General features: G+C 71.4%; 54 protein-coding genes and 1 riboswitch (2 of these 55 cut by a window edge). Of the genes, 31 read left to right on the top strand and 23 right to left on the bottom strand.

Annotated elements, in window-relative coordinates:
• Positions 1-1,433, top strand: the final stretch of a protein-coding gene (locus RR3_RS24485; RefSeq protein WP_082752460.1) for an NACHT domain-containing protein. Its footprint begins 1,663 nt before the window's first position; the window shows 1,433 of its 3,096 coding nt (coding positions 1,664-3,096); the start codon falls outside the window, past its left edge; it ends in the stop codon at positions 1,431-1,433.
• Positions 1,434-1,507: 74 nt separating this feature from the next.
• Here RR3_RS24485 and RR3_RS02545 read toward each other — a convergent pair whose 3' ends face one another.
• Complete coding sequence (locus tag RR3_RS02545; protein ID WP_017681724.1) at positions 1,508-2,266, bottom strand: SWIM zinc finger family protein; 759 nt, start codon at positions 2,264-2,266, stop codon at positions 1,508-1,510.
• Entirely contained in the window at positions 2,263-5,070 is a 2,808-nt protein-coding gene (locus RR3_RS02540) for a DEAD/DEAH box helicase (protein ID WP_026137995.1), read from the bottom strand. The genes RR3_RS02545 and RR3_RS02540 overlap by 4 nt, the downstream gene beginning before the upstream one ends.
• A gap of 146 nt (positions 5,071-5,216) precedes the next feature.
• On the opposite strand from RR3_RS02540, the gene RR3_RS02535 reads away from it, so the two are divergent.
• Genes RR3_RS02535 through RR3_RS02525 form a run of 3 tightly spaced genes read left to right on the top strand, consistent with a single transcriptional unit; the run spans position 5,217 to position 7,164 of the window.
• Positions 5,217-5,543 carry a hypothetical protein gene (locus RR3_RS02535; RefSeq protein WP_010595846.1) on the top strand — a complete coding sequence of 109 codons (327 nt, stop codon included), beginning with the start codon at positions 5,217-5,219 and terminating at the stop codon, positions 5,541-5,543.
• A 48-nt stretch (positions 5,544-5,591) separates the two neighbouring features.
• Positions 5,592-6,293 (top strand): HNH endonuclease family protein, encoded by a 702-nt coding sequence (locus RR3_RS02530; protein WP_026137996.1) that lies wholly within the window; start codon positions 5,592-5,594, stop codon positions 6,291-6,293.
• Between the two features lie 46 nt (positions 6,294-6,339).
• A complete protein-coding gene (locus tag RR3_RS02525) occupies positions 6,340-7,164 on the top strand; it encodes a shikimate 5-dehydrogenase (protein WP_017681726.1) in 825 nt (274 codons plus the stop codon).
• Between the two features lie 10 nt (positions 7,165-7,174).
• Here the strand turns inward: RR3_RS02525 and RR3_RS02520 are convergent, their stop codons facing one another.
• A complete protein-coding gene (locus tag RR3_RS02520; RefSeq protein ID WP_010595843.1) occupies positions 7,175-8,011 on the bottom strand; it encodes a sulfurtransferase in 837 nt (278 codons plus the stop codon).
• A gap of 80 nt (positions 8,012-8,091) precedes the next feature.
• Between RR3_RS02520 and RR3_RS02515 the strand changes: the two genes are divergently transcribed.
• From RR3_RS02515 to RR3_RS02505, 3 genes are all read left to right on the top strand, one after another.
• On the top strand, positions 8,092-9,279 hold the full coding sequence (locus RR3_RS02515) for a benzoate/H(+) symporter BenE family transporter (RefSeq protein WP_017681727.1): 1,188 nt from the start codon (positions 8,092-8,094) through the stop codon (positions 9,277-9,279).
• Positions 9,276-9,752, top strand: coding sequence for an acyl-CoA thioesterase (locus RR3_RS02510; protein WP_010595841.1), 477 nt, complete (start codon positions 9,276-9,278; stop codon positions 9,750-9,752). The genes RR3_RS02515 and RR3_RS02510 overlap by 4 nt, the downstream gene beginning before the upstream one ends.
• A gap of 93 nt (positions 9,753-9,845) precedes the next feature.
• Positions 9,846-11,018: a thiolase family protein gene (locus tag RR3_RS02505; protein WP_017681728.1), complete on the top strand. Its 1,173-nt coding sequence runs from the start codon at positions 9,846-9,848 to the stop codon at positions 11,016-11,018.
• A gap of 66 nt (positions 11,019-11,084) precedes the next feature.
• Here the strand turns inward: RR3_RS02505 and RR3_RS02500 are convergent, their stop codons facing one another.
• Positions 11,085-11,555 (bottom strand): Lrp/AsnC family transcriptional regulator, encoded by a 471-nt coding sequence (locus RR3_RS02500; RefSeq protein WP_010595839.1) that lies wholly within the window; start codon positions 11,553-11,555, stop codon positions 11,085-11,087.
• Positions 11,556-11,722: 167 nt separating this feature from the next.
• On the opposite strand from RR3_RS02500, the gene pdhA reads away from it, so the two are divergent.
• From pdhA to RR3_RS02480, 4 genes are all read left to right on the top strand, one after another.
• Complete coding sequence (gene pdhA, locus RR3_RS02495; RefSeq protein WP_017681729.1) at positions 11,723-12,826, top strand: pyruvate dehydrogenase (acetyl-transferring) E1 component subunit alpha; 1,104 nt, start codon at positions 11,723-11,725, stop codon at positions 12,824-12,826.
• On the top strand, positions 12,823-13,806 hold the full coding sequence (locus RR3_RS02490) for an alpha-ketoacid dehydrogenase subunit beta (protein ID WP_010595837.1): 984 nt from the start codon (positions 12,823-12,825) through the stop codon (positions 13,804-13,806). Before pdhA ends, RR3_RS02490 begins: the two co-directional genes overlap by 4 nt.
• 10 nt (positions 13,807-13,816) lie before the next feature.
• Positions 13,817-15,085, top strand: a complete 1,269-nt coding sequence (locus tag RR3_RS02485; RefSeq protein ID WP_061064824.1) for a dihydrolipoamide acetyltransferase family protein — start codon at positions 13,817-13,819, stop codon at positions 15,083-15,085.
• A gap of 96 nt (positions 15,086-15,181) precedes the next feature.
• Complete coding sequence (locus RR3_RS02480) at positions 15,182-16,288, top strand: MFS transporter (protein ID WP_371851023.1); 1,107 nt, start codon at positions 15,182-15,184, stop codon at positions 16,286-16,288.
• Here RR3_RS02480 and RR3_RS02475 read toward each other — a convergent pair.
• The 4 genes from RR3_RS02475 to RR3_RS02460 form a co-directional block, all read right to left on the bottom strand.
• A complete protein-coding gene (locus RR3_RS02475; RefSeq protein WP_010595833.1) occupies positions 16,285-16,908 on the bottom strand; it encodes an NADPH-dependent FMN reductase in 624 nt (207 codons plus the stop codon). The genes RR3_RS02480 and RR3_RS02475 overlap by 4 nt on opposite strands.
• Positions 16,909-17,031: 123 nt before the next feature.
• Positions 17,032-18,462 carry an NAD(P)(+) transhydrogenase (Re/Si-specific) subunit beta gene (locus RR3_RS02470; protein ID WP_010595832.1) on the bottom strand — a complete coding sequence of 477 codons (1,431 nt, stop codon included), beginning with the start codon at positions 18,460-18,462 and terminating at the stop codon, positions 17,032-17,034.
• On the bottom strand, positions 18,459-18,806 hold the full coding sequence (locus tag RR3_RS02465) for an NAD(P) transhydrogenase subunit alpha part 2 (RefSeq protein WP_010595831.1): 348 nt from the start codon (positions 18,804-18,806) through the stop codon (positions 18,459-18,461). The genes RR3_RS02470 and RR3_RS02465 overlap by 4 nt, the downstream gene beginning before the upstream one ends.
• Positions 18,807-19,919 (bottom strand): Re/Si-specific NAD(P)(+) transhydrogenase subunit alpha, encoded by a 1,113-nt coding sequence (locus RR3_RS02460; RefSeq protein ID WP_017680381.1) that lies wholly within the window; start codon positions 19,917-19,919, stop codon positions 18,807-18,809.
• 259 nt (positions 19,920-20,178) lie between these two features.
• Between RR3_RS02460 and RR3_RS02455 the strand changes: the two genes are divergently transcribed.
• The 5 genes from RR3_RS02455 to RR3_RS02435 all read left to right on the top strand — a co-directional run bounded on the left by RR3_RS02455 (position 20,179) and on the right by RR3_RS02435 (position 23,435).
• On the top strand, positions 20,179-20,544 hold the full coding sequence (locus tag RR3_RS02455; RefSeq protein WP_017680382.1) for a DUF488 domain-containing protein: 366 nt from the start codon (positions 20,179-20,181) through the stop codon (positions 20,542-20,544).
• A 171-nt stretch (positions 20,545-20,715) separates the two neighbouring features.
• Entirely contained in the window at positions 20,716-21,486 is a 771-nt protein-coding gene (locus RR3_RS02450) for an SIR2 family NAD-dependent protein deacylase (RefSeq protein WP_017680383.1), read from the top strand.
• A gap of 4 nt (positions 21,487-21,490) precedes the next feature.
• Positions 21,491-21,931 carry an HIT family protein gene (locus RR3_RS02445; protein ID WP_017680384.1) on the top strand — a complete coding sequence of 147 codons (441 nt, stop codon included), beginning with the start codon at positions 21,491-21,493 and terminating at the stop codon, positions 21,929-21,931.
• Positions 21,928-22,800 (top strand): maleylpyruvate isomerase family mycothiol-dependent enzyme, encoded by an 873-nt coding sequence (locus RR3_RS02440; RefSeq protein WP_017680385.1) that lies wholly within the window; start codon positions 21,928-21,930, stop codon positions 22,798-22,800. The genes RR3_RS02445 and RR3_RS02440 overlap by 4 nt, the downstream gene beginning before the upstream one ends.
• A gap of 11 nt (positions 22,801-22,811) precedes the next feature.
• Positions 22,812-23,435 carry a Type 1 glutamine amidotransferase-like domain-containing protein gene (locus RR3_RS02435; protein WP_017680386.1) on the top strand — a complete coding sequence of 208 codons (624 nt, stop codon included), beginning with the start codon at positions 22,812-22,814 and terminating at the stop codon, positions 23,433-23,435.
• Positions 23,436-23,457: 22 nt separating this feature from the next.
• On the opposite strand, the gene RR3_RS02430 is transcribed toward RR3_RS02435, so the two are convergent.
• On the bottom strand, positions 23,458-23,775 hold the full coding sequence (locus tag RR3_RS02430) for a hypothetical protein (protein ID WP_010595823.1): 318 nt from the start codon (positions 23,773-23,775) through the stop codon (positions 23,458-23,460).
• 128 nt (positions 23,776-23,903) lie between these two features.
• On the opposite strand from RR3_RS02430, the gene RR3_RS02425 reads away from it, so the two are divergent.
• From RR3_RS02425 to RR3_RS02415, 3 genes are all read left to right on the top strand, one after another.
• Positions 23,904-24,425 (top strand): hypothetical protein, encoded by a 522-nt coding sequence (locus tag RR3_RS02425; protein ID WP_017680387.1) that lies wholly within the window; start codon positions 23,904-23,906, stop codon positions 24,423-24,425.
• A 162-nt stretch (positions 24,426-24,587) separates the two neighbouring features.
• Positions 24,588-24,866: a GNAT family N-acetyltransferase gene (locus RR3_RS02420; RefSeq protein ID WP_010595821.1), complete on the top strand. Its 279-nt coding sequence runs from the start codon at positions 24,588-24,590 to the stop codon at positions 24,864-24,866.
• Positions 24,867-25,032: 166 nt separating this feature from the next.
• Complete coding sequence (locus RR3_RS02415; RefSeq protein ID WP_017680388.1) at positions 25,033-26,022, top strand: rod shape-determining protein; 990 nt, start codon at positions 25,033-25,035, stop codon at positions 26,020-26,022.
• Here RR3_RS02415 and RR3_RS02410 read toward each other — a convergent pair whose 3' ends face one another.
• Both RR3_RS02410 and RR3_RS02405 read right to left on the bottom strand, forming a co-directional pair.
• Positions 26,023-28,857, bottom strand: a complete 2,835-nt coding sequence (locus RR3_RS02410; protein ID WP_017680389.1) for an FtsW/RodA/SpoVE family cell cycle protein — start codon at positions 28,855-28,857, stop codon at positions 26,023-26,025.
• 18 nt (positions 28,858-28,875) lie between these two features.
• Positions 28,876-30,006, bottom strand: coding sequence for a hypothetical protein (locus tag RR3_RS02405; RefSeq protein WP_010595817.1), 1,131 nt, complete (start codon positions 30,004-30,006; stop codon positions 28,876-28,878).
• A gap of 456 nt (positions 30,007-30,462) precedes the next feature.
• Here RR3_RS02405 and RR3_RS02400 point away from each other — a divergent pair, with 456 nt between their 5' ends.
• Positions 30,463-31,113: a hypothetical protein gene (locus tag RR3_RS02400; protein ID WP_010595816.1), complete on the top strand. Its 651-nt coding sequence runs from the start codon at positions 30,463-30,465 to the stop codon at positions 31,111-31,113.
• Positions 31,114-31,352: 239 nt separating this feature from the next.
• Here the strand turns inward: RR3_RS02400 and RR3_RS02395 are convergent, their stop codons facing one another.
• The 5 genes from RR3_RS02395 to RR3_RS02375 all read right to left on the bottom strand — a co-directional run bounded on the left by RR3_RS02395 (position 31,353) and on the right by RR3_RS02375 (position 35,066).
• The gene (locus tag RR3_RS02395) at positions 31,353-31,631 is read right to left on the bottom strand and encodes an MGMT family protein (RefSeq protein ID WP_230831839.1); all 279 of its coding nucleotides are present in this window, start codon (positions 31,629-31,631) and stop codon (positions 31,353-31,355) included.
• A gap of 21 nt (positions 31,632-31,652) precedes the next feature.
• The gene (locus tag RR3_RS02390; protein WP_010595814.1) at positions 31,653-31,862 is read right to left on the bottom strand and encodes a hypervirulence associated TUDOR domain-containing protein; all 210 of its coding nucleotides are present in this window, start codon (positions 31,860-31,862) and stop codon (positions 31,653-31,655) included.
• A 123-nt stretch (positions 31,863-31,985) separates the two neighbouring features.
• The gene (locus tag RR3_RS02385; RefSeq protein WP_017680390.1) at positions 31,986-32,657 is read right to left on the bottom strand and encodes a sterol desaturase family protein; all 672 of its coding nucleotides are present in this window, start codon (positions 32,655-32,657) and stop codon (positions 31,986-31,988) included.
• Positions 32,654-33,388 carry a FadR/GntR family transcriptional regulator gene (locus RR3_RS02380; protein ID WP_064066354.1) on the bottom strand — a complete coding sequence of 245 codons (735 nt, stop codon included), beginning with the start codon at positions 33,386-33,388 and terminating at the stop codon, positions 32,654-32,656. The genes RR3_RS02385 and RR3_RS02380 overlap by 4 nt, the downstream gene beginning before the upstream one ends.
• A 136-nt stretch (positions 33,389-33,524) precedes the next feature.
• The gene (locus tag RR3_RS02375) at positions 33,525-35,066 is read right to left on the bottom strand and encodes a carboxylesterase/lipase family protein (protein WP_017680392.1); all 1,542 of its coding nucleotides are present in this window, start codon (positions 35,064-35,066) and stop codon (positions 33,525-33,527) included.
• Positions 35,067-35,178: 112 nt separating this feature from the next.
• A riboswitch (TPP riboswitch) is annotated at positions 35,179-35,277 on the top strand.
• On the opposite strand from RR3_RS02375, the gene RR3_RS02370 reads away from it, so the two are divergent.
• The 4 genes from RR3_RS02370 (at position 35,270) to RR3_RS02355 (ending at position 38,574) form a co-directional block, all read left to right on the top strand.
• On the top strand, positions 35,270-35,989 hold the full coding sequence (locus tag RR3_RS02370; protein WP_064066352.1) for a TenA family protein: 720 nt from the start codon (positions 35,270-35,272) through the stop codon (positions 35,987-35,989). (Overlaps the previous riboswitch by 8 nt.)
• On the top strand, positions 35,986-37,014 hold the full coding sequence (locus RR3_RS02365; protein WP_064066353.1) for an ABC transporter substrate-binding protein: 1,029 nt from the start codon (positions 35,986-35,988) through the stop codon (positions 37,012-37,014). Before RR3_RS02370 ends, RR3_RS02365 begins: the two co-directional genes overlap by 4 nt.
• Positions 36,995-37,789, top strand: coding sequence for an ABC transporter permease (locus RR3_RS02360; protein ID WP_064066351.1), 795 nt, complete (start codon positions 36,995-36,997; stop codon positions 37,787-37,789). Before RR3_RS02365 ends, RR3_RS02360 begins: the two co-directional genes overlap by 20 nt.
• A complete protein-coding gene (locus tag RR3_RS02355) occupies positions 37,786-38,574 on the top strand; it encodes an ABC transporter ATP-binding protein (RefSeq protein WP_010595807.1) in 789 nt (262 codons plus the stop codon). The genes RR3_RS02360 and RR3_RS02355 overlap by 4 nt, the downstream gene beginning before the upstream one ends.
• Positions 38,575-38,580: 6 nt before the next feature.
• Here RR3_RS02355 and RR3_RS02350 read toward each other — a convergent pair whose 3' ends face one another.
• Complete coding sequence (locus RR3_RS02350; protein ID WP_017680394.1) at positions 38,581-39,954, bottom strand: WS/DGAT/MGAT family O-acyltransferase; 1,374 nt, start codon at positions 39,952-39,954, stop codon at positions 38,581-38,583.
• Positions 39,955-40,244: 290 nt separating this feature from the next.
• Here RR3_RS02350 and RR3_RS02345 point away from each other — a divergent pair, with 290 nt between their 5' ends.
• Entirely contained in the window at positions 40,245-41,240 is a 996-nt protein-coding gene (locus RR3_RS02345; protein WP_010595805.1) for an alpha/beta hydrolase, read from the top strand.
• Positions 41,241-41,391: 151 nt separating this feature from the next.
• Complete coding sequence (locus RR3_RS02340; protein ID WP_064066412.1) at positions 41,392-42,774, top strand: TY-Chap domain-containing protein; 1,383 nt, start codon at positions 41,392-41,394, stop codon at positions 42,772-42,774.
• Positions 42,775-42,826: 52 nt separating this feature from the next.
• On the opposite strand, the gene RR3_RS02335 is transcribed toward RR3_RS02340, so the two are convergent.
• On the bottom strand, positions 42,827-44,491 hold the full coding sequence (locus tag RR3_RS02335) for a protein kinase domain-containing protein (RefSeq protein ID WP_064066413.1): 1,665 nt from the start codon (positions 44,489-44,491) through the stop codon (positions 42,827-42,829).
• Between the two features lie 147 nt (positions 44,492-44,638).
• On the opposite strand from RR3_RS02335, the gene RR3_RS02330 reads away from it, so the two are divergent.
• The 3 genes from RR3_RS02330 to malQ are packed head-to-tail and all read left to right on the top strand — an operon-like array spanning position 44,639 to position 49,242.
• Positions 44,639-46,405, top strand: coding sequence for a sensor histidine kinase (locus tag RR3_RS02330; protein ID WP_234420182.1), 1,767 nt, complete (start codon positions 44,639-44,641; stop codon positions 46,403-46,405).
• The gene (locus RR3_RS02325) at positions 46,402-47,067 is read left to right on the top strand and encodes a response regulator (RefSeq protein ID WP_010595801.1); all 666 of its coding nucleotides are present in this window, start codon (positions 46,402-46,404) and stop codon (positions 47,065-47,067) included. The genes RR3_RS02330 and RR3_RS02325 overlap by 4 nt, the downstream gene beginning before the upstream one ends.
• A 48-nt stretch (positions 47,068-47,115) precedes the next feature.
• A complete protein-coding gene (gene malQ / locus RR3_RS02320) occupies positions 47,116-49,242 on the top strand; it encodes a 4-alpha-glucanotransferase (protein ID WP_026137676.1) in 2,127 nt (708 codons plus the stop codon).
• A gap of 43 nt (positions 49,243-49,285) precedes the next feature.
• Here malQ and RR3_RS02315 read toward each other — a convergent pair whose 3' ends face one another.
• Genes RR3_RS02315 through RR3_RS02305 form a run of 3 tightly spaced genes read right to left on the bottom strand, consistent with a single transcriptional unit; the run spans position 49,286 to position 51,798 of the window.
• Positions 49,286-51,076 (bottom strand): AMP-dependent synthetase/ligase, encoded by a 1,791-nt coding sequence (locus RR3_RS02315; RefSeq protein WP_010595799.1) that lies wholly within the window; start codon positions 51,074-51,076, stop codon positions 49,286-49,288.
• Positions 51,069-51,563, bottom strand: a complete 495-nt coding sequence (locus tag RR3_RS02310) for a MarR family winged helix-turn-helix transcriptional regulator (protein WP_010595798.1) — start codon at positions 51,561-51,563, stop codon at positions 51,069-51,071. Before RR3_RS02310 ends, RR3_RS02315 begins: the two co-directional genes overlap by 8 nt.
• Positions 51,564-51,606: 43 nt before the next feature.
• A complete protein-coding gene (locus RR3_RS02305) occupies positions 51,607-51,798 on the bottom strand; it encodes a hotdog family protein (RefSeq protein ID WP_010595797.1) in 192 nt (63 codons plus the stop codon).
• A gap of 234 nt (positions 51,799-52,032) precedes the next feature.
• Between RR3_RS02305 and RR3_RS02300 the strand changes: the two genes are divergently transcribed.
• Both RR3_RS02300 and RR3_RS02295 read left to right on the top strand, forming a co-directional pair.
• Complete coding sequence (locus RR3_RS02300; RefSeq protein ID WP_017680400.1) at positions 52,033-53,307, top strand: hypothetical protein; 1,275 nt, start codon at positions 52,033-52,035, stop codon at positions 53,305-53,307.
• A gap of 113 nt (positions 53,308-53,420) precedes the next feature.
• Complete coding sequence (locus RR3_RS02295; protein ID WP_064066415.1) at positions 53,421-54,977, top strand: long-chain-fatty-acid--CoA ligase; 1,557 nt, start codon at positions 53,421-53,423, stop codon at positions 54,975-54,977.
• A 63-nt stretch (positions 54,978-55,040) separates the two neighbouring features.
• Here the strand turns inward: RR3_RS02295 and RR3_RS02290 are convergent, their stop codons facing one another.
• A complete protein-coding gene (locus RR3_RS02290; protein ID WP_017680402.1) occupies positions 55,041-56,225 on the bottom strand; it encodes a thiolase family protein in 1,185 nt (394 codons plus the stop codon).
• A 114-nt stretch (positions 56,226-56,339) separates the two neighbouring features.
• On the bottom strand, positions 56,340-57,036 hold the 3' portion of the coding sequence (locus RR3_RS02285) for a hypothetical protein (protein WP_228287167.1). 155 nt of this gene lie beyond the right edge of the window; 697 of the gene's 852 nt are visible here — the last part of the coding sequence; its start codon lies beyond the right edge, outside the window; it ends in the stop codon at positions 56,340-56,342.

Below are 57,036 nucleotides of genomic sequence, written 5' to 3'. Positions count from 1 at the left end.
CTGAACTCTTCGCCGCTCGGGCATCTTGGGCACCATTTAAGCATCGATTTGATTCCGATGAGCTCGAACTACTGGGACTCCCGTTCTTTGCACGAGTCTTTGACACCTGGGCCACGAACCACCGAACCGATCAATCAACGAGTAAGATCGATCTCGTCAGGCTGCTTCTCAGCGCCTATCTCGACCGAGAGATGAATAAGCTGAATAGCGCAAGACTACAGGAAGTTAACCGGGACGAGTTGAACGAGGTGCTGCTAGAGTGCTGCGGGGCAATATTTGCCTCCGAGAGCGCCGACCTCGATGAGGAAGAGTTCCATCTTTGCGCTTCTGTCGCCCTAGGACGCGACTTCGGGCCCTCCGCGACCGCCCGGGACAGGGACCTAATCAATAGAATGACCGTACTATGCGGACTTTCCGTTCAGCGCGTCGACGGCTTCAATCAGGGAGTTCGCTTCGCCTTTGACCACCGCATCTACTATGAGTCGCTGCTTGTAGATTTTCTAGGACGGACGTACCTCGAGCCACTGACAGTGCGGAATGAGCCGAACATCACCCGCGCTGCATTCGAAAAAGAGGTTCTCTCAGCGAACGTGCTTCGCGGACTAATACACCGTTGGCACGACGCCTGCACTACTGCCGTCGCATATTTGGGCGGTGGTGGTGGAACTTTAGGTAGCACACTGTCGATTAATATCGGAGAATTATTCGCGATGCTGACGTCTCAAACGCGAGATGTTAGAGCGGTTTCCGCGCTTGTGCAGGTACGGATCAAAGATCTTGACTTATCCAGCTCGCAGCTTGGCGAGCTTCGTTTGATTGGGTCTTCAGTCGATACCCTAACTCTGGATGCGTCGGCTGTGGGGTCCGTCCACTTGGAGAATTTTCGAGCAGAGCGCATTGTACTAGTCGGAGACGAAAATCAGCATCGCGCTGGTTCGTGTCGAGTCGAACTTGGGACCGGTTGCACCGTTGGAGAGGTGGAAGTGCACCTAGTAACGGCCACCGAGCACAGGGTGCACGAAATTGCGGTAAATGGCTCTGACGTGCTCTCCATCCTCTCCCGGTACGGCTGGGAGAATGCGGCAGAATTGCTCGCAGAGACCAGTCGTATGGCGATTAGCGAGTTCGAGAAATTCGTGGACGAGGTTCTTCGGAAAATGGCTGTCCGCCAACAGCGCGTCTTTCTGATTGGGGAACGGTCTCGGGTGCCCGGAGATACCGCGCCTGCTGGCACTCACGATCCGTCAAACACTAATTGGGCTACGTTGGTGGATGCGTTACTTGACAGCGGTGCAGCAACTAAGAAGCGGATTAACGCTTCTGGGACGGCGAAGTCGCAAGTAATGCTCCAAGTGAACGCGTTAGAACTTGCAGATAAGTTGTCGACGGACGAGATCGTTGCTAAGTTCTGGGAGATGGTGCGCTCTGCATAGGACTTGCGGAGAGGTCATCGCTTCCGAAAGCACCCTGACAATCACGCGACTCACCAATCTTCCGGACATAACAGTCACCTCAGCCGCCGGTACATCTCCTTGAGGTCCGACGTGCCGCGGAGGACGACCGACTCGTCCGTGCCGCCCGCTCGCAGCGCCCGGCGCAGCAGCGTCGGATCGAGATCCTCGGGCGCGGGCCGGTACGGCTCGGCCGGCAGATCCGGCAACCGGATCTCGTTCCCGTAGAAATCCTCGTCGCCGGCCTCGGCCCCGTCCACCCCACCGATCACCGTGCTCAGGTCGACCCCGCGCAGGGTGAGCACCGCCAGCGGCTGCTCGTCGACGTGCTCGGCCAGCAGGTAGGCCACCGCCGCCGCGTGCTTGCACGGCCACCCGTCGTCCGGGCAGGTGCAATCGAAGTCCAGCTCACCGGCACGCCGCGGGAGCAGCAGCGGACCCAGCTCCTCCGGCAGCGCACCCCCCGCGAGCCGGACCAGCATGCCCGGCGCGGACCGCACCCGGTCGATCAGGTCCGTGACCGCGTCCTCGTCGAGGGTGCGGATGGTCACCGTCGAGGTGAACGGGCGCAGCTGGCTGCCCTGCACCTCCCCCACCGCCGCGCCGGGCTCGAGCCGCATCGAGACCACCTGACCCGACCGGGCATAGGTCCGGCCCCGCGCGAGCCGGCCCTTGTCGGCGACCTGCTCCATCGCCGCAACCAGCTCCTTCGACCACCAGGTGCGTCCGATCGAGCCGCGTTTGGTCCGCGCCTCGATGCCGCCGACGACCCGCCGGCGCTTGCCGTAGCGATCGAACCCGCCCGCCGGGCTCATTCGCCCACCGCCTCGTCGCCCAGGGACAGCAGCGAGTGCAGTTGCTCGGTGGACAGCTCGGTGATCCAGTTCTCGCCGGCTCCCACGGCGAGCTCCGCCAATTCCTGCTTCCCCGAGATCATCTCGTCGATCCGCTCCTCCAGGGTGCCGACGCACACGAGCTTGCGGACCTGCACGTCGCGGCGCTGGCCGATGCGGAACGCCCGGTCGGTGGCCTGGTTCTCCACCGCCGGGTTCCACCAACGATCCAGGTGCACCACGTGATTCGCGGCCGTCAGATTCAGGCCGGTGCCGCCGGCCTTGAGCGAGAGCAGCATCATCGGCGGACCGTCGTCGCCCTGGAACGCGGCGACCATCGCATCGCGCCGGCCCTTGGACACGCCGCCGTGCAGGAACGGCACCGTGGTGCCGAAGCGCTCGGCCAGATACGGCGCGATCAGGTCGCCGAACTCCCGGAACTGCGTGAACAGCAGGGCCTTCTCGCCGTCGGCGAGGATCGACTCGACGATGTCCTCCACCAGCCCGAGCTTGCCCGACCGGTGCCGGCCGCGGCGCAGCACCCCGGAGCCGTCGCCCAGGTAGTGCGCCGGATGGTTGCACACCTGTTTGAGCCGGGTCAGCGCGGCGAGCACCGCGCCCTTGCGGGCCATCCCCTCCTTGTCCCGGATCTGCCGCATCATCTCGTCGACCACCGCCCGGTACAGCGCCGCCTGCTCGGCGGTGAGATTGGCCCGCACCGTCTGCTCGAACTTCTCCGGCAGATCCGAGATCACCGACGGGTCGGTCTTGACGCGGCGCAGCACGAACGGCGACGTGAGCGCCCGCAACCGCGCGGCGGCCGCCGCGTCGCGTTCCCGCTCGATCGGAACGGCGAACCGGGCGCGGAACGTCGCCGGCGAACCGAGCAGGCGGGGATTGGCGAAGTCGAGGATCGAGCGCAGCTCCTCGAGCCGGTTCTCGACGGGGGTGCCGGTGAGCGCGATGCGGTGCCGCGCGGGGACCGCGCGCGTCGCGCGGGACTGCGCGGTCGCGGCATTCTTCACGTGCTGGGCCTCGTCGAGCACCACCCGGCCCCAGCGCAGCGACCGCAACTGCGTCACGTCCCGCGCGACGAGCGCGTACGTCGTGATCACCAGGTCGCTGTCGGCGACCGCCGCGGCCAGGGCGGCGTCGCGCAGCCGCGCCGGGCCGTGGTGGACGTGCACGCGCAGGCCCGGCACGAACCGCTGGGCCTCGCGCTGCCAGTTGCCCACCACCGACATCGGGCACACCAGCAGCGTCGGATCGGTGGCGACGTCGCCGGCCCGTTCGTGGGCGAGCAGCGCGAGCACCTGCACGGTCTTGCCGAGACCCATGTCGTCGGCCAGCACGGCGCCGAGCCCGAGGCCGCTCATGAACGCCAGCCACTCGAGGCCGCGCTGCTGGTACGGGCGCAGGGTCGCATGCAGGCCGGGCGGGGACGGCACCGCCTCGGGCCGGACCTGCCCGTCGAGCAGGGTCGCGACCCAGCCGGTCGCGGCGACGTCGGTGACCTCCACCGGTGGTGGCTCGTCGCCGGTGAACCGGCCGAACAACGTCGCCAGCGTCGCGTCCGTCGCGCCCTGGCCGGCGACGTAGCGGGCGGCCCGGGCGAGCGCGAGCGGATCCGCCTGCACCCACTTGCCGCGCAGCTTGACCAGGTCGCTGTTGGCCGCGATCAGCCGTTCCATCTCGGCGGGGGTGAGCAGCATGTCGCCCACGGCGAGCTGCCACTCGAACGAGACGAGCGCGTTCATGCCGACGGTGTCGTCCTCGGCGGCGACGGGCGCCACCGGCGAGGACACCTGCAGCCGCAGCGACGGCTCGAGCCGCGCCCAGGCGCGGGGCAGCAGCAGCGCCACGCCGGCGTCCGCCAGTGCGCGGCCGCCGTGCTCCACCAGATCTGTCACCACCCCGGTCGGCAGCAACAGGTCGAGGCTGTCCGGGTCGCGCGGCACGTCCTGCAACCGCGGATACGCCTTCAGGGCGGCGCCGAGCTTGCGGATCCCGATCTGCAGCAGCTGCGCGTCGGAGCCGTCCACCGGCACCGGCGCCGGTGCCTGTCCCTCCGAGCGCAGACACACCTCGAGCCGCCACAGGGTGTCGGCGCCGATGGCCTCGTCCTCGTCGTCTTCCGGCTCGACGAGTCGCAGCACCAGGTCGGGCTCGTTTCCGGCGAGCGAGGACCGCCATTCGTCCAGTGCGTCGGCCATGCGCTGGGTGCCACTGTGGTGCGGTTGCCCCTCGGCCAGGGCCGCGATCAACGGGTGCAGGGAAGTACCGACGTTGCCGATCAGGGACCGGGTGATCGGATCGGTGAGTTCGGTGACGAGGTCGTCGAGCAGCGCCGCGGGCCGCCCGGCCTGCCGCTGCACCGGCGGCATCGCGGCGGACAGCTCGGCCGTCCAGGCTCGGATCCGGTCGCCGCCGAGCAGGCGCCACCGCGCCCACCACTGCCCGTCGGCGCGGTGCAGTTCCGGGGCCACCCGCCCGGCCTGTGCCCACCGCTCGATGCCGCGGGCGACGTGGGCGAGGTACCGCAGGTCCCCGGCCACCGTCTCGGCGTGCCGGGGCAACGCCAGCAGCAGCTCCGCGGCGTCGGCAGGCGCGATCGCCACCGCGGGGAGCGGCCGCGGTGCGTCGTCGCCGGGCAGTCGCAGTTCGACGCGGTGCCGGAACGGGCGGTCGATCCATCGGCGCAGGACAGCCGGTGTGTCGTCGGCCGGGTGCTCGTCGTCGCGCCACAGCATCAGGCCCGCCCCCGGTGACCACAACCCGTGCAGCATGCCCACCATGGTGCCAGTCGTGCCCGACACCGCCGGCGCAGGCCGGGGCGCGGGACGAGCGGGCGTGCGCCGGGGACGATCGACCCTGGATCGGGCCGGGCCCCCGGAGGACACTGGGCTGCAGGTGCACCCACCAGGAGACTGCGATGTCGATCATGATCCAGGTCCTCGAGCAGACCTACAGCGCCCACACCCCGTGGGAGCAGGTCAAGTACGCGTTCGTCGACTCCGAGCACGTCACCGCGATGCGACTCGACGGACAGTGCGGCGTGTGGCTCGACGGAACGAAACACGGTGAGTCCCATCGGCTCGCCGCCACCACGACCGCGGAGCAGGCGGTGTTCTTCCTGCTGACCGTGTTCGACCGGGTCGCCGAGTGCAAGCAGCACGGCGGGTCGTGGATCGTCGGGCACGACGGCCGCACCATCGAATCCATCCACGCGGTCCGGTTTCCGTTGACGACCGACGGCTGAGCCGGCGCCGGCGCCGGCGCTGTCGGGGCGATCGGTGAGAATGTCCGCGTGCGAGGGGGCGCAGTTTTCTGGGGGCTGGTGGTGGCGGTCGCGATCGCCGTGTCGTGGGGGTGGGACCGGATCGAGTCGAACGCGCCACCGGCACCGGGCAGCCCCGCACGCGGCGCGCTCGAACAACTCTTGGCGCGGGCGGCGGTGGTGCCGCACCGGCCGCAGGTGCCGGGGTACGAGCGCGGGTGCGGGCCGGGCGAGGGATGTGTGTTCGGGGAGGCGTGGTCGGACGATCATCCGGGCCCGGGTGGGCGCGACGGGTGCGACACCCGCAACAACGTGCTCGCCCGGGATCTGCGCGACGTGGCGTTCCGGCCCGGCAGCGGCGACTGCATCGTGCTGTCGGGCACGCTGTCCGACCCCTACACCGGTGCCCGGCTCGAGTTCCGTCGCGCCGAGGGCCGAGCCGTGCAGATCGACCACATCTATCCCCTGGCGGCGGCGTGGGACCTCGGTGCGGCGGAGTGGCCGGTCGAGCGGCGCCGGCAGTTCGCCAACGACGTCGCCTTCAACCTGATCGCGGTGGACGGGCCGGCGAATCAGGACAAGCGCGATCACACCCCGGCCGAGTGGCTGCCGCCCGCGGTGGCGTACCGCTGCTGGTTCGCGGGCAAGTACCTGTCGGTGGCGGTGCGGTACGGGCTGCCGATCACGGCGGCCGACCGGGAGGCGCTGGCGGCGACGATCGCCGCGTGCTGAGGGCGCCGTGCCCCGCGTCCTCGCGACGGGAACTAGCGTGGCACGCATGCTCTCGCGCATCACCAAGGACACCCGTCTGTGCATCTCCCTGTCGGGACGGCCGAGCAACATCGGCACCCGCTTCCACAACTACCTCTACGACGAGCTCGGTCTCGACTACGTGTACAAGGCGTTCACCACCACCGATCTGCCGTCGGCCGTGGCAGGGATCCGCGGCCTCGGCATCCGGGGGTGCGGGGTGTCGATGCCGTTCAAGGAGGCCGTGATTCCGTTGATCGACGAGCTGCACGACTCGGCGCGCGCCATCGAGTCGGTCAACACGATCGTCAACGAGGACGGCGTGCTGCACGCCTACAACACCGACTACCAGGCGGTGGCGGACCTGCTCCGCGAGCACGAGGTCGACCCGGGGATGCCGGCGGCCGTCGCGGGCAGCGGCGGGATGGCCAAGGCCGTCGTGGCGGCCCTGCGCGACAGCGGGTTCACCGACGTGTCGGTGATCGCCCGCAACGAGGAGACGGGAGCCGCCCTGGCTCGGCAGTACGGGTTCGACTGGCGCACCGAGCTCGACGGACGCACGCCGGGATTGCTCGTCAACGCCACCCCCGTCGGGATGACCGGTGGTCGCGAATCGGAGCAGCTGCCGTTCCCCGCGGCCGCGGTGGCCGCCGCGTCGACGGTGTTCGACGTCGTGGCGATGCCCCCGGAGACACCGCTGATCCGTGCGGCCCGCGCGCACGGGCTGCCGGTGATCACCGGCGCCGAGGTCATCGCCCTGCAGGCGGCGCAGCAGTTCGCGCTGTACACCGGGGTGACCCCGACGCCCGAGCAGGTGCGCCGCGCGTCGGAGTTCTCCCGCTCGCAGGGGTGATCGCGGGTCCTCACGCCCCGGTGGCGACCTCCCGGGCCGGGTCCTGGCACCACTGCGACCACGACCCCGGGAACAGCGCGGCCTCGATACCCGCCACGGCCAGTGCCGCGATGTCGTGGGTCGCGGTGATCCCGGACCCGCAGTACACGGCGACGGGACGGTCCCCGCACAGTGCGGTGAATCGTGCGGCGAGTTCCTCGGCGGATCGGAACGTGCCGTCCGCCCGGAGGTTGTCCGTGGCGGGGGCGCTGACCGCGCCGGGGATGTGCCCGGCGCGCGGGTCGACCGGCTCCTCGTCGCCGCGGTAGCGCGCGGCGGCTCGCGCGTCGAGCAGGGTTCCCCGCGCGGGGTATCGCCCGGCCTCGTCGATGTCGACCGTGGGCAGGTAGCCGCCGCGCAGGGTCACCGAGCCGGACTCGACGAATTCGCCGGGGCCCGCCGCCAGAGCACGGCCCGTCGCCGTCCACAGCGGCAGCCCGCCGTCGAGCAGGCGCACGTCCTTCAGACCCGCCCAGCGCAGCAGCCACCAGGCGCGGGCGGCGGCAAGGCCCCCGGTGTCGTCGTAGACGACGACGGTGTCGCCGTTGTCGATCCCCCACCGGCGGGCATGGTCCTGCAGCCGGGCGACGTCGGGCAGCGGGTGCCGGCCGCGGCCGGGAGATCCGGGGTCGGCGAGTTCGGTGGCGAGGTCGACGTACACCGCTCCGGGGATGTGGCCTTCGCGGTAGCGGTCCTCGCCGTCCGGGTCGTCGAGCGACCATCGCACGTCGAGCAGCACCGGAGGCGTGCCCGCCTCGACGAGGTCGGCCAGCTCGTCCACGGTCATCAGCACGGGATCGGCAACCATGCCCCCGATCCTGACACGTCGGCGCGGGCGGTGCCGGGCGGCGCGGGCGGTGCCGGTCCGCTGCGGCAGAATTGCCGCCCGTGTCCGATGCCCCCGCGCCCAGTCGTCCCGACTCGCTCATCCGGCCGCTCGGGGCGGGCGTCGTCACCGCTCTCGTCGGGTTCACCAGTTCGTTCGCGGTGGTGCTGACGGGGTTGCAGGCGGTGGGGGCGTCGCCGTCGCAGGCGGCCTCGGGGTTGTCGGCGCTCTGCCTGACCCAGGGTCTCGGCATCCTGTGGCTGGCACGGCGGTTCCGCACGCCGATCACGCTCGCGTGGTCCACGCCGGGCGCCGCGCTGCTCGCGGGCACCGGTGTGGTGGCGGGCGGCTGGCCGGCGGCGGTGGGCGCGTTCGTCGTCGTGGGCGCCGCGATCGTCCTGACGGGGCTGTGGCCGCGCCTCGGCGCGCTGATCGCGGCGATCCCCGCATCGTTGGCGCAGGCCATGCTCGCCGGGATTCTCGTGCCGCTCTGCCTCGCCCCGGTCGAGGGCGTGATGGACGCGCCCGCCGCGATCCTGCCGGTGGTGGCGACGTGGCTGGTGCTGCAGCGGCTGCGGCCACGCTGGGCGGTGCCGGGGGCGTTCGGGGCCGCGGCCGTGGTCGTCGCGATCCATCTGGTGCGCTCGGGAACCGCGCCGGCGGCGCGGGAGCTGGTGCCGGCGCTCGAGCTCACGGCCCCGGCGTGGACGTGGCAGGCGTTGCTCGGCATCGCCCTCCCCCTCTACATCGTGACGATGGCGTCGCAGAACATCCCGGGCACGGCCGTGCTCGACTCGTTCGGTTACGCCACGCCGTGGCGGGCGGCGATGACGGTCACGGGGCTCGGCACCGTCGCGGGAGCGACGGCCGGTGGGCACGCGATCAATCTCGCCGCGATCAGCGCCGCGCTGGCGGCGGCGCCCGAGGCCGAGCCCGACCCGGCGCGCCGATGGGTGGTCGCGTGGTGCGCGGGCTGGTCCTACCTGGCGCTGGCGGTGTGCTCGACCGGGCTCGCGACGGTCGTGGCGACGGCGCCCGACGGTGTGGTGGAGGCGGTGGCCGGGTTGGCCCTGCTCGCGACGCTCGGCGGGGCGCTGGCCTCGGCTCTGCGCGACGCGCCGGAACGCGAAGCAGCGGTCGTGACGTTCCTGGTCGCGGCGTCCGGTTGGAGCATGTTCGGTATCGGATCGGCATTCTGGGCGTTGATGGTCGGACTTGCCGTCCGCGTGGGACTATCGTCAGGACGGTGACGAACCGCCAGCCGACGACGCCCGCCGCCGACCCACCCGTTCCCGCCCGGTTTCCGGTCCTGTGGCCGATGCAGACCCGGTGGGCGGACAACGACCACTACGGCCACGTCAACAACGTCACCTATTACTCGTACTTCGACTCGGCCGTCAACGGGTGGCTGATGGCCACGACCGGGGTCGACATCCGGGAGCTGGACGCGATCGGCGTGGTCGCGGAGACGTCGTGCCGGTATCTGGCGGAGCTGTCGTTCCCGGACCGGCTGCGCGTGGGCCTGGCGGTGGAGCGGCTGGGAACCAGCAGCGTGACCTATTCGCTGGCGATCTTCCGGGAGGACGGCGAGGGGGGTCTGCAGGCGGCTGCGACCGGGCGGTTCGTGCACGTGTACGTCGACACCCGCACGCGACGTCCCGTGGCGATCCCCAAGGAGATCAAGAAGGCGGTCGCGCAACTGGTGACGCCCCCGGCGGAGTAGTTCCCACCCACCAAGCATCCGCTTGGCATCATATTCATCTACCGGATTACACTCCGGGGCATCCGCACGTCCCCGACAGAGAGTGATCCGAAGATGCGCGATGCAGTCATCGTCGAAGCCGTCCGCACCCCCATCGGCAAGCGGGGCGGCGGCCTGTCCGGCGTTCACGCCGTCGAGCTGTCCGCCCACGTCCTGCGCACCCTCGCCGAGCGCACCGGCATCGACCCGAGCCTCGTCGACGACGTGCACTGGGGCACCGTGCAGTCCGTGGGCATGCAGTCCGGGAACATCGGCCGCATGGCGGTGCTCGGTGCGGGCTGGCCGGAGTCGGTGCCCGGCTTCACCATCGACCGGCAGTGCGGATCGTCCCAGCAGGCCGTCTCGACGGCGGCCGCCGCGGTGATCTCCGGCCAGGCCGACCTCGTCGTCGCCGGCGGCGTGGAGATCATGTCCGCGATCCCGCTCGGCTCCTCCGCGCCCGAAGGCACCGGGCAGATGGGCGGCCCGGCGCGCGAACGGTACGCCGACGAGCTCACCGCGCCCGGCTTCAACGGCCGCTTCAACCAGGGCGTCGGGGCCGAGATCATCGCCGAGCAGTGGGGCATCTCGCGCACCGAACTCGACGAGTACTCCGTCCGCTCGCACGAGCGTGCCGCCCGGGCCCAGGACGAGGGCCGGTTCGCGGACGAGATCGCGCCCTACACGCTGGCGGACGGCACCGTGATCGACTCCGACGAGGGCATCCGGCGCGGCTCCACCGTCGACAAGCTCGCCGGCCTGAAGGCCCCCTTCCGGGAGAACGGCGTGGTCACCGCCGGCAACGCGTCGCAGATCTCCGACGGCGCCTCCGGGCTGCTGATCACCACGTCGGAGCAGGCGAAGGCTCTGGGGCTGACGCCGCTCGCGCGCGTGCACACCGCCGTCGTCACCGGCGACGACCCGGTCAAGATGCTCACCGGTCCGATCCCGGCCACCGCCCTGGCGCTGAAGCGGTCGGGACTCTCGCTCGGCGACATCGACGCGTTCGAGGTCAACGAGGCCTTCGCCTCCGTGCCGCTCGCATGGCAGCGCGAGACCGGCGCACCGAGCGAGAAGCTGAACCCCCTGGGCGGCGCGATCGCCCTCGGCCACCCCCTCGGCGCCTCGGGCGGTCGTCTCGCCGCGACCCTGATCCACCACCTGCGCCACACCGGCGGCCGCTACGGTCTGCAGACCATGTGTGAGGGCGGGGGCACCGCCAACGCCACGATCTACGAAATCCTCTAGCCCGCACGCCGAGGCGCCTTCCGGGTTCGGTCCCGGAAGGCGCCTCAGCGCTGCACGGAAGGCGCCTCAGCGCTGCGCGAGCCGCTCGAGCAGCGGCGCCGTGCGCGGACCCACCAGTTCGCGCATCACCAGCGCCATGTTGGTGCGCTCGACACCGGGGATCTCGAGGATCTGCCCGGCCAGCCGGTAGAGATCGTCGGCGTCCCGCGCGACCACCTTCACCGACAGGTCCGTCTGCCCCGTCATGCCGTACACCTCGGTGACCTCCGGGATCTGCCCGAGGGCCGCGACGACGGCGTCGAGCCGGTGCTGATCGACCCGGGTCGCGACGAACGCGGCCAGCGGGTAGCCGAGCGCCCGCGGATCCACCCGGCGCTCGAACGAGCCGAGAACCCCCTCCGCATCCCACCGCGCGAGCCGTGCCTGCACCGTGTTCCGGGACAGCCCGAGACGCTGGGACAACTCCACCCCGGTCGCCCGCGGGGTGCGCGCGAGCTCGAGCAGCATCCGGGCGTCGGTGGCATCGAGACTGGTCATGTTTCGCAGTATGACAGCGCCGGACCCCCCGAAACCGTGCTTGCTGCACAATCACGCGACGATCGATTGCGCACCTGCACCCCGCGTGGATCATGTGATGTACAACACAGGTTTGTCCGGGGCGCCTCACGAGGGCGACCGGTCCCGCCATAGCGAGGTGGTGCACGGTGGTCGACAAGATTGCCTACCCGATCCAGCTGATCCAGCCCGACGGTCGACGGGTCCACAATCCCGAGTACTCCGCGCTCGTCGCCGACGTCGGACCCGACGAACTCCGGGCCCTGTACCGCGACATGGTCGTCGTCCGCCGCCTCGACGCCGAGGCCACCGCGCTGCAACGGCAGGGCGAACTCGGACTGTGGGCACCACTGCTCGGCCAGGAGGCCGCTCAGGTCGGCTCCGCGCACGCCCTGCACCGCGACGACTACGTCTTCACCAGCTACCGCGAGCACGGCGTGGCCTGGTGCCGCGGCGTCGACCCCGCCGACATGACCCGGTTGTGGCGTGGCTGCGCCCACTCCGGCTGGGACCCGGCCGCCGTGAACATGACCAACCCCGCGATCGTCGTCGGCTCCCAGGGGCTGCACGCCACCGGCTACGCGATGGGCGCCCACTTCGACGGCGCCGAGATCGCCACCGTCGTCTACTTCGGCGACGGCGCGACGAGTCAGGGCGACATCGCCGAGGCGCTCGGCTTCGCCGTCGCATGGGGGGTGGGCGTGGTCTTCTTCTGCCAGAACAACCACTGGGCGATCAGCAACCCGGTCCACTCGCACAGTCCCGTCCCGATCGCGCAGCGCGCCGCCGGGTACGGAATGCCGGCCGTGCAGGTCGACGGCAACGACGCGCTCGCGGTGCTCGCCGTCACCCGCCAGGCCACCCGGCACGCACGGGAGGGCAGCGGCCCGTCGTTCGTCGAGGCCGTCACCTACCGGATGGGCCCGCACACCACCTCCGACGACCCCACCCGCTACCGCACCCCGGCCGAGGCCGAACTGTGGCGGATGCGGGATCCGATCGACCGGCTCCACCGGCTGCTCGAGCGCGAGAGCCACGCCGATGCCGGGTTCTTCGACGAGGTCGGCGCCACCGCGGACGAGGCCGCGGCCCGGTTGCGCGCCGGCACCCTCGGCGCCCGGGATCCGGAGCCGCTGAGCATGTTCGACCACGTCTACGCCACCGACCACCCGGCGATCGCCGAGGAACGCACCCGCTACCGCGACTACCTCGCCGGTTTCGAGAACGCGACCCACGAGGAGGCGCTGTCATGACCACCACCACCCTGGCCCTCGGCGCCGCCCTCGGCGCCGGCCTGCGCCGGGCCCTCGAACACGACCGCAAGGTGGTGATCATGGGAGAGGACGTCGGCCGGCTCGGCGGAGTCTTCCGCGTCACCGACACGTTGCAGAAGGACTTCGGCGACAACCGCGTCATCGACACCCCCCTCGCCGAATCCGGGATCGTGGGAACGGCTTTCGGCATGGCGCTGCGCGGCTACCGACCGGTGTGCGAGATCCAGTTCGACGGCTTCGTCTACCCCGCGTTCGACCAGATCGTCTCGCAGGTCGCCAAGATCCACTACCGCACCGCCGGGCGGGTCACCGCACCGCTGACCATCCGCATCCCCTACGGCGGCGGGATCGGGGCGGTCGAACACCATTCCGAGTCACCCGAGGCGTACTTCGCGCACACCGCCGGACTGCGGGTGGTCAGCCCGAGCAACCCGGCCGATGCCTACGCGATGATCCAGCAGGCCGTCGCCCTCGACGATCCGGTGATCTTCCTCGAGCCCAAGCGCCGGTACTGGGACCGCGCCGAGGTCGATCTCGACGCGGAGCCGGAGCTGCCGCTGGACCGGGCCCGCGTCACCCGCGCGGGCACGGACGTCACCGTCGTGACGTTCGGCTCGATGGTCGCGACCGCCCTGCAGGCCGCGCAGATCGCCGAGACCGAGGGGCATTCCGTGGAGGTGATCGATCTGCGGTCCGTCTCGCCCGTCGACTTCGACACCGTCGAGGCGTCGGTGCGGCGCACCGGACGCCTGGTCGTGGTGCAGGAGGCACCGCTGTTCTGCGGCATCGGCGCCGAGATCGCCGCCCGCCTCTCGGAACGCTGCTTCTACCAGCTCGAGGCGCCGGTGCTGCGGGTCGGCGGATTCGACATCCCCTATCCCCCGGCGAAACTCGAGGCGCACCACCTGCCCGACCCGGACCGCATCCTCGACGCCGTCGACCGCAGCCTCGCGGCGTGAGGACCGGGACATGGAGCAGAGCGTGAGCGAGCGCGGCGACGTGGCGGGCGGGCACAGCGAGGTGTTCCGGCTGCCGGACCTCGGTGAGGGCCTGACCGAGGCGGAACTGGTGTCGTGGACCGTGGCCGTCGGGGACCGGGTCGAGCTCAACCAGGTGATCGCGGAGGTCGAGACCGCCAAGGCGACCGTGGAACTGCCGTCCCCGTACGCCGGGACGGTCGCCGAACTGCTCGCCGAACCCGGCGACAGCGTGCCCGTGGGGAATCCGCTGATCCGGTTCACTCTCCCCGGCGCGGGGGACGGCGGCGGACCCGTGCAGGTGCTCGTCGGCTACGGTCCGGGCGCGGCCCCGGCGAGCAAGCGCGCGGCACGCGCCGCGGCGGCGCCGTCCCCGCAGGCGCCGGCCGGGGCGCGGCACCGGCCGGACGCCAAGCCGTCCGCCCGCCGCGAGGCCCGGGAGCTCGGCGTGGATCTCACCGGGGTGACCGGCACCGGTGCGGGCGGGGTGATCACCGTGCCCGACGTGCGCCGGGCCGCGGAGGCCCGCGACACGCAGCCGCCGGAAGCCGGACCGCCGCGCGAGACCCGCACCCCGATCCACGGGATCCGCAGACGCACCGCCGCCGCAGTGGCGCGCAGTGCCTTCACCGCCCCGCACGTCACCGTGTTCCTCACCTGCGACGTCACGGCGACGGTCGAGCTCGTCTCCCGGCTCCGCGGCGCGGCGGCCTTCGAGGGGCGGCATCCCACGCCGCTCACCGTGGTGGCCAAGGCGCTGCTGCGGGTGCTCGCGCACCAACCGGTCCTCAACGCGGCGTGGGACGAGGAGCACCAGGAGATCGTCACCCGTCACTACGTCAACCTGGGCATCGCGACCGCCACCGACGCGGGACTGATGGTGCCGGTGATCCACGACGCCGACCGCCTGTCGCTGCCGGACCTCGCCGACGCCGTCGCCCGGGCGGCGGAGACGGCCCGCTCGGGCCGGGCCACCCCGGCGGAGCTGACCGGCGGCACGGTGTCGATCACCAACGTGGGCGTGTTCGGGGTCGATACCGGCACCCCCATCCTCAATCCCGGGGAGACCGCCATCCTCGCGCTCGGTGCGATCGGCCCGCGTCCGTGGGTGGTGGACGGCGAGCTCGCCGTCCGGCAGGTCACGACGCTGTCGCTGTCGTTCGACCATCGGCTCGTCGACGGTGAGCAGGCCGCGCGGGCGCTGGCCGAGATCGGCGCGATCCTCACCGACCCGGTGCCGGAGCTGCTCGCCGGCATCTGAGGGCCGGTAGCGTCGGGACATGTGAGCGCTCACGATCTTCGCCGTGCCCGCGCGGCCGTGTTCGCGACCTTCGGCGTCAACGGGTTCCTGCTCGCGATGTGGGTGGTGCACATCCCCGCGATCGAGCAGCGCGTCGGCATCGACCACGCCACGCTCGGTTCCCTGCTGCTGGTCCTCGCGGCGGGCGCGATCGCGGGGATGCAGGCCACCGGTCCGCTCGCCGACCGGTTCGGCAGCGACCGCACCACCGTCACCGCGGCAGTGCTGCTGGCGGCGGCGACCGTCGGCCCCGGTCTGGCCGGCGCGGCCTGGCAGCTGGGTGCCGCGCTCGCGGTGTTCGGGTTCGCCAACGGCGCGCTGGACGTGTCGATGAACTCGCAGGCCGTCGCGGTCGAGCAACGCTACCGGCGGCCGATCATGGCCGCGTTCCACGGGCTGTTCTCGGTGGGCGGGGTGGCCGGGTCGCTGGTGGGGGCGGGCACCCTGGCGGCCGGGCTCGCCCCGGCCGTGGCCCTCGGCGGGGCCGGTCTCGTCGGCATGCTCGTCGTCGTGGTCGCGGCGCCGTACCTCGTGCGGGTGCCGCGGGTCGAGCACCGGCACGGGTCCGGCCCGCGCGGCGGATACTCGCGGCGGGTGCTGCTGCTCGGCGGGCTCGCGTTCATGCTGATGCTCAGCGAGGGCGTCGCCAACGACTGGAGTGCCCTGCAGGTCAAGGAACAGCTGGGCAGCCCGGACGCGGTCGCGGCGTTGGCCTTCGGGGCGTTCTCCGCGACGATGACGCTCGGGCGCTTCGTCGCGGACCGGGTCAGCGCCCGCGTCGGCGCCGTCGCCGTCGTCCGGTACGGCACGCTGCTGGCGGGGGCCGGGATGGGCACCGTCATCGCCTCCCCGTGGCTGCCGGTGACGCTCGCCGGGTGGGCGTTGTTCGGGCTGGGCCTGTCCGGGGCCGTCCCGCAGATCTTCAGCGCCGCCGGGAACATCGATGCCGGCGCCCCGGGCCGCAACATGTCCCGCGTCGTCGGCATGGGATACATCGGGTTCCTGGCGGGCCCCGCCACCATCGGCTGGCTGTCGGAGGCGACGTCGCTCACCGTGGCGATGACGGTGCCGCTGGCGTGCGTGCTCGCCGCCGCCGCCCTCGCCGGCTCCGTCGGTGAGCGGAGCCGGCGCGCGCTCGAGCGGGTGGACGAATCGGTCGGCTAACGCGGCAGCACGGTCAGCACCCGCACGACGTGGTCGCGGAACTCGCGCATGTAGTTGCGGAGGAAGTCCTCGGTGCCGGCGTTGTGCACGCTGCCGTCGTCGCCGAAGACCTCGGGCGTGTAGTGGATGTACGCCTCCGGCGACGTCATCTGCCGGGCGTTGCAGAAGCTCAGCACGGCGCGCAGGCTCTGCTGCCCGACGGCGGTGCCGATCGCGCCGATGGACGCGCCGATCACGGCCGCCGGGATGTGATCGAACGAGTTCTGCCCCCACGGCCGCGACGCCCAGTCGATGGCGTTCTTCAAGGCGCCGGGAATCGACCGGTTGTACTCGGGTGAGACGAACAGCACCGCATCGACGGCGCCGATCGCGTCCTTGAGCGCCGCCCCCTCGGGCGGGTAGTTCGCGTCGTAGTCGGGGCTGTAGAGCGGCAGGTCCCGGATGGGGATCTCGACGAAGTCGAGATCGGACGGCGCGAGCCGGATCAGTGTCTTCGCCAGGATCCGGTTGATCGAGGTGGACGACAGGCTGCCGACGAAATATCCGACCTTGTAGGTCCTGTCGGTGCCGGTCCGGGGCTGCTCGGTCCCCGAAGGCTCGGTCGCGGGGTGCTCGGTCACGGGACGCGTCCTTTCCGTCGGTGCGACGGGCCGGGCGCGGCCCGCCTGCCGCCTTCGACGGTCGCACACGAACGGGGCGTCCGCACGGTGTTCCGTGCGGACGCCCCGGGCGCGCCGAACTGCTTACAGCGCCTTGAGTTCCTCGGTGACCTCGGAGACCATCTTCTTCGCGTCGCCGAACAGCATGGAGGTCTGGTCGGCGGTGAACAGCGGGTTGTCGATGCCGGCGTAGCCGGAGGACATCGAGCGCTTGAGCACGATGACCGACTTGGACTGGTCGACGTTGAGGATGGGCATGCCGTAGATCGGGCTGGACGAATCCTGCCGGGCGGCGGGGTTGGTGACGTCGTTGGCGCCGATGACGATGGTGACGTCGGTGCGGGAGAACTCGCCGTTGATGTCGTCCATCTCCTTGAGCGCCTCGTAGGGCACCTCGGCCTCGGCGAGCAGGACGTTCATGTGCCCGGGCATCCGGCCGGCGACCGGGTGGATGGCGTACTTGACCTCCACCCCCTTGTCCTCGAGCATTGCCGCCATCTCCTTGACCGCGTGCTGCGCCTGCGCCACGGCCAGGCCGTAGCCGGGCACCACGATGACCTGGTTGGCGTAGGCCATCTGGATCGCCGCGTCCGAGGCGGAGGTGGCCTTGACGGTGCCGCCCGCCCCGGCCGGGCCGGCGCCGGCGCCGCCGTCGCCGCCGAAGGAGCCGAACACGATCGCCGGGATCGACCGGTTCATCGCCTTGGCCATCAGGTTGGTCAGGATCGAACCCGACGCGCCGACGATCATGCCGGCGACGATCATCGCCTGGTTGTTCAGCGCCAGACCCGCGGCCGCCGCGGACAGACCGGTCAGGGCGTTGAGCAGCGAGATCACCACCGGCATGTCGGCGCCGCCGATCGGCAGCACCACGAACAGGCCCATCAGCCCGGCCACGACCAGCAGCGCCACGATCCACAGCGCCGAGGTGGGATCGTTGGCCGGATCGGCCGCGAGACCGATGTACACGGCGATCGCGATCGAGGCCAGCGCGAGCACGATGTTGGCCAGCTGGAAGGCCTTGGCCGCGCCGACGAGGCGGCGTTCGAGGTTCTTGTTCAGCAGCTCCTGCAGCTTGGCGAACGCCACCAGCGAGCCCCAGAACGAGACCGAGCCGACGATCGCGGCGAACAGCGAGCCGACCACCACGTGCACCGTGGGCTCCTCGGCGAGGGTGGTGAACCCGTCCGAGTCGAGGAACTCCGCCCACGCGATCAGCGCGACGGTGCCGCCACCGACACCGTTGAACAGCGCCACCAGCTGCGGCATCGCGGTCATCTTGGTGCGCAGCGCCGGCGGCACACCCAGGACCACACCCACGGCCAGGCCGGCGACGATCCACAGCCAGTTGTCGGTCTCGCGGATGTCGATCAGCACGGCGACGACCGCGACGAACATGCCGGCCGCGGCGATGTAGTTGCCGCGCACCGCGGTCTTCGGGCCGGTCAGGCCCATCAGACCGTAGATGAACATCGCGAACGCGACGATGTACAGGACGGAGACGAGGTAGCTCATTTCGCGTCGGCTCCCTTCTCCGCCACCGCAGGCGCGGTCTGCGGTGTCACTGGCTTCTTGGGTTTGAACATGCCCAGCATGCGGTCGGTGACGACGAAGCCGCCGACGACGTTGAGCGTGCCGAACACCAGCGCCACGAACAGGATGACCTTGATGCTCCACGGCGCGCCGGCGGGCAGGTGGCCGAAGACCACCAGCGCACCGAGCACCACGATGCCGTGGATGGCGTTGGTGCCCGACATCAGCGGGGTGTGCAGCGTGTTGGGCACCTTCGAAATCACGGCGAAGCCCACGAACCCGGCCAGCACCAGGATCGCGATGTTCGCCAACAGTTCCGTATACATCTAGACGTTCTCCTTCGAGCGGGTCACGCACGCGCCGGCGAGGATCTCGTCGGAGAAGTCCGGGGCGAGCCCGCCGTTCTCGTCGAGCATCAGCTCGAGCAGGGCCACGACGTTCTTCGAATACAGCTGCGAGGCGTGCTCGGGCATGGTCGCGGGCAGGTTCAGCGGCGAGCAGATCGTCACCGCGTGCTTGACCACGGTCTGCCCCGGTTCGGTCAGCTCGCAGTTGCCGCCGGTCTCCCCGGCCAGATCCACCACCACCGAACCGGGCTTCATGCCCTCCACGGCGGCGGCGGTCACCAGCCGCGGCGCGGGCCGGCCCGGCACCAGCGCGGTGGTGATCACCACGTCGAAGCCCTTGATGGCCTCCTCGAGCGCCGCCTGCTGCTGCGCGCGTTCGTCCTCGGTGAGCTCGCGGGCGTACCCGCCCTCACCGGCCGCGGCGATCCCGAGATCGAGCCACTGCGCCCCGACCGAGCGGACCTGGTCGGCCACCTCCGGCCGCACGTCGTACCCGGTGGTGCGCCCACCGAGGCGCTTGGCCGTGGCCAGCGCCTGCAGCCCGGCCACCCCGACACCGAGCACCAGCACCGTCGCCGGCTTGACCGTGCCCGCCGCGGTGGTGAGCATCGGGAAGAACCGGGTGGACTCCGACGCGGCGACCAGCACCGCCTTGTACCCGGCGACGTTCGCCTGCGACGACAGCGCATCCATCACCTGCGCGCGGGAGATCCGCGGGATCGACTCGACGGCGAACGCCTGCACCCCGGCCGCGGTGAGCGCCCCGATCTGGTTCTCGGCGTTACGGGGGGCGAGGAACCCGATCAGGGTCTGCCCCGACCGCATCCGCGCGACCTCCGCGTCCGACGGCGGCGCCACCTTGAGCACCACGTCCGCCGACCAGGCATCCCCGATCCGCGCCCCGGCCTCGGCGTAGGCCTCGTCCGGGATCAGCGCACCGAGCCCGGCCCCGGACTCGACGACCACGTCGAGCCCTTTCTTGATCAACGACGGCACGATCATCGGCACCAGCGCGACCCGCCGCTCGCCGTCGTTGGTTTCCCGAACGACGCCGACGGTGGGTCGCGCTGTCACCGCACGTCCCGTACCCATATCCTCGGTTTCCAAAGTTTTCGACTCCTGCGTTGAATCGGCACCTCACCGCGATGAGCGGCGGGTCATGTGCGACGAGCGGCCGACTCGGGCCGTGCACTATGGGCGATGAGCCCAGTCAGACGTACCGCGCCCAGGTCGGGGGCGCAACCGTTCGGTTTCGTCTGAATCGAGTCCGAACAGTGAGTCGGTGCCAGAATGTGAGGTAGTTCACTTCACAATTCTGCCGTATCGGCCGTGAGGGAAGAGGCACGAGTCCATGGCACGTCGCAGTGTCGTCGTCGAGCGCGTCTACGACCATCCGGGCGACGAGGAGGCGTTCCGGGTGTTCGTCGACCGGCTGTGGCCGCGCGGCCTGCGCAAGGACGCGTTCCACCACGACGACTGGGCCAAGGACCTGGCGCCGTCGACCGGACTGCGCAAGTGGTACTCGCACGACGCGTCGCAGTTCGCCGAGTTCCGCGACCGGTACCTGACCGAATTGGACGGCCCGGACGCGCGGGCCGCGCTGGCGCGCGTCGACGCCCTGGCCGACGGCCGGTCGATCGTCCTGCTCACCGCGACCCGGGACGTCGAGCACAGCGGCGCCGCCGTCCTCGCGGAACGGATGCGGGGTGCGCGATGAACGATGTGCCGGACGCCGGCGGCGACCCCGTCTGCTGGATGCATCGCGTCTGTCCCGACTGCGGTTTCTTCCTCGAGGAACCGGAGGCCCCGTGCCCGCGCTGCGGCGCCGTCCTCCTCCACGACGAGAAGGGGACCGACGAGTCCGGTCCCGGCCCCCTACCCTGAACCGATGACCATTCCCCCTCCGCGGATCCTCCGTCTGGCCCGGCGTGCACGACGGATCGCCGTGCTCACGGGCGCCGGGATGTCCGCCGAGAGCGGCGTGCCCACGTTCCGCGACGCACAGACCGGTCTGTGGGAACACTTCGACCCGGCCGACCTGGCGACCCCCGAGGCATGGGAGCGCGACCGCGCGTCCGTGTGGGCCTGGTACCAGTGGCGCGTGGCCCTGGTCCGGCGAGTGCAGCCGAACGACGGCCATCGGGCGCTGGCCGACTGGGGACAGGCCGTGGAACTGTCGATCGTCACCCAGAACGTCGACGACCTGCACGAGCGCGCCGGCAGTCCCGTGCTCTCGCACCTGCACGGCAGCCTGTTCTCGCCGCGGTGTGCCGACTGCGGCACGCCCGCCGATCCCCCGGAGGCCCCCACCGAGCCGGTCGCCCGCCTCGACCCACCGGACTGCGGCGCGTGCGGCGGCGACGTGCGGCCCGGCGTCGTGTGGTTCGGCGAGCCGCTGCCGACCGGCCCCTGGGAGGCCGCCACCGCGTCCGTCCTCGCCGCCGACCTGGTGTTCGTGGTGGGCACGTCGGGGATCGTGTACCCCGCGGCCGGCCTGCCCTCGCTGGCTCGCCGGCACGGCATCCCCGTCGTGGAGGTCAACCCCGAGGAGACCGGCCTGTCCGATCAGATGGACGAGGTCTGGCGCACCACCGCGGCAGTGGGCCTGCCGCAACTCGTCGCCGCAGTCGCCGCCGATCGGACGCCCCGCCTACAGTGAGCGGGTGAACTCCTGCGTGTTCTGCGCCATAGTCCGCGGCGACGGCCCGGCAGTGCGCGTGTACGAGGACGACGACGTGCTGGCCTTCCTCGACATCCGGCCCATCGCCCGGGGCCACACCCTGGTGGTGCCGCGGGTTCACGCACCCCGGCTCGACGATCTCGATCCCGGGCACGGCGCCGCATTGTTCCGCGCCGGGCAGCGCATCGCCCGCGGCATGCAACGCTCGGACCTCGCCGCGGACGGTGCCAACCTGGTGTTCAACGACGGTCGGTCCGCCTTCCAGACCGTCTTCCACGCGCATCTGCACGTGCTGCCGCGACGGCGCGGCGACAAGCTGCGCCTTGCGGCAGGACTGCTGCGGCGCCGACCCCACGACCCGGAGGCCACCGGCGCGGCGATCCGCGCCGGTCTGGCCCGTCTCGAAGCGGAGGACGCACTGTGACACACGGAAACACCCCGGCTCCCGGAAGCACTGCGCCGGATACGAAGGAGACGCCGGAGTTCCCGGTCGAACCGATCCGCACGCTGCTCCTCGAGCAGTTCGACGCCATCGACGGGCTGCTCGCCGACGTCCATGGGGACACCTGGTACACGCCCACCTCCCTGCCCGGCTGGACCGTCAAGGACATCATGGCGCACCTGATCGGAACCGAGTCGATGCTCGCCGGCGTCGAGACGCCGCACGTCGCGATCGACGTGCACGCCCTCGGCCACGTCCGCAACGAGATCGGCGCCTTCAACGAACGCTGGATCGAGTCCCTGCGCGGCACGCCGGGCGACGAGGTCCTGGCCCGCTACCGGGAGATCGTCGCCCGTCGCCGGGAGCAGCTCGCGGCCATGACCCAGGCGGACTTCGAGGCACCGGCGACGACCCCGGTCGGCCAGGCGACCTACGGCCGGTTCATGCGGATCCGCATCTTCGACTGCTGGATGCACGAACTCGACCTCCGAGACGCGCTCGGCGTCCCCGGCGACGAGGGCGGCGCGCGCGCCGAACTCGCGTCCGCGGAGATCTTCGGGGCCCTCGCATTCGCTGTCGGCAAGCTCGGCAAGGCTCCCGCCGGGTCACGGATCACGTTCGAGCTGAGCGGCCCGCTCGCCCGCACCGTTCACGTCGAGGTGGACGGCCGGGCCGCGGTCGTGCCGGCCCTGTCCGGTCCGGCGACGAGCACCGTCGCGATGGATTCGCGCCTGTTCGTGCGGCTCGCCGGCGGCCGTGTGCACGCGTTCGAACGCCTCGACGAGATCACCCTCGGCGGCGACACGACGGTCGGCCGGCGGATCGTGGACAACCTCGCCTTCGTGATCTGAGCGGCAGCTCCGTGCGGCTGTTCCTGTCGTCCTACCGGTTCGGCGCGGACCCCGGGTTGCTGCTCGGGGTCACCCGAGGCCCGTGCCCGATCGCGGTGATCGCCAACGCGGCCGACGCGTGGCCTCCCCGGGCCCGCGACTCGGCGGTGGCGAGCGAGCTGGCGCCGTTGCGCGCACTGGGATACGAACCCGCCGAGGTGGACCTGCGGGACCACGTCGGCTCGCCCGAGTCGCTGCGAGCCGCGCTGTCGCGGTTCGGGGCGCTGTGGGTGCGCGGCGGCAACACGTTCGTGCTGCGCACGCGGCTCGCCCTGTGCGGCGGGGACGAGATCCTCACGGACCTGGTCCGTTCCGGCCGGACGGCCTACGCGGGGTACAGCGCGGGGGCCTGCCTGGTGACGCCGTCCCTGCGCGGTCTCGAATTCTCCGACGACCCCGGCGAGGCGGACGTCGTCTGCGGGGTTCCGGCCCGCTGGGACGGTCTGGGGTGGGTGGACTACGCGATCGTCCCGCACGCCGGGGACTCGGCCCTGGCCGACACGGGCGTCGCACGGACGCTGGAATATCTCGCGCAGCAGCGGCTGCCGTTCCGGGCACTCGACGACGACGAGGTGATCGTCGTGGACGAGGCGTGAGTGGGCGTACCGGCGCGGTCGCTCACGGGCCGCTGCTCGCGTGGACGAACGGCGCGAACCGGTCGAGGGAGACCCAGGCCGTGCGGCACCGGCGGGCGGTGACCTCGTCGGCGCGGGCGAGCAGGATGTCGAGCAGTTCCCGGGGATTGTCCCGCCAGCGCAGCACGAGTTGCCGTTCCTCCTCGTCCGACAGCGCCGCGACCCGGCTCGCCGCCGCGGCCCAGTCCGCCACGTTCCCGTGGTGAAGGCTCTCCAGAGCCTGGTAATCGACCCGCCGCGAGAGGAATTCGTCGGACAGGGCGCGGACGAGTCGTGCGTCCGACAGCACGGATGCGGTCATACGGCACCTCCTTCGAACGACCGTTGACGTTAGTGACCTGCCACAACCACCCGATCGCACCGGCGGCACGATTCGGTAACAGAGTGACTGGTGCGACTGATGTGACTTCCGCTGTTAGCATTCCTACGGTGGAGACACTGACCGACCTGCTCACGAGCGGTGCGGCGCCCTGGTGGGCCGTACCGGTGGGACTCGCGGCCGGCGTCCTGCTCGGCGTCTTCGCCACCCGGATCGGCGCGCGACCGTCGCGGCGGGCCGCCACCGTCGCCGCGCCCCTGCGGGCGGCCGATCGCGCCTTGCAGGTCCGCTTCCTGCACGCCGCCGACAGTGTCTACAACCATCTGTTCGAGGCGGATCACTCGGCCCTCGCCGAGGCCGACCTCGCCGAAGCCCTGCAGTCCGACGACCTGCACCTGCGTTCCGTCGCCCGCGGCATCGTCGACCTCGACGCGATCGTCAACGAGATGCGGCTGTCCGCCCCCGAGCCGGTGCTCACCGCCGCGGTCGCCCTCTTCGGCTACCTCACCGCCGTCTCGAGCGACGGGACCGACGATCTCGACGAGTTCCGCGACCGCTACCTGGCGCGCAAGTCCGCGTTCGTCGACGCCGTCCGCGTGGCCCACCCCCCGGCCGGCCAGGTCCCCGCCTGACCCCGTCGCCGCCGTCGCCTGCATCGCGTCACCACCACGTCACCACTCGTACCGGCCCGCCCGCGACACGGGTCCACAACCAGAACATCGCATCCCACCCCGGGCCCATTACCGGCTCGGGCAGATCCCACGGCCCGCGTGCAGGCCGGTAGGGTCGATGGTGTGACCAACGACGAGCACCGCATCGAACATCACCCCGGCCAGTCCAGGTTCGCGTTGTACACCGGGGACACCCTCGCCGCGTTCGCCGACTACACCGACTCGGACGGGGTGCGCGACTTCGACCACACCGTCACCCAGCCCCAGTTCCGCGGCCACGGACTCGCCGCCGAGGTGGTCCGCCACGCTCTCGACACGACCCGCTCGGAGGGTCTGAAGATCGCGGCCTCGTGCTGGTACGTCGCGAAGTTCCTCGACGCGAACCCCGAATACCGCAACTGACCCGCAGCGGATCCCGGGACGCGGGTTCCCGACGGCGTCGGGCTCGGGCTCGGGCACGGTCGGCGACGAACGGACGTCCTCGTCGGTGACACGCCATATCCGCCCCCGCGGAGCCAGTGCTGCGTAACATCGAGACGGTCTCGGTTCGAACCCTTCGGAGGCCGACATGGGTGGACTCGGAATCGATCTCGGCACTGCCAACACAGTCGTCGCCACCCCCGAAGACGGCGTCGTCTTCAACGAGCCGTCGTTCCTGCTGGTTCGCACGAAGGACCCGCATCGCGCACTCGCGATCGGTCAGGATGCGCGTGATCTGGTCGGTCGCACCCCCGTCGGCATCACCCCGGTTCGCCCGATGCGCGACGGCGTGATCGTGGATCTGGAGTCGGCCCGCACCTTCGTCACGGCCGTCGTCAAACGGGTTGCCCCGCACCGGTCCTACGGTCTGCGACCGAAGGGTGTGATCTCGGTTCCCGCAGGGGCCACGCCCCTCGAGCGTCGCGCGGTGCTCGAGGTCGGACACGAGGCCGGCCTTCGGAAGGTCGGTCTGGTGCCGGAGCCGGTCGCCGGCGCCCTCGGCTGCGGCATCAACCCGCTCGAGGCACGTGCCCACCTCGTCGTGGACATCGGCGGCGGCACTTCGGAAGTCACCGCGATCTGTTTCGGCGGCATCCTCTCCCATCGCAGTTGCCGACTCGCCGGAGACGAACTGACCAACGCGCTGTACCAGTACCTGCGCGCGGAGCACAAGATCGTCGTCGGCGAGCTCACCGCCGAGCGGGCGAAGGTGGCCACCCCCGGAACGCCCGACGGGCAGGCCCTCGTCGTGGAGGGACGCGATGCCGTCACCGGCCGCGCCCGGCTGGTCACGCTCGAGACCGAGGAGATCGTGGATGCGTTGCGACCCACGACGGCGGGAATCGTGCAGACCTTGACCGACTGCCTCGAGGACCTGCCCGCCCAGGCGATCGGCGACGTGATGTCGGAGGGGCTGCTCACCATCGGTGGCGGGGCGATGCTGCGCGGTCTGTCGCAGCTGCTCGAGGAGGCCTTCGGGTTCCCGGTGAAGACCGCGGAGCGTCCCCTCACCTGCGTCGCGGAAGGCGCCAAGGCCTGCTTGGAGCACCCCGAGGTGGTGGCGGCGTACAGCAGCTGATCACCGATTCGACTCCACGACCGGCGGTGACGGGAAGTACCACCGCAGGAGTCTCTCGACCACCGGCCCGGCGGTCGCCGACCCGAACCCGCCGCCGCGCACCAGCACCGACACCACGATCTCGGGCGCGTCCAGGGGCGCGACCGCGGAGAACCAGGCGTTCAGACCCTCCCCGGGTGCCGACGGATCCTCCGCCGTGCCGGTCTTGGCGCCCGCCTGCACCGGCAGATCGGCCAGCTGCCCGGCCGTACCGGCCGACGCCGACGCCCGCATCCCCGCCCGAACGGGGTCGAGCCGGTCGGCGAAGGGCAGCCGGCGCGGCTGCGCCGTGGGAATCGGGATGTTGTCCTCGGACCCGTACGCCGCCGCGAGCCGAGGGGTGACCATCGCACCGGTGGCGATGCCCGACGTCCACCGCGCCACCTGCAGCGGGGTCGCGCTGACGGTGCCCTGGCCGATGCCCATCAGCAGGGTGGAGCCCGGATACCAGGTGGCCCCGATCCGTGCCACCGACTCCGGCGTGCCGAGGAAACCTTCGGCCTCGCCCGGCAGGTCGATTCCCGATCGCTGCCCCACGCCGAGTTGCCCGGCGACCGCGGCGATCCGCTCGGGACCGAGGAGCTCGGCCAGGCGGTAGAAGTAGACGTTGTCGGACCACTGGATCGCCTGCAGCAGGTCGTGCGGACCCATCGGCTGCCAGTTCCGGAAGGTGTGCCCGCCGTAGGTGTAGGCCGCGCCCGTGGCGATCACGGTCTCCGGTGCCAGAACCGGGTTCTCGGCGTTCGCGGCGGCGGTGACGATCTTGAACGTCGACCCGGGCGGTGCGGCGGTCTGGGCGACGTGGTTGACCATCGCCCCCGGTCCGGACGACTGAGCCTGCGCCGCGAGGGCGACGAGGTCGGCCGGCGGGCCGTAGGCGTTGTTGTCGAATCCGGGCACGCTGGCCATCGCCCGTACCGCTCCGGTGCGGGCGTCCATCACGATCGCGGCGCCCAGGTCGCCTCCGCTGGTGCGGACGGCCTCGGTCAACGCAGTGGTCGCCAGGTCCTGCAGACCGATGTCGAGGTGCAACCGCAGGTCGTGTCCCCGTATCGGGTCCACCCGCGTGCCGGGGGCGACCGGACGTCCCGTCGGATCGACGTACATGCACTGCTTGCCGTCGCTGCCGCGCAGCAACGCGTCGTACTGCTTCTCGAGTCCGGCCTTGCCGACCCGCGATCCGAGCGCGAGATGCGGCCAGCGTTGCATGTCCTGCTGGTCGGCGACCCCGACATGGCCGAGTACCGACGCGAGCGTCGCGCCGTGCGGGTACGTCCTGCGGCCGGACGGGGCGACGAGGATCCCGGGAAGTCGCGCATTCACGACCTGCCGAGCCTGTTCGGGCGCGACCCTGCCGACGAGGACCTGCGGTTCCCCTTCGGCACGTCCACCCATCACCTCGGCCAGTTCGTCCGGGGAGAGGCCGATCAGCGCAGCGAGTCGCGGGCGCGAGTCCGCATCGTGCTCGTCGAACACCTCGGGCAGGACGGCGACGGCGTACTCCGCGGCGTTCAGCGCGAGCGGCACACCGTTGCGGTCGACGATGAGACCGCGCTCGGCGGGCAGCCGGATACAGCGCATCATCTGCGCCTCGCCCGCGGTGCGCAGCTCCGCACCGCGGACGTGTTGCAGCTGCCAGGTGACCATCGACATCGCGACGAGCGACGCTGTCAGGCCGACGGCCCCTGCCGAGACCCCTCGCAGTCGACGGTGCCGTCGCGGGTCCGGACGCCACAGCGGCCGCGCGACGCCGTCCCTGCGCACCGCGAGTACCAGTCCGACTGCCACGAATGCGACGACCGCGGCAGTCCCCCCGTAGCTGAACAGGGGGATCGGCATGCCGGTGTGCGGGATCAGCGACAGACTCGCACCGATCGATACCAGGGCGTGGATCCCGAACGACGCGCCGATCCCCGCCGCGACCAGCGCCGCCTCACGGGTCCGGGCGGTGCGGGCGGCGAGGACGGCCCGCCATACGATCACCGTGGTGGCCACCACGACTGCCAGGCCGGCGAACAGTCCCCATCCGTACACGACGCTCGCGAAGGCGAGATCGTGTTCCGATTCCGGGAGATAGTCGGCTCTCACCTCGTACAGGGGGTCTCGCGCCAGACCCCACCAGCCGCCGCTGCCGATGGCGATGTCCGCCTGCAGTGCGGCCCACCCCGCCCCGCTCGGGTCGACGTTGCTCGACAGGAACACGTGCACGCGTTCGAGTTGGTAGGGGCGGAGGACGAGAACGGCGAGCGGCAGCGACGCGACTCCCACCGCGAACAACGGCAGCAGGGGCAGCAGCGGCACCCTGGCCAGGATGAGCATGACCATGACCGTCGCGACGAGCACCAGGGCAGTCGACAGGTCCGGTTGCAGCGCGACGAGCGCGATCGGTACCCCGGTGGCCGTCAGGGCCGCCACGAACCGGCCGAGGGTGAAGCCACCGGCCAGGATGCCGGCCGGGACCAGCACGACAGCGAGTTTGGCGAGTTCGGACGGCTGGACGGTGAACACGCCGAAATCCAGCCAGCGCTGGGCGCCTTTCGTCGCGACCCCGGCGAGCGGTACCGCGGCCAACAGCACGGTCGCCACGGCGAGCACCGTCCACCCGAATGCTCGCAGGTCACTCGTCCGCAGGCGAGAGACGACGCGCATCAGGACGAGACCGGCCGCGGCGAACAGTGCGTGCCGAACGGCGTGCGACGTCATCCCGATCGCGGTCAGATTCAACAGGCCGAGCACGACCAGGACCACGGCCGCGGTTACGAGCCACGGATCGGATTCCCGCCGGCGTTCGGCCATGTCCCCTCCTCCGCCGCCTCAGCAGGTCGCGTTCTCGGCGGGCACCGACAGCGGCTCCGAGGCGGCTGTTGCCGGGGCGCTGGTCACCGCGGCGACAGCCAGCGCCCCACCGGGTGGCAGATCCGCCCAGCTGATTCCGTACACCTCCTCATCGCCCGGCTGGGCGGCCAGCGAGACCTCGGCGCTCGCGCCGACCGCGCCGGAACATCTGTCGTAGACGTTCAGCGCCCAGGTCACGGTGCCGACACGTGCCGCGGAGTCGAGGTGTACGTCGACGCGGACGGCGCACATGCGTCCGGGCGCGCACTCGCCGTTGGCGAAGGTGGCGGTGACCAGCCTGATCGGTCCCGCGCTTGCCGGCGCACCGACCTGGACCGGTCCGGGGGCCGTCGTGCCTGCGCTTGCTGCCGGCTCGTCTCGACCGCCCACGGGTTCGGGCGGCGGAGGCGAGACCGGCTCGATCCGGTTCGGCTCCGCCGTATCCACCGGGTTGAGGACGGCATCCCAGCCGCGGCGCAGCTCCGCCCACACCCGCGGTGCCGCCCACAGCGTCCCGACGAGAATCAGGAGTGCGACGAGACCGAGAACCCCCTGCCGTCGCGACGGCCGTCTCCGCCGGCGATGCCACCCACTGCCGGCCGGTGGATACCAGCCGGCCGGTGCGAGGGACGTTCCGGCCCCGCTGCCCGGGCCCCGCGGTGCAGCCGCCCGCGCCACCACCGGATCGTCCGGAACGCGGCGCCCCGCCACCACCGCGACGAGCGCGGCGAGCTGGCTCCGCACCCGGGACTCCTCGGCCGGGTCGCGGTCGGCTGCGACCACGCGACGAACCCGGTGCATCAGGTCCTCGAGATCTGTTGCTTCGCCGATCGATTCGCTCACCCGGTCGGCCCATTCCGGACAGCGGCAGCTCGTCACGATGCTGCCGAGCAGCCTCGCCACCGACTCGTCGGCTGCGTGCCCGTCCGTCGCGCTCCCGTTCCATGCGATCGTGAGCCGTCCGGTCTCGGACACCGTCACGGCGTCGTCCCGCAGCCGGCTCGGACCGCCGCGCTGACGGCGTTCGACCCGGCAGATCAGATCGTCGACGAGCAGTGCGGTCTGCGCTCGGGTCAGCGCGGCCACCGCGAGAAGACGCCGGAGCGTCACACCGTCGCCACGAGTCTCGTCGCCGAGGACGGACGGGTCCCATCGGGGTTCGACAGGCTCACGCCTTCTCCCCGGGAGCTCTGTCACCGCTTCGCTCATCGTGCACCCCGAACCGCTGCGCCGCCCGTACAGGTCGCAACCGGGACGGGCGACGGTGAACCATGACTTGGGATTGGTCGTTGTCGAGTTCCACTACCCCTGGGGTCTCCATTCAACTCCGACTCGCGCTGGCGGACATGCTGTTTACTCATCCGAGACCCGGTCGGTCCCGTCCACCGACTGCATGCGGGCTGTATGTCCGACCGGCCGTCCGCCGGGCGGGCACACGCGTTCGCTCCCGATCCGCGCAGCCCGCCCGAAACGGGCACCGCGTCGCGTCCCGGACCGGTGGCGGCATCCCATTCCCCGTTCCACTGCGCACGTCTGCGACCGGCCCGCGGCGGCTAGCCTCGAACCATGATGCTGGCGAACGCCTGCGAGCTGTATCGGGGCACAGGTCTCGTCGGCCAGCCCGCGGCCACCGTCAGCAGCCTGGCCTTCGTGGTCGCCGGCCTCGCGGTCCTCGCACGCCGGGGCACGGCGAGCGTCACCTACGGCCTGCTCGTCGTCGCGGTCGGCGCCGGATCCCTCGTCGCGCACGGACCGAACCCACCGTGGCAGGCGTACGCACACGACCTCCCGCTTGCGACACTGCTCGCCTACGTCGCCGTCGACGCCGCCTCCGACCGGTTCGGCTCCCGGCTGTCGCCGTGGTGGTGGCGCGTCGTTCCGCTGCTGATGGTTCCCGTCGTGGCCGCCGGGCCGTCGGTCTCCACCGGCGTGCAGGCGCTGCTGGCCGTCGTCGCAGTCGGACTCGCGCTCGACCGCGCCCGCATCCGTCCGGACCTGCGGCGGTCGACGATCGTCGCGGCACTGCTCCTCGCGTCCGGTGCCGTGCTGGGCACCCTCGGCGACCGGACGTCGCTCTGCCGGCCGAGCAGTATCCTTCAGGGCCACGCGCTGTGGCATCTTCTCGCCGCGGCCGGACTGTTTCGGCTCGCCCCCGCCATCGGCTCCACCGGGACCGTCACGGCACAGCGCATGCCCTCGCGGCCGGAAAGCGCCTGAGGGTGCGGCCACTGCCGGGACGAACCGAAGCCGGGTCGACCGACCCGGGAAAGGGTGGCCTGCCCGGACTGTCGGCGCCTGCACGACATGGAGCGTCGCGTCGTTCCCGAGCCGAGTCACCGGCACACGGCCTCGACAGGCACCCGACGCGAGACCGCCGAGCAGCAGTGACCCCGGCTCGCTGCAGCCGCGAGGCGGGGCCGGAATCGGACATCCGACCGGCAGCGTCGGGGCGATCGTCAGGCCGTCCCTCGCTGCCGAGCACGTTGCATGTCTACCCGCTTCCCCGAGACGGGGGTGCCCTCCTCGAGGAGCAGTGCCCACGCACGACCGCCGTGACACGAGGCCGTTGTTCCGTCGGCGTAGACGACTCGCCACCAGGGAATGTTGTCGTCGAGCATGCCCATCGCTCGGCCCACTTGTCGTGGACCTGCCCCGATTCTCCTGCCGATGTCTCCGTAGGAGGCCACCGAGCCCGGAGGGATGGCGAGGACTGCCTCACGGACAGCGTCGATCATGCTCATCGATATTCGGGTGCGCTACAGCTTGGTGAGTGCATCGCCCTTGTGCATCGCGATGTGCTCGGTCTTGTCGCTCTTGATCTCGTACTGAGGGTGACTTTCACTGCACCGCCGAGTACGTCCCTTGAACTCCACGTCCTCGGTGTGCTTCTTGACGATGACGCCCTCGACGTATCCGGCTTCGGAGTTCCACCGGACATGGTCACCGACGGAGAAATCGCTCGCCACAGCCCCTCCCTGGTCTGGATGCTGGTTCTGGGGATGCTACCCGGTGCACGGTTTCGGCGACGGCATCACAAGGTCACCGCCTCTCGCCGGCAACCTCCCCGCGAGCGCGGTTCGCGCACCGGATCACCGGGTCGCGTGCAGGTTCCGGACGGTCGGCGAGGTCTCGACCGTGGCCGGGTCCGGCTCGGTGCCGAGAATCCGGTCGGCGGTGCCGGCGGTGGTGACGGTGAACCAGTAGTGCTCGTTCTTGAAATGGTGGTGCCGGTGATGGCGCCACACCGCGCGGTAGGGCCGCGAGCCGGGGCGGTAGTCCGTGTGGATGAGGTAGTGCATCCACTCGTAGGTCAGGCCCAGGACACCGAGCGTCACCAGGAATGTCAGTCCCAGTCCGGGCCGGGGGAAGACCAGCCACGCGACGAGGACGAGCACCGGCAGCAGCCACGCCAGGGTCTGCCAGGGGATGAAGACCAGCGGCACGTCGCGCGGATCGCTGTGGTGTTCGCGATGCTTGCGGGCCAGCAGCGAGTCGAGCGTCAGCCCACCGATCCGGCGCGGCCGCCAGTGCAGGATGCCGACGTGGATGACCCACTCCACCAGCGGGAACACCAGCAGGGCGACCAGCGGGACCAGCGCGTCGGTGACCTGCCAGTCGCCGACGAGTATCCGTGCGACGACCGCAGCAGCGAGCAACCCGCCGATCATCCACGGCGACGGGTGCCGCATGAACTCGACGGCGGCGTCCCGCAGGCCGATCGAGGCGCGACGGCCCCGTCCCTCGGTCCGATTCGTGCTCATGTCCGGTTCCTCGCCTCTCCGTGTTCGGCCTGGTCGATGGCGGTGGTCAGGGCCGACGTGCCCAGGTCGAGCAGTTCGCCGGCGGCGTGCTCGGCGCCGTCCTCGTCGCGCGCGACGATCGCGTCGGCGAGCCGTTCGTAGAGGTCGGCGCGCCCGACCTCGACGATCAGCACCCCGGCCATCGCGGTCATGGCCGGCTCGTACGCGTTGCGCAGGCTGTTGAAGATCAGCCGGAACGCGAGGGAGTCGGCGGCGTCGACGACGTGTTCCCAGAATTCGAGGGCGGCGACCTGCAGCGTGACGGGGTCGTCCCCCGCGGCGAGGCGTGCCACGGACTCGCGCAATCGGGGTTGCGTCTCGTCCGTCGCGCGGGTGGCCGCGAGGCGGGCGACCTGACGGCCGATGAGTTGCCTGGCTTCGAGGACGCTGCGGACGACACCCCAGTCGGGCCGACCGTCGCGCACGAGCAGCCGCGGCAGCAGTTCCGGCCCGGCCTGGGTGCGGAAATCGCGCACCGAGGTCGCCTCCCCCTGGCGCACCTCCACCAGCCCGGCGTGCGCGAGCCGAGAGAGGGCTTCTCGCACAGCGGGTCTCGACACTCCGAACGCCTCGGCGAGGTGGCGTTCGCTCGGCAGCGACGCCCCGGCGGCGAGGTCGCCGCCGAGCACCCGGGCGGCGATCTGGTCGTACACCTCGCCGGAGGCGGACTTGCGGGCGATCGGCTCGAACATCACGACCCGACCGTAAGCCCCCATCCGGACAGAGGTCAAGTGGTAAGACCAGTTCCCACCACCGTCGGGAGTGGCCGAATGTCACATCGCGTCGGTCAGACCGACGGAATGTCACATTCGGCCGCCCCCCGAGCGGTCAGCTGAAGCCCATCACCTGGTCGCCCCACACCTCGCGCAGTATCTTGTCGGGGTCCGGGACGAGGGTGTCGGTGTTGTCGATCAGGAGGGTCATGCGCTTGTCGGTGTCGTACGGCGCCCAGTGCCGGGATCCGTCCAGGGCGGCCGGCACGCCGTGGTGCGCGAAGGCCAGCCAGCGACGCTGGATCCGGCCCGAGATCGTCGTCGCAGCCTTGCGCCCGCCGAGCCAGAACGTGGGATCGCGATCGAGCGTCCCGAAATTGCCGAAGACGTAGGGCAGTTCGGTGGCGTGGCCGGCACCGATCCGTGCCGCCTTGAGCATCGGGGTCGCATGGTCGAACCGGTACACCCACGTCGGCGAGTGGGCGCTGTGCGCGTCGGCGATCCACACCACCGGCATCCGGAACCCCGCGTCCCGCGAAAGAGCCATCGCCCCGGACGTTTTCGTGACATCCGGGTACGCGGAGATGATCTCCGCGATGCGGTCGGGCGGCAACTCCGGGTGGTCCTCGGCGAGGGCGTCGAGCATCGCCTGCACGGAGGCGTCGCTCACCGGCATCAACGGCGACTTCATGAAGCGGAAGATCGACGGCTCGTCCTTGTTGGAGCCGATGATCAGGGGGATCCGGTGCGCGAGCCCCTTCTGGAACGCCGCCACCGGATACTTCGGCACCAGGTCGCGATCGACCACGGGCGCCATCGCGAGCGTGCCGGGGAATTTCGTGGGGATCTCGCCGACGAGCACGTCCCCCGCATCGGTCAGCGCCTCGTGCGGCATGTCCCGCAGCGCCCACACCCGCGCCGGCGTGAGGTCGAGGATCTCGAGGAACCGCTCGGCGACCCGCGCGGCCCGCTCGGACCCGTACGCCGACGTCGCCGGCGGGCTCTGCGCGATGGCCCGGTGGAACAAACCCTCGGCGCGGGGCACGGTCATCAGTGTGGTCAGCGACCCGCCACCCGACGACTCGCCGAACACGGTGACCCGGTCGGGGTCGCCTCCGAACGCGGAGATGCAGTCGCGGACCCACTCGAGCGCGGCGATCTGATCGCGCAGCCCCACATTGGATTCGAAGGTGGTCCCGGCGGTCGAGAACGACGAGAAGTCGAGGAACCCGAGCGCGCCGAGCCGGTAGTTGACCGTCACCACGACGACGTCGCCGCGCTCGGCGAGCAACCGTCCGTCGTAGATCCGCTGACCCGAGTAACCGAGGACGTAGGCGCCGCCGTGGATCCACACCATCACCGGCCGGGGCTCCCCGTCCGGCTCCGGCGCCCAGATGTTCAACGAGAGGCAGTCCTCACCGATCGTCAGCCCCGGATCGATGGGGATCGGGTTGTTGCGTCCCTGCGGCGCGATGGGCCCGAAGCGCCGCGCGTCGAGCACGTCGGTCCACGGCTCCGGCGGTTCGGGGGCGCGGAACCGGAGGTCGCCGGACGCCGGCGCGGCGTACGGGACTCCCTTCCACGTGTAGACGGAGCCGTCGCGGTAGCCGCGTACGTCGCCGTACTTGCAACCGACGATGAGCGTCTCGGCGTCCACGGTCCCTCCCGAACGAACGGTCTCGGGCCAAGGTACCAACAACAGACAGGTTGCATGCGGACCCCGCCGACCCGGGCGACGGAGGCGGTCTGCGCCGAGTGCTATCGTCGGCTCCGTAGACACGGGGTGCTCCGCACATGCGCGGGGCTGAGATCACACCCGTCGAACCTGATCAGGTAATGCTGACGAAGGGATGTCCTGGCATGACCATGCCTGCCCGCGCGTCGGTCCCGGCAGGGACCGACCGCTTCACCGATCTGCTGTGGGACCGGACCAAGGTCCTGCGCGAGGCCATCGACGACCTCGAGTTCCTGCGCCGCCTCGGCGACGGGACGCTGCCGCTCGACGCGTTCCGCTTCTACATCGAGCAGGACGCCCTGTATCTCGCCGGGTACGCCAAGGCACTCGCCCTGCTCGCGGCGAAGGCCCCGGACCCGGGCACCGCCGCGTTCTGGGCGAACAGCGCGGCCACGGCCGCCACCGAGGAATCCGCCCTGCACCGGGGTCTGCTGACCGGTGGCGTCCTGCCGCCCGCCGAGGACACCCCCGCGCACTCGCCCGCCTGCCTCGGCTACGTCTCCTATCTCACCGCCACCGTCGCCACCGACCCGTATCCGGTGGGCGCCGCCGCGGTACTCCCCTGTTTCTGGATCTACGCCGAGGTCGGCCGCGACCTCGCCGTCCGCGCCGCCGACGTGCTCGCCGCGGATCCCGCCCACCCCTACGCCCAGTGGGTCACCACCTACGACGCGCCCGAGTTCCATGCCGCGGTCGCCGGCGCCCGTGACCACGTCGACGCCGCGGCGGCAGCCGCCACCGACGCCGAGCGCGACGCCATGGCCGAGGCGTTCACCGTCGCCACCCGCTACGAGCTGCTGTTCTGGGACACCGCGCTCAACGTCCAGGAGTGGCCGGCCTCATGATCACGCTCCCCCGGCTGCGCCGCCGGTTCACCGTCCTGGCCGCTGTCACCGCCGCACTGCTGCTCACCGCGTCCTGCGCCGGGAACAGCGGCGATTCGGACGACACCATCCGATTCGCCCTGGACTGGACGCCGAACACCAACCACACCGGCCTGTACGTCGCCCAGCAGGAGGGCCTGTTCGCCGACGCCGGTCTCGACGTCGAGTTCCTGCCCTACAACAACACCACCCCGGACACCCTCGTCGACGCCGGCAACGCCGAATTCGGCATCTCCACGCAGGCGCAGGCGACGTTCTCCCGGGCGGCCGGCTCGCGCACCGTCTCGGTGCTCGCGCCGCTGCAGCACTGGGCGACCGGCATCGCCGTCAAGGCGGACCGCGCCGACCTGACCCGGCCCGCGGACCTCGACTCCCGCACCTATGCGGGCTTCGGCGACCCGGGCGACGAGGAGACGCTCGCCCAGGTGATCCGCAACGACGGCGGGCGCGGCGACTTCACCTCGGTCACCCTCGGCACCTCCGCGTACGAGGCCGTGTACTCCGGCACCGCCGATTTCACCGTCTCCTACCTGGCATGGGAGGGCATCGAGGCCGAGCACCGCGGGCTGCCGATGCGCTACTTCCGCTACACCGACTACGGGTTCCCCGACGCCTACGCGATCGTGATCGACGGCAACGAGGACTGGCTGGCCGAACACCCGGACCAGGCCCGGGCGTTCGTGCAGGCCGTCCAGCGGGGCTACGAGATCGCCGCGCAGGACCCCGACCGCGGCGCTCGCGCGCTGATCGAGGCGAACCCGGGGGCCTTCTCCGATGAGGACCTCGTCTACGAGAGCCAGCGGATGTTGTCGGCCGACTACCTGCGCGACGAGAACGGCCGCGTCGGCACCCTCACCCTCGAGCGATGGACCGGGTACTCCCGGTTCCTGTTCGAGAAAGGCCTGCTCTCCGGTCCCGACGGCGCACCGTTGACCACCGAGCCGGACTGGTCGACCTACTTCACCGATGACTACCTCACCCCCTGACCCGACCCGCAATTCCTGGGCGCGGCGCGTGGCCCCGGCCGCGCTGACAGTCGCCGCGCTGGCCCTCGGCTGGCAGCTGTACGTGGCGGTCAGCGGCATCCGCCCGCAGGTGCTGCCCTCCCCCACCCGGGTCCTCGAGCAGGGGTGGGCGCACCGCACCGACATCGCCGGTCACGCCTGGTCGACGCTGCAGGTCACGCTCGTCGGCTTCGCGGTGTCCCTGGCGGTCGCCTGGGCCCTGGCGATCGTCGTGGACTTCTCGCCGTGGCTGCGCCGGGCCCTGGTGCCGCTGTTCGTGGTGTCGCAGACCCTGCCGATCATCGCGATCGCGCCACTGATGATCATCTGGTTCGGCTTCGGGCTGCTGCCGAAGATCCTGGTGATCGCGCTCGCCACGTTCTTCCCCATGGCGATCGGCCTGATCGAGGGCTTCGCGGCCGCGGACCGGGAGGCGGGGGCGCTGCTGCGCAGCATGGGCGCCTCGCGTCGGCAGGAGTTCCGGTACGTGCGGCTCCCGTCGGCGCTGCCCCGGTTCTTCACGGCGCTGCGCATCGGGGTCACCTACGCCGTGGTCGGCGCGGTCTTCGCCGAGTACGTCGGCGCCACGTCGGGACTCGGGATCTACATGAGCACCCAGAAGAATTCGTTCCGGACCGATCTGGTGCTCGCGGCGGTGCTCGTCACCGCGGTGCTCTCCCTCGCGCTGTACCTGCTCACCTACGCCGTGGAACGGGTCGTCGCGCCGTGGGCGCTGGCGACGAGGAGCCTGCGGTGAACGCCGTCGCCGTCACCGGCGTGCACAAGGCGTTCGATGGGCGCACCGTCCTCGACGGCGCCGAGTTCGCGGTGGCCGACGGCGAGTTCGTCTCGCTCATCGGCCCGAGCGGCTGCGGCAAGTCCACCCTGTTCGGGCTGGTCGCCGGCCTCGACGTGCCCGACACCGGCGCCGTCACGGTCGCCGGTCGGCCGGCCGCACCGGGACGCGCCGCGCTGATGCCGCAGAAGGATCTGCTGTTCCCGTGGCGCAGCGTGCTCGACAACTGCGCGCTCGGCCTCGAGGTCCAGGGCACGCCCCGCGGTGAGGCGCGGGACCGGGCACGAAAGTTGTTCCCCGCCTTCGGTCTCGCCGGGTTCGAGGAGGCCGCGCCGCGACAGCTCTCGGGTGGGATGCGGCAGCGTGCGGCACTCGCGCGGACCGTCCTGCAGGGCCGCGACGTGCTGCTGCTGGACGAACCGTTCGGCGCCCTGGATTCGCTGACCCGCACCGAGATGCAGTTGTGGCTGCAGCAGGTGTGGCAGCGCGACCGCTGGACGGTGCTGATGATCACCCACGACGTGCGGGAGGCGCTGCTGCTGTCGGATCGGGTGCTGGTGCTCACGCCCCGCCCGGCGCGGGTGTGCCACGAGGTGTCGGTGCCGCTGCCGCGCCCCCGGGGCCTGGACGCGCTGACGTCTCCGGAGTTCGTGGCGCTCGAAGGCGAACTCGTCGACGTCCTACACAGCACGGGCGCGCGGGGTTCGACACCCCAGGACCCGCGCAGCTCGTCGCTGCGGGACTGACACCGCTCACGAAATATCTAGTGCGAGTTCGAGTTCCGTGAGGGCGTCCTCGAGATGTCCCAGCAGTCGCTGCAGTGCGGGGACGGTGCGGCGGCACCCGACCACGCCGAAGTCGACGGTGTCCGCGGTGTTGGTCAGCGTGATGTTGAGCGCCTGACCGCTGAGCACGACCGACACGGGATAGATGCCGTCGAGCCGGGATCCACCCCGGTACACCGGTTCCCGCGGTCCCGGCACGTTGGAGATGATGAGGTTGAACGGCGGCGGCGCCAGGGCGACCGCGCCCGAGATCGGCGCCAGCGCGAGTCCGGCGATGTTGAGCGCCGACCACACCGTCGCCTGCAGCGGCGTCATCCCGCCGAACAGGGTCTTGCCCTCCGCCATCGAATCGCTGACCGTCGACAGCCGGGTGAGCGGATCCTCGAGATGGGTGCCGAGGTTGCACAGCGTGACCCCGACGCTGTTGCCACCCGAGTCCGACTCGGGGGTGTCCTTCGCGCGCAGCGACACCGGGACCATCGCGATCAACGGGGTCTCCGGCAGCGCCTGCCGCTCGAGGAGATAGGCGCGGATGGCGCCGGCGCACATCGCGACGACGACGTCGTTGCTCGACACGCCGGCCGCGCACCGCACCCGTGTGATGCGTGCGCGGCTCCAGGACTGCGCCGCGAAGCGCCGCGTCCCGTCGATCGGGACGTTGAACATCGATCGCGGGGCCTCGTACGGCAGTGCGACGCGGCGGCCGCCGAGCACGGTCCGCGCGATCCGCAGCGCCACGGGCGCCGCGCCGAGCACGTCGCCGGCCACGGAGCGCACCGTACCGACGGTCGACGTCCGCGCGTGCGTCCCGGATCCGTTCCCGGATCGGGGGCGGGGCGGCAGGTGCCACGGCGCCGGGAAGTCGCGCGCGCTCGGGTCGGTGGTGTAGGTGCGCCGCAACAGCCGCAGCCCCGAGACCCCGTCGAGCAGCGCGTGGTGCATCTTCGTGTAGACGGCGAACCGGCCGTCGGCGAGTCCTTCGATCAGGTACGCCTCCCACAGGGGCCGGTGCCGGTCGAGCAGCCCGCTGTGCAGGCGGGAGACGAGGGTGAACAGCTCGCGGATCCGGCCCGGTGCCGGCAGCGCCGAGTGCCGGACGTGGTACTCGAGGTCGATCTCGTCGTCGACGGTCCACCAGGTGTAGCCGAGGCTCGACACCGGATCGGCCGGTCGCTTGCGGAACAGCTCGTCGACGTGCGCGTCGGCGACGAGCCGGTTGTAGAGGTCGGTGACGTACCCCGGGCCGGCGTCGGGCGGCGGGGTGAACAGTTCCAGCGAACCGAAGTGCATCGGGCGCTCCCGCGACTCGGCGAGCAGGAACATCGAGTCCGTCACCGGCATGTACCCCACGGGGACTGCCCCCTTTCGTCCGCCGTCGCACGCTGGGATGGATCGTACGTCGGTCCCGCGCATGCCGTACCGAATAGATAACAGAAGGGCCCGCGACCTGCGGAAATCACGATGCCCGGTCTCCATCGAGTCACGGTGCTTCGCCCCGGCGGATCGTCGTCGTACTGTCGATCAACCGACCCGGACGAACGTTGCGAAAGCCACGGCGGACGGGCCGCGGAGGACAAGCCGGAGCCGACGAGCGCAGCTCCGCCCGAGCGGACGAGGACGAGGAGGTTCCGGTGACGAGCACCGCGTCGAACCATCCGTCGTTGTCGTATCCGCCCGTACCGCGGCCGGTGCTGCGACGTGAGATCGCCGGGGTGAGCATTCCGTCCCAGGCGCTGACCTTCTCGGTGCGCAGCACCGTCAAGCCGGTCATCGACGCGTGGGCACGCGCCCCGCACCTGCCCTGGCCGACCGGTGTGGTGGACCGCCTCGCGTTTCCCCTCAAGCCGGTCCCCGGCACGCACCGGCATGCGGTGCGGCTGCCGTCCTGCCGCGCCGAGTTCCTCGCCGCGCCGGGCGCCGACGGCTCCACCGCGATCCTGTACCTGCACGGCGGGGCGTTCCTGGTGTGCGGGCTGACCACCCACCGGCAGATGGTCTCCCGCATCTCGTCGGCAGCCGGGGCCCCCGTGCTCAGCGTCGCCTACCGCATGCTGCCGGGGCACCCGATCGAGAGCGCGGTCGAGGACGGCATCGAGGGGCTGCGGTGGCTGATCGCGCACGGCTACCCGGCCGAGCGGATCGTGGTGGCCGGCGACTCGGCGGGTGGATTCCTCACCTTCCAGGTCACGCTCGAGGCGCTGCGGCTGGGCCTCGGCCGTCCGGCCGGCAACGTGGCGCTCTCGCCGCTGACCGACCTCGACACCCGCGGCAAGCTCGCGCATCCCAATTCGTATCGGTGCGCCCTGTTCCCGCGCCGCGCCGTTCCGGCCCTGGCCGACGTGATCGCCCGCATCGACGCCGCCGCCGGCGGGCCTGGTCCGCGCGCGGTGTCCCCGGTCGACGCCGACCTGACCGCCATGCCGCCCACCCTCATCCAGACCGGTTCGGAGGAGATGACGTACGTCGACGCCGAGCTGATGGCCGCGCGTCTCGCGGGCGCGGGTGTGCACTGCGAACTGCAGGTGTGGGAGCGGCAGGTGCACGTGTTCCAGGCCGCGGCGGGCATCGTGCCCGAGGCGGGACGGGCCGTCGCGTCGATCGGGGTGTTCGTCCGCAGCCTGCGCTGACGGGTCGGCTGCCCGCAGCCTGCGCCGACGGCGACCCGGGCGGCCGGATGTTCCGGGCCCGCCACCGAGTGATGCTGCCCGCCCGGCGACTGTCGGTCCCCCCGGCTAGTGTCGTCACACGGTCCCGCGACAGCGGAAAAGGGGGTGGATCGTGACCGACACCGAGAGCCGATTCGACCGCGACGTCGACCGGTCCTGGAACGAGTTCCGGGCACGTCTCGCCGACCACGTGGCGGCGATGAGCGACGGCGACGGGCTGGTCCTCGAGCCACTCGTCGAGGAGGACACCGGCCCGGCCGGACCGTGCGTGCAGTTCTACGCGTGGGGTGAGGGCCAGGTTCGGTGCGAGGTGCCGTCCAATGCCCACCTCGACCCCGATCGTCGTCTCGGCCCGGGCGACGAGGCGTTGCTCGCCGAGCTCGGCTGGCGCGCACCGTCCCGGGGACCCGACGACCCGGAGGACGGCGGGTCGCCCGCCTACTGGATGGACCGGCCCGCGGCGTGGGCGGACCAGCTCGCGGCCGTCGCGGTGACGGCGCTGCGGCGGGTGTGGGGGGTGCCGCATCCGCTGTTCCTGCGCACCGACACGTTCGGCACCGGCCGGGCCGACTTCGAGCTGCCCCCGCCGGCCGAGGAGATCCCGCCGCAGGCTGCGCTCCCCCTCGCCGTCCAGACGGCGGGCGAGGAGCACGTACGCGAGCTGATCGAGTCGACACTGCGCGAGCGGATCGGCGACGTCCCGCTGTGGGACGAGGACGGCGACCTGGCGTTGCGGGTCGCGGGGATGGTCGTGTTCGTCGGTGTCGGACCGCACGAGCGCACCGTCGACGTGTTCGCCCCGATCGTCCACCAGATCACCGGACGTACCCGCGCCGCCGAGGTCGTCGCGGACCTCAATCGGCGGTGGCCGCACCTGAAGTTCGTGCTGGTCGAGGACCGGGTGGCGGTGGCGGCACACCTGCCCGCGTCGCCGTTCGTGCCGGCCCACCTGCTGGCCACGCTCGACCTGGTCGCGCAGTTCCTCGAGGGACTGGACGAGGGGTTCGGCACCCGTCTCGGCGGCGAGCTGCTGCACGAGATCGACCACGACGGTGTGCCGCCGCCCGCGGACGAGCTGCCGCCGTGGACGGCGGAGTCCGAGGCGGATCTTCCGTTGACGCTGCTGGCACTGCGCGACTTCCATCTCGACGGACAGGTGGCGGTCGAGCCCCGCACGGTGGCCCGCATGGCCGACGACGAACCGGACCAGCTGCTGCGCTTCCTGCGGATGAGCGTGGACGCGCAGGTGTGCTGGCAGGCCGAGGCGATGGGACGCGCCGCGGCCGGGGACGACGCCGGTACCGCGCGGGCCGAGGCGAAGGCGCTGGAATGGGAAGCGACCTGCCACTCGCTCACCGCAGCGATGCGGCTGCTCGTGCCCCCGGCCGGCAGCACCGGGAAGCGCCGGCGCCGGCGCCGGTCGTCCCCGCCCGAGCAGATCGAGCTGTTCGAGAATCCGGACGAGCCGACCCTGTTCGACGAACTTTCCGACTGAGCACCTCACGCCGGCCTTCCGTTTCCGAGGGTCGGGCCGTGCCCGGGACGGCTCAGGGCGTGGTCGCCTCGAGGTGCTTCAGCACGGCGAGGACGCGCCGGTGGTCCTCGGGTTCGGGGTGCAGACCCAGCTTGAGGAAGATCGCCCGGACGTGCGCCTCGACGGTGCGTTCCCCGAGGAACAGGGCCGCCCCGATCGCCCGGTTCGAGCGGCCCTCGGCCATGAGCGCGAGGACCTCGCGTTCGCGGGTGGACAGCGTGTCGATGGGACGGCTGTCGCGGTGCGGGCGGGCCACCAGCCGGCTCACCACGCTGGGGTCGATGGCCGAACCGCCCCCGGCGACCCGGTGCAGGGTGTCGACGAACTCGTCGATGTCGGAGACCCGATCCTTGAGCAGGTAGCCCAAGCCGGCGGCCCCGTCGGCGAGCAGGTTCATGACGTGGTCGGTTTCCACGTACTGCGACAGCAGCACCACCGCGGTGTCGGGGTGGTCGGCTCGGATGGTCGCGGCGGCACCGATGCCCTCGGTGGTGTGGGTCGGGGGCATCCGGATGTCGACGACGGCGACGTCGGGACGTTCGTCGGCGACGAGAGCGAGCAGGGTGGCGGCGTCACCGGCCTCGCCGACGACGTCGATCCCCTCGTCGCACAGCAGCCGGGAGATGCCCTCGCGCAGGAGTACGGAGTCGTCGGCGAGCACCACCCGCAGGGGTGCCGCACTGTCGCCGCGCCGTGCGGCGCGCCGCGTCGCGGCCACCTGGGTCGGTGCCGCGGCGTCCACCGCCACCGTGCGGGCCAGCGTGTCGTCGCCCGCCGCACCGGGAACCGGGGTGGGGACGGTGGCCGTGGCCTCGGAGGCGAGGGCATCGCGGGCGGCGGCGGTGAGTTCCCGGCAGGTGCCGTAGCGGTCGTTGCGGTCCTTCGCGAGCGCGCGCGCGACGACGGAGTCGAACGCGGTCGGCAGGTCGGGCCGGGCCTCGCTCGGCCGGGGTATCGGGCTGCGGACGTGCCCGTGCCACAGCTTGGGCAGGGTGTCACCGGAATACGGGGGCCGGCCGGTGAGCAGGTGGTAGAGGGTGCAGCCGAGCGAGTAGATGTCGGTGCGGTGGTCGAGCGCGACGGTGGTGTCGAACTGCTCGGGTGCGGCGTTCTGCAGACTGCCGACGAACGTCCCCGTGCGGGTGAGCCCACTCGCCTCGTCGAGGGCCTTGGCGATGCCGAAGTCGGTGAGCAGGACCCGTTCGGGCTCGCCCGGACCGGCGGGCTCGGCGAGCAGGATGTTCGTCGGTTTCACGTCGCGGTGCAGCACCCCGGCCTGGTGCGCATAGTCCAGGGCCTTGCCGATCTCGCAGACGATGTGCACTGCCCGCTCGGGTGGGACGGGGCCGTGCCGGAGCAACGCGGCGGCGGTGGTGCCGGGGACGTACTGCATCGCGATCCAGAGCCGGCCGTCCTCGCAGCCGCGGTCGTAGACCTGGACGATGTTGGCGTGTTCGAGCCGCGCGGCGTGGTCGGCCTCGAGTTCGAAGCGGGCCCTGACGCTGTCGTCGGCGGTCAGGACCGGGTGGAGCAGTTTGAGGGCTACCTTGCGTGGCAGGTGCGGGTGCTGCGCGAGGTAGATCGACCCCATGCCGCCCGCGCCGAGCAGCCGTTCGATGGTGTATCCGGCAAACACCGAACCCGGCCCGGGAGCCCCGTTCCCGTTCACCGCCACCACCTCCCGAAGCGGCCCGTCTCCTCTATTCAACCCCTCGGGGATCGTCGGCGGAACCGAGGCCGAATCCCAGATGTTCGAACAGTGCCAGCACGGTGGTCGGCCGGGACCCGAAGCGGGATGCTGAGAGCGAGGATCGGAGGCCTCGTCGTGAGTCGTCGAACATTGCCGGCGGTCGTCGCCGTGACCACCCTGCTGGTTGTCGGGGTGGCGGTGGTGTCGGTCGATTGGCCGGGCGGTCCGCCCGCGGGACCGGCGGAGCTGATCGCGTTCCTCGCGGTGGGCGTCGCCTTCGTCGCGGCGGGCATCGTCGCGTGGCAGAGCCGGCCGGACGACAACACGGGACGGCTGATGGTGCTGGCCGGGTTGTTGTGGCTGGTGAAGGGGGGCGCCGCGGCCCGCAACCCGGTGGTCTTCACCGTCGGGGCAGCGCTGACGGTGATGTACCTGCCGGTGTTGATCCACGTACTGCTCGGCTTTCCGACGGGACGACTGACCCGCAGGTGGGAACGGTGGTTCGTGGGTGGCTGCTACGTGTACTTCCTGGTCTCGGTGCTGCTCGACCTGATGTTCTACAACCCCTCCGTGATGATCGGCACCGACCGCTTCACCGCACCCAACCTCCTGCTGGTCCGGGACGATCCGACGATCTTCGCGGCGCTGCAGCTCGTGTTCGGAGCGGTGGCCATCGGCATCAGTGTGGTCGTGATCGGCGTGCTGCTGGCCCGGTGGCGGTCGGGCTCTCCGGCCTATCGGGCCGCGTTCGCACCCCTGTGGATCGCGGGGATCCTGGGGTTCGCCACGGTCATCGGCACCGGGCTGGTCACGGCGCGCTCGTCCGGCGTGGGGAACGTGTGGACGGCCTACGTGGGCTACCTGGCGACCGCGCTGTTTCCGATCGCGGTGCTGGTGGGGTTGTGGCGTTACCGGGTGGCCCGCGGGGCGGTCAGCGACGTGATGGTCGAGGTCGGTGCGGCCCCGCTCGGGGAGGAGTTCGTCCACGCGCTGCGCAAGGCGCTGCGCGACCCCGGTCTGGTCCTGTGGTCGTGGTCGCCGCGGTCGAACAGCTACCTCGACGCGCACGGGGACCCGCAGCGCCTGCCCGGCGGCGGCGACCCCCGTGCGGCGACCGTCCTGGAACGCGACGGCGTCCCGGTCGGGGCGCTCGTGTACGACCGGTCGCTGCGGCATCAGCCGCAACTGCTCGCGGCGGTGCGCAGCGCGGCGACCCTCGCGCTGGACAACCAGCGGCTCCAGTTCGAGTTGCAGGCTCAGCTCGCCGAGGTCCGCCGGTCCCGGGAGCGGATCGTCGCCGCCGGGGACGCGCAGCGGCGGCGACTCGAACGCAACCTGCACGACGGTGCGCAGCAACGCCTGGTCGCTGCGACGATCCTGTTGCGGCGCGCGCAGCGGACGTCCCAGCCGGAGCGCAAGCAGGAGTTGCTCACCGAGGGCACGGCCGAACTGGACTCGGCGCTGGTGGAGCTGCGGGAACTGGCCCGGGGCGTCTATCCGCCGGTGCTGCAGGAACACGGTCTCGCCGCCGCGCTGACCGCTCTGGCCGAGCGTGCTCCGCTGCCGGTGGAGATCGTCGACACCCTGACCGGGCGAGCTCCCGCGTCGATCGAACTCGCCGCCTACTTCATCGCCGCCGAGGCGGTCGCCAATGCCACCAAGCACTCCGGCGCCACGCACATCGAGATCGACCTCCGCCGGGACGGCGGGATGCTGCGGATGGTCGTCACCGACGACGGGTGCGGCGGTGCGACGCTGACTGCCGGCGGCGGTTTGAGCGGACTGAGCGACCGCGCCGCGGCCCTCGGTGGGGTGCTCGGCGTGCACAGTCCCCCGGGGGGCGGGACGACCCTGACGCTGTCGCTTCCCCTCACCGCCGGGACATCCGGGGAGCCGTCATGAACCTGCGGGTGGTGCTCGCCGACGACTCCGCGGTGCTCCGCGAGGGCATCGCCGGCCTGCTGCGCGACGAGGGAATCGAGGTGGTCGGCCAGGCCGCGGACGGGCAGGGTCTGCTGCACCTGGTGGAAGAGCACCATCCGGACCTGGCCGTGGTCGACATCCGGATGCCGCCCACCCACACCACCGAGGGCATCGACGCCGCCCTCACCGTTCGCCGGTGCTTCCCGGGCACCGCCGTGCTGCTGCTGTCCCAGTACGTCGAAACCGAGAACGTCATGAACGTCTTCGCCGGCGGGACCGCCGGCCTGGGATATCTGCTCAAGGACCGCCTCTCCGACATCGACGGGTTCCTCGGGTCGCTGCACCGCGTCGCGGCGGGCGGAACGGCACTCGATCCCGACGTGGCCGGCCGGTTGATCTCCCGGCCGCACCGCGACCGGGGGGCCCTCGACGAGCTGTCCCCCCGGGAGCGGGAGGTCCTCACCCTCGTGGTCGAAGGCTGTTCGAACCGGATGATCGGAGCCGCCCTGGCCCTCGGGGAACGCTCCGTGGACGTGCTCGTGCGTGCCGTCTTCGACAAGCTCGGTCTGCCACCCGAGCCCGACGACCACCACCGTGTCCGGGCGGTGCTCGGCTACCTGGGCCCCACGGTCCGCAGCTGATCTCGCCAGGTCTGCCGACCCGTCCGCGACCTGGCATGATCGGGTGTCGTGACATCGACGGTGAAGCTGCGTGAACTGGCCGAACGATTCGGGATCGCCACCACGTACGTGGGGTGGGATCAGCAGGACCACTACGCGAGCGACGACACGCTGCGCCGGGTCCTGGCCTCCCTGGGGGTGCCCGCCGGCACCGAGGCGGAGATCGACGCCGCCCTCGCGGATGTGCCGAATCAGCCGTGGCGGCGGATGCTGCCGCCCGCGCTGGTCGTCGTGCAGGGCGAGGAGCACACCTTCCCCGTGCACGTGGCCCACGGTGATCCCGTGCGGGTGCAGGTGCGCACCGAGGACGGCGACGTCGTCGACGTCGCGCAGCGGGACGTGTGGGTCGATCCCCGGGAGGTCGACGGCCGGCTCGTCGGCCGCGCGACGTTCGCCGTGCCGGATCTGCCGCTCGGGTGGCACACCCTGCACGCCCGCAGCAACGACACCGAGGCCGAGGCCACCCTGGTGGTGACGCCCGCCCGCCTCGCCACCGCCGACCGGCTCCTCGAGCGACGTCGCCGCGGCCTGGCCACGCAGTTGTACTCGGTGCGGTCGACGCGGTCGTGGGGCGTCGGCGACTTCGCGGACCTCGCGGACCTGACGGCGATCACCGCCTCCGTGCACGGGGGTGACTTCGTGCTCGTCAATCCCGTCCACGCGGGCGAGCCGGAGCCGCCGCTCGAGCCGTCCCCGTACCTGCCGAGTTCACGGCGGTTCGTGCACCCGATCTACCTGCGGGTGGAGAACATCCGGGAGGCGGCGCTGCTGCCGCGCAAGCACCGCAAGACGCTCGAGGCGTACACCGAGAAGTTCGCCAAGTCGAACCGCAAGGACAAGCGCATCGACCGCGACACCGCGTACCGGGCCAAGCTGGAGGTGCTCGGGCACGTGTTCCGGGTGCCGCGCAGCCCGGCGCGGCAGGCACAGTTCGATGCGTTCCGCGCGGCGGGTGGCGACGCGCTGACCGACTTCGCGTTGTGGTGCGCCCTCGGCGAGAAGTTCGGTGAGCGCAGCACTCGCTGGCAGACCCTGGCGGCGACCCCGGACGAGCCGTACGTCACGCGCCAGCGGACCAAGCTGGCCGAGCGCATCGAGTTCCACTGCTGGCTGCAGTGGCTGTGCGACGAGCAGCTCGCCGAGGCACAGGCCACAGCGCGCGCGGCCGGCATGGACATCGGGATCGTGCACGACCTGGCGGTGGGTGTCCGGCCCGACGGCGCGGATGCCTGGACACTCGGCGACGCGCTCATCCGCGACATGACCGTCGGGGCGCCGCCGGACGACTTCAACCGGCAGGGTCAGGACTGGACCCAGCCGCCCTGGCATCCGGTCCGGCTCGCCGAGCTCGGCTACCGGCCGTACCGCGACGTGGTGCGCACCGCGCTGCGCCACGCCGGGGGCCTGCGCGTGGACCACATCCTGGGCCTGTTCCGTACCTGGTGGATTCCCGAGGGCTGCACGCCCGACCAGGGCACGTACGTCAAGTACGACCACGACGCCTTCATCGGGATCCTGGCGCTCGAGGCGCACCGGGCGGGCGCCGTGCTGATCGGCGAGGACCTCGGTGTGTTCGAGGGCTGGGTGCAGGAGTACCTGTCGCGCCGCGGCATCGCCGGGACGTCGATCCTGTGGTTCGAGCGGGACGGCGACGATCCGCGGCCACCGGAGAGCTACCGCAGGCTGTGCCTGACGTCGGTCACCACGCACGACCTGCCGCCGACGGCGGGTTTCCTTGCCGGAGAACACATCACGCTGCGTTCCGAGCTGGGCCTGCTGGAGCGGGACCTGGAGACCGAGGCCGCCGACGCGGCCGCCGAACGCGACGCCGTGCTGGCGGCGCTGCGGGAGCGCGGACTGCTCGACGCGGACGCCGACGAGCAGCGCACCGTCGAGGCGCTGCACCGGTTCGTCGCCGCGAGCCCGTCGGCGCTGATCGGGGTGTCGCTGGCCGACGCCGTCGGGGAGCGACGCAGCCAGAATCAGCCGGGCACGTCCGACGAGTACCCCAACTGGCGGATCCCGCTGGCCGACGAGAACGGCCGGACCGTGCTGCTCGAGGACCTGCCCGGCAACGCGCGGTTCGCGGCCCTGCTCGCCGCGGCGGCCCCGGAGTCGTCCGCCGACAAGGCCTGAACGCCTCGGGCCGGCTGCCGGGGATCCGGCAGCCGGCCGAGCGTCACTTCGCGTACATGCTCTCGATGTCGGCGGCGAACCGCTCGGTCACGACGTTGCGCTTGATCTTCAGCGTCGGCGTCAACTCACCGGTCTCCTCGGTGAGGTCCCGGTCGAGGACGACGAACTTCTTGATGGCCTCGGCGTGCGAGACCATGGAGTTGGCGTCGTCGACGATGGACTGCAGCGCGTCGTGCAGGGCCGGGTCGCGGCGCAGGTCGGCGATGGTGGCCGTGGGGGGCTTTCCGTTCTCGGCCTTCCAGTTGTCGAGCACCTCGGGGTCGACGGTGAGCAGCGCGGTGATGTAGCTGCGCCCGTCGCCGATGACGACGGCCTGCGAGACGAGCGTGTGCGAGCGCATCCGGTCCTCGAGCGGACCCGGGGAGACGTTCTTGCCGCCGGCGGTGATGATGAGGTCCTTCTTGCGGCCGGTGATGCTCACGTAGCCGTCCTCGTCGATCTCGCCGAGGTCGCCGGTGCGGAACCAGCCGTCGTGGAAGGCCTCGGCGGTGGCCTTCTCGTTGCGCCAGTAGCCCTGGAACACGACCCCGCCGCGCAGCTCGATCTCGCCGTCGTCGGCGATGCGGGTGCTGTTGCCGCCCATCGGTTGTCCGACGGTGCCGATCTTCTGGGCGCCGGGGACGTTCACGCTGTGCGCGGCGGTGCTCTCGGTCAGGCCGTAGCCCTCGTAGATCGGGACGCCGACGCCGCGGAAGAAGTGGCCGAGGCGGGGGCTCAGGGCGCCGCCACCGGAGATCGCGAACCAGCACTCGCCGCCCATCGCCTGCCGCAGCTTGGCGTAGACGAGCTTGTCGGCCATGTTGCGCTTGGCCTTGAGCGCGAACGACGGACCGCCGCGGTCGAGCGACTCGCTGTAGGCGATGGCGGTCTCCTCGGCGAACGCGAAGATCGCCGCGTTGAACCGGCCGCCGGCCGCGGCCTTGCGGGCCGCCGCGTCGCGCACCTTCTCGAAGACGCGCGGCACGCCGAGGATCGTGTTCGGGGCGTACCGCTCGAACTGGGCGGAGATGGTGCCGAAGTCCGACCAGTGCGCCTGCGCCGCACCACCTTCGAAGACGGCCAGCGACACGGCCCGGGCCAGCACGTGCGCGAGCGGCAGGAAGGTCAGGACCCGGCTGCCCGGCTTGGCGACCTCGCCGATCGACGCGGTGAGGATGCCGCGGACCTCGCTGTAGAAGTTGCGGTGGGTGAGCATGCAGCCCTTGGGCCGGCCGGTGGTGCCCGAGGTGTACACGAGCGAGGCGAGGTCGTCGGCGCGGATGCCGTCGAGGCGGGCCTGCAGGGTCGCGTCGTCGACGCCGGCGCCCTCGGCGATCAGCGTCTCCACCGCACCGCCGTCGATCCGCAGGGTGCGGCGCAAGGTGTCCGGCATGTCGACGAACAGCGCTTCGTGGCGTGCGGTCTCGACGACGGCGATGCCGGCCTCGGAATCCTGCAGGATCCAGCGGATCTGCTCGGTGGACGAGGAGTCGTAGATCGGCACGGTCGCGGCACCGGCGGCCCAGATGGCGTAGTCGAACAGCGCCCACTCGTAGCGGGTGGCCGAGAGCAGGGCGACCCGGTCGCCGGGCTGCACGCCCGCCGCGATGAGGCCCTTGGCGACCCCCGAGACCTGCTCGGCGAACTGCCGGGCGGTGACGGCGACCCAGTCCTCGCCCTCGGGGCGGGAGTACATCACGCGGTGCGGCGTCTTCTCCGCGTGCGTGAAGACCGTGCGGACGACCGATTCGTCGTCGCCGACGGTGAACTGGGCGGGGGTGGTGTACTCACGCACGAGCGTCTCCCTCGTTGTGGTCGGGGTGGGCAGTGGACCGGTGTTCCACTCCCTGGCGGAATCGGCGCAGCATGTCGACGAACCGGTCGATGTCGTCCCGGTCCCAGCCGGTCAGCGCCGCGCGGATCTCGTCGTGGCGTCCGGCGACGGTGCGGGCGAGGATCTCGCGGCCCCGGTCGGTGAGCCGGAGGGGATGGCCGAGCCGGGTGGGTCCGGCCTCGGCGTGGACCCAGCCGGCGTCGATGCAGCTGCGCAGTTGACGGGAGACGGTGGACCGATTCACGCTGAACGCATCCGAGATGTCGGTGGCTCGGCAGCCCGGGTTGCGGTCGATGAAGCCGAGCATCGAATGCTGCGCCAGGGACAGCACGTCGTCGTGGGCGCGCTCCCCCGCTGTGAGATGGCGAACCAGGTACACGAACTCGTCGTAGACCTCGGATACACCGGTCGCTGCGGACTGCGCCGCAACCTCCCGTTTGTGTTGCACGACGCAACTGTAAGCCCTGTGCCGCTCGACACCCCAATCGCCTCTAATCGCGGCGCCGCACACACGACTCGACGCCCGGATCGAGCACCCCGTCGCCGGTGCCGTCGACGAGCCGCACCGTCGCCGGCACCAGGCCCCGGCCGCGCTCGTCGAGACGCACGTCGTCGATCGCATCAGTGCCGGTCAGGGCGTCGCCGGGACGTCTCGGACGCCGGAAGCGCACCTCGGTCAGCATCCGTACGCGGCCGCCACGCTCGGGCGCCGGGCGACGGCCCGGGTGTGGATCCCGCTGACGATGAGCCCGCCGACATGCCGCCCTCCGCGGCCGCGCGAGCGGTGCGGAACCACCGGGGGTCCCAGCCGGCCCCGGCCGCACCACCGGCCGCGGATTCGCCCGAACCGCCGGTGCGGCCGGCCCGGGTCGGGTACAGATGATGCGACAGGACTCTCCCTCGCGTGAGGAGTTCCCATGGCCGTACGCGCTCCGTCGACGGCCGGGCGTGGCCGTCGCCTGACCACCGTGCTCGTCGGCGTGCTCGCGGCAGCGCACGCCCTGGCGATGCCGACGGTCACCGCGGCGCAGCAACCCGTCGGGTCCTGCGCGTGGCAGTTCCGGTCCGATGCGACCGTGCTGGACATCGCGTTCCCCGACGCCGCCGCCACCTACTGGGTGCTGCCGTACGCGCTGACCCCCGGCGACAGCATCGAACTGCACGGCACGTATCCGGCGGCGCGGTACTTCTCGCTCAACACCTACGGAACGAACTTCGACACCGTCGACACCCTGCGCGACGCGCAGATCGCACCCGACCCGGGCAGCGGCAATCCGTTCGCGGACGCGGCCGCCGAGGCGCTGCCCCCGTCGGCGCGGCGCTGGAGCGCGACCGTCGTCACCGGTCCGGCCGACCACGCCCGCAACGAGATCGCCGCGCTCCCCGCCGGGTCGCCCACCGCACCGGTCGGATTCCTCATCATCCGGGTGTACGTGCCCGACGACCCGGCCTCCGCGTCCGGCGGGGTTCCCCTGCCGGACGTGACCCTGCACCAGGGCGGGCGCGCCGTGCCGGTACCCACGTGCACCGCCGAGTTCGACCCCGCCGACTACGGCAGCGGACCGGTCGAGCGCGCCGCCGAGGCGGCCGTCGACCGCATCGTCGAGAGCGCCGCCTCGGGCGCCTTCCCCGGTGACGTTCCCGAGACCACGTTCGTCAGCCCCGCCACCACGTCCGGTTTGTTTCCCAACGGCGACAACAAGTACATCGGCACCGTCCTGACCTACCAGCCGGGCCGCATCGCCGTCGTGCGCGGCAAGGCCCCCACGTTCCCCGACACCCGCGCCGGCGAACCGATCACCACACCGGGCCGCCAGGTGCGGTACTGGTCGATGTGCCAGAACGACCAGGTCACCCCGTACCCGGTCGTCGCGTGCGCGGCCGACTTCGAGACGGCCGTCGACGCGGAGGGCTGGTTCACCTACGTCGTCGCCGCGCCCGAGGACGTGCCCGCCCGCGCCACGGCCGATCCGACGGTGACGGTCCTGCCGTGGGGCTCGACCGAGGTCCCGAAGAAGACCCTGCTCTACCGGAACATGCTCCCGTCCGACGAGTTCCTGCCGCAGTCGGTGCAGTCCGCGCAGGGCGGCGATCCGGCCGCCACGATGGGGCCCTACTACCCCCGAGGGGCCTACTGCGAGACCTCCACCTTCGAGGCCGGCGGAGTCGCGGCCTGCCTGCCCGGACAGTGAGGCCGCTGGGGTCCGCGGCGATACGCCCGATTCCGAGACGCCGCGCCGCCCCGGCAATAACCTGTGTGACACCCGCCACAGGGCGGGCAGCTGTTCTTCCAGGAGGCCCCCGCATGTCCGTCCCCGCTCCGTCCGTCATCCTCGACCGCGTCGCGCACTGGGCGCAGACCAAGCCGGACGAGGTCGCGGTGCAGTACCTCGACCGCACCCACACCTGGGCGCAATGGCACGAGCGGCTGCTCCACCTCACCGGTGCTCTCGCCGCGGAGGGGATCGGGCCGGCCGACACCGTCGCGTTCGTCGACAAGAACAACCTCGCCTGCCTCGAGGTCACCTACGCCGCGTCCGCGCTCGGCGCGGCCAACGCGATCCCGAACTTCCGGCTCGCCGGGGACGAACTCGACTACGTGATCAACGACTCGCGGGCGCGGATCCTGTTCGTGGGAGCGGAGTTCGCGCAGGAGATCGCGTCGCTGCGGTCGCGGTTGTCCTCCGTGGAGAAGATCGTCGTCGTCGGCGGGGAGAACGACGAGTTCGAACCGTGGCTCGCGGCCGCCGCTCCGGCGACCCTGCCCGACGTCGCGGCGGAGACCACCGCGCTGCTGCTCTACAGCTCCGGCACCACCGGCCGGCCCAAGGGCGTCCAGCTGACGCACCGCAACCTGTTCGCCCATGCCGAGGACGTGCTCGCCGTGCTGCCGTTCACCGACGGCGACTGCCTGCTCGTGGCGATGCCGCTGTTCCATGTGGGCGGCACCTGCTACGCCGTCATGGGTATCCACGACGGCCGCCGCTGCGTGTTCACCCGCGAGGCGGATGCGCCCTCCCTGTTCGGGGGTCTGGCGGCGGGAGCGAACATCGCGTTCCTGGTGCCCCCCGTGATCGCGGCCGTCCTCGCCGCCGGCGAACGGGCGATCGGGGCGTTCGCGCGGCTCAAGCGAATCACCTACGGCGCCGCGCCGATGCCGCTGCCGCTGCTGCGGGGCGCGCTCGCCGCGTGGCCGGACACCGAGTTCGTCCAGGTGTACGGCATGACCGAACTCGCCGGGGTGATCACCGCGCTGCTGCCGGACGTGCACCGCGACCCGGCACAGGAACGGCGGATGGCGTCGGCGGGCACCCCGATCCCCGGGGTGGAGATGCGCGTCGTCGATCCGGCCACGCTCGAGGACGTGGCGCCGGGCGGGATCGGCGAATTGTGGTGGCGCTCGGCGCAGACCACACCCGGCTACTGGAACCGGCCCGACGCGACGGCCGAGACGATCACCCCCGACGGGTGGTTGCGCAGCGGCGACATGGGCCGGGTCGACGACGGCGGGTTCGTGTTCATCGAGGACCGCCTCAAGGACATGATCATCACCGGCGGCGAGAACGTGTACTGCCCGGAGGTCGAGCGGGTCCTCGTCGAGCATCCGGCCGTGGCCGAGGTCGCCGTCATCGGCGTCCCGGACGAGAAGTGGGGTGAGACGGTCAAGGCGGTGGTGGTCCTCGCCCCGGATCAGAAGGCCGACGAGCAGGAACTCGTCGACTACACCCGCCGGCACCTCGCGCACTTCAAGTGCCCGTCGAGCATCGACATCGTCGACATGCTCCCGCGCAACCCCACCGGCAAGATCCTCAAGCGCTCCCTGCGCGCCCCGTACTGGGCCGGGCACGAACGCACCATCTGAGCGGTGCGTCCTTTGGGCGGCTGCAGCAGCCCAAAGGACGCACCGGCCGCGGAGCGGCCCGGCTCAGCGGATGCGGCGGATCAGGGCGGCCAGGGCCTGGCCGCCGCCGATGCACATGGTGACGATGCCGAGCTCGAGGTCGCGGCGCACCAGGTCCTTGGCCACCCGCAGAGTCAGGATGCCGCCGGTCGCACCCACCGGGTGGCCGAGGGCGATCGCCCCGCCGTACGGGTTGGTGCGGGCCGGGTCGAGCTTGGCGTCCCGGATCACCGCGACGGCCTGCGACGCGAACGCCTCGTTCAGCTCGATCGTGTCGATGTCCGCCGGGGTGGTGCCGGTCTGCTCGAACAGCTTCTGCAGGGCCAGCACCGGCGCGTAGCCCATCAGCTCCGGCTCGAGGGCGGCGGTGGCGACGGACTCGAGCACCGCGAGCCCGCCCAGGCCCCGCTCGACCGCGACGGACTCGCGGGCGAGCACGACGACGCCGGCGCCGTCGTTGATGCCCGAGGCGTTGCCGGCGGTGACGGTGCCGTCCTTGACGAAGGCCGGGCGCAGCGTCGCCAGGGTCTCGACGGTGGTGTCGGGCTTGGGATGCTCGTCGGTGGTGACGACGGTGGGCTTGCGGCCGCCGATCTCGACGGGGGTGATCTCCTCGGCGAACGCGGCGCGGGCGGCGTCGGTGGCGGCGCGGCGCTGCGACTCGGCGGCGAACTCGTCCTGCGCGACGCGGTCGATGCCGTACTCGCGGGCGACGTTCTCGGCGGTGACGCCCATGTGGATGCCGTGGAACGGGTCGGTGAGCATGCCGACGGTGCCGTCGACGAGGGTGCGATCGCCGAGCTTGTAGCCGGAGCGGGCGCCGAAGTCGTAGAACGGCATGCGGGACATGTTCTCGTCGCCGCCGGCCAGGGCCAGATCGACCCCGCCCCAGCGCATCTGCATCGCCGCCGACCAGATCGCCTGCAGGCCCGAGCCGCACAGCCGGTTGACGGTGTACGCGGGAGTCGAGACGGGCAGCCCGGCCGCGAGGGCGACGCGACGGGCGTTGTAGGCGTCGGGTCCGACCTGCCCGATGCAGCCCATGACGACCTCGTCGATGTCCTCGGCCGCCACGCCGGCACGCTCGAGGGCCGCCTTCGCGGCGGTCGCGCCGAGTTCGTGGGCCGGCACGCCGGCGAACGCGCCGCCGAAGCTGCCGACCGGGGTGCGCGCGCCGTCGACGACGACGATCCGTTCCGCTGTGCTCATCTCACGTCCCATCTCTCGCAGGAACGGCACCGAGTGCCATATCTTGCGGTCGACGATACCGGAGCAGTGAGCCGCAACACAGTCGGGTGGCACTGCGACGCAAGGCGGGCACTGTCAGGTGGGATCGCCGAGGTCGTGCCGATGCACGCGCTCGGTCGCCGCGGCCGACCCGAGTTCCGTGCGGGCCTGCGGATTGCTCGCATAGAACTCGAGCACCCGGAACAGCAGCACCGGGTCGCAGTCGAACTTGCGGGAGTCGATCTCGATCACCGGTTCGGGAGGCAACCGGTCCAGGCGGAACAGCCGGCTGGTCCGTCGTCGCGCCCAGGCCGCGGCCGGCGTGCCCAGCACCCAGATCTCGGGGAAGCCGTGGTGGACGGCATGCACCCCGGCCACCGACACCCACGGCAGATACGACTCGATGGTCCAGCCGCGCTGCCGGATCCCGTCCGGTGTCAGCAGTAGCGCCCCCCGGCGGATCCCGCCGCGCAGCACCTCCACGACGAACGCCGCGCACGGCAGCCCGAATGCCGCGAGGAGCACACTCACCCACGGAACGCCGGGGGCGAACAGCACGATCTCGACGGCAGCGCCGAGGGAGAGCAACGCCGCACTCGTCGTCATGGCGCCCATCAGATGGAAGACCGGGCCGGATGCGCGGATCTCGGTGGCCCCGCGGCCCCACGCCTCGACGAGACGGATCTCCGGGTCGCCGCGCCGTGGCCGCCAGAACACGTATCCGAAGAGCGCGGTGAGGGCCATCAGGCCGGACAGGATGAGGAAGAACCGCATCACCGCCCAGGCCCCCGCG

The organism is Rhodococcus ruber NBRC 15591 (assembly GCF_001894945.1).
Classification (GTDB): domain Bacteria; phylum Actinomycetota; class Actinomycetes; order Mycobacteriales; family Mycobacteriaceae; genus Rhodococcus; species Rhodococcus ruber.
Note: the sequence above shows the minus strand (reverse complement) of the source record. Positions and strands in the feature narration are given on the sequence as shown.

Coding starts and splice junctions, on each gene's coding strand:
- RR3_RS02385 (WP_017680390.1), bottom strand. CDS start 32,657: ATGAGCACGAATCGGACCGAGGGACGGGGCCGTCGCGCCTCGATCGGC.
- RR3_RS02500 (WP_010595839.1), bottom strand. CDS start 11,555: ATGACCAGTCTCGATGCCACCGACGCCCGGATGCTGCTCGAGCTCGCG.
- RR3_RS02410 (WP_017680389.1), bottom strand. CDS start 28,857: ATGGCCGAACGCCGGCGGGAATCCGATCCGTGGCTCGTAACCGCGGCC.
- RR3_RS02480 (WP_371851023.1), top strand. CDS start 15,182: ATGTGGGTGGTGCACATCCCCGCGATCGAGCAGCGCGTCGGCATCGAC.
- RR3_RS02520 (WP_010595843.1), bottom strand. CDS start 8,011: ATGGTTGCCGATCCCGTGCTGATGACCGTGGACGAGCTGGCCGACCTC.
- RR3_RS02485 (WP_061064824.1), top strand. CDS start 13,817: ATGGAGCAGAGCGTGAGCGAGCGCGGCGACGTGGCGGGCGGGCACAGC.
- RR3_RS02490 (WP_010595837.1), top strand. CDS start 12,823: ATGACCACCACCACCCTGGCCCTCGGCGCCGCCCTCGGCGCCGGCCTG.
- RR3_RS02290 (WP_017680402.1), bottom strand. CDS start 56,225: ATGAGCACAGCGGAACGGATCGTCGTCGTCGACGGCGCGCGCACCCCG.
- RR3_RS02455 (WP_017680382.1), top strand. CDS start 20,179: ATGGCACGTCGCAGTGTCGTCGTCGAGCGCGTCTACGACCATCCGGGC.
- RR3_RS02400 (WP_010595816.1), top strand. CDS start 30,463: ATGATGCTGGCGAACGCCTGCGAGCTGTATCGGGGCACAGGTCTCGTC.
- RR3_RS02430 (WP_010595823.1), bottom strand. CDS start 23,775: ATGACCGCATCCGTGCTGTCGGACGCACGACTCGTCCGCGCCCTGTCC.
- RR3_RS02380 (WP_064066354.1), bottom strand. CDS start 33,388: ATGTTCGAGCCGATCGCCCGCAAGTCCGCCTCCGGCGAGGTGTACGAC.
- RR3_RS02535 (WP_010595846.1), top strand. CDS start 5,217: ATGTCGATCATGATCCAGGTCCTCGAGCAGACCTACAGCGCCCACACC.
- RR3_RS02300 (WP_017680400.1), top strand. CDS start 52,033: ATGGCCGTACGCGCTCCGTCGACGGCCGGGCGTGGCCGTCGCCTGACC.
- RR3_RS02470 (WP_010595832.1), bottom strand. CDS start 18,462: ATGAGCTACCTCGTCTCCGTCCTGTACATCGTCGCGTTCGCGATGTTC.
- RR3_RS02415 (WP_017680388.1), top strand. CDS start 25,033: ATGGGTGGACTCGGAATCGATCTCGGCACTGCCAACACAGTCGTCGCC.
- RR3_RS02360 (WP_064066351.1), top strand. CDS start 36,995: ATGACTACCTCACCCCCTGACCCGACCCGCAATTCCTGGGCGCGGCGC.
- RR3_RS02460 (WP_017680381.1), bottom strand. CDS start 19,919: ATGGGTACGGGACGTGCGGTGACAGCGCGACCCACCGTCGGCGTCGTT.
- RR3_RS02325 (WP_010595801.1), top strand. CDS start 46,402: ATGAACCTGCGGGTGGTGCTCGCCGACGACTCCGCGGTGCTCCGCGAG.
- RR3_RS02450 (WP_017680383.1), top strand. CDS start 20,716: ATGACCATTCCCCCTCCGCGGATCCTCCGTCTGGCCCGGCGTGCACGA.
- RR3_RS02395 (WP_230831839.1), bottom strand. CDS start 31,631: ATGATCGACGCTGTCCGTGAGGCAGTCCTCGCCATCCCTCCGGGCTCG.
- RR3_RS02365 (WP_064066353.1), top strand. CDS start 35,986: ATGATCACGCTCCCCCGGCTGCGCCGCCGGTTCACCGTCCTGGCCGCT.
- RR3_RS02540 (WP_026137995.1), bottom strand. CDS start 5,070: ATGCTGCACGGGTTGTGGTCACCGGGGGCGGGCCTGATGCTGTGGCGC.
- RR3_RS02545 (WP_017681724.1), bottom strand. CDS start 2,266: ATGAGCCCGGCGGGCGGGTTCGATCGCTACGGCAAGCGCCGGCGGGTC.
- RR3_RS02505 (WP_017681728.1), top strand. CDS start 9,846: ATGCGCGATGCAGTCATCGTCGAAGCCGTCCGCACCCCCATCGGCAAG.
- RR3_RS02465 (WP_010595831.1), bottom strand. CDS start 18,806: ATGTATACGGAACTGTTGGCGAACATCGCGATCCTGGTGCTGGCCGGG.
- RR3_RS02370 (WP_064066352.1), top strand. CDS start 35,270: ATGACCATGCCTGCCCGCGCGTCGGTCCCGGCAGGGACCGACCGCTTC.
- RR3_RS02350 (WP_017680394.1), bottom strand. CDS start 39,954: ATGCCGGTGACGGACTCGATGTTCCTGCTCGCCGAGTCGCGGGAGCGC.
- RR3_RS02305 (WP_010595797.1), bottom strand. CDS start 51,798: ATGCTGACCGAGGTGCGCTTCCGGCGTCCGAGACGTCCCGGCGACGCC.
- RR3_RS02295 (WP_064066415.1), top strand. CDS start 53,421: ATGTCCGTCCCCGCTCCGTCCGTCATCCTCGACCGCGTCGCGCACTGG.
- RR3_RS02525 (WP_017681726.1), top strand. CDS start 6,340: ATGCTCTCGCGCATCACCAAGGACACCCGTCTGTGCATCTCCCTGTCG.